A 51,493-nucleotide genomic window follows, 5' to 3' on the forward strand; every position below is an offset into this window, starting at 1 on the left:
CTGTCTCTGCAGCGACAACATTGACTGCTGCCATCGCATAGGGCTCTTTCAAATACTTCGACGGTTGGAAGTTTTGATGATAAAGCTGCAATGCATGCATCAATTGATCTGGAGCAAAATGACTAGCAAAAGCAAAAGGAAGTCCAAGTTGAGCCGCTAAGCGTGCACTGTATGTGCTTGATCCTAATAGCCAGACTGGAACATTTGCTCCTGCGCCGGGTACTGCCATGACGGCAGGAATTCTAGCTTCATCAACTGGCTCTAAATAATGCAACAATTCACTGACTAGTTCAGGGAAATCATCCGCACCTTGATGGTCACGGCGAAGTGCTCGAGCCGTCATCATATCTGTTCCCGGAGCGCGTCCGAGTCCAAGATCAATCCGACCAGGATACATGGCATCTAAAGTACCGAATTGTTCAGCTATAATATACGGAGCGTGATTTGGCAACATAATGCCTCCTGCTCCAATACGGATGGTAGAGGAATGGCCGGCCAAATAGCCGATTAAAACGGAGGTTGCTGAACTCGCAACTCCTTGCATGTTATGATGTTCTGCTACCCAGTACCGGGTATAGCCTAATTTTTCAGCTTGCTGGACAAGCTGTTTACTTTGTAAAAAGCTCTCTGCTGGCGTTTCGCCTTGTCGAACCGAGGCTAAGTCCAGGAATGATAATTTTGTCACTGCTTTCACGACCTTTCCTTCTCCAGTCTAGCCCCATTTCTAACAACTTCAAAATAAAATGCTTACAAAAAACCACTTACACGAAAAGTGTAAATGGCAAACTCCTTATCCGTTCCACTGGCTCATGCCGCCACGTACATTCGTGACATTTGTAAACCCAGCTTGTTTTAATACTTGGCAAGCACGAGAACTACGTATGCCAGATTGGCAGATCACTACAGTTTCTTTTTCTTTATCTAACTTTGTCAATTGGTTTAGCAATGTATTTAGTGGCATATTTTTAAACTGTGGGATATGACGTCCCTTATATTCTGCTGGTGTTCGAACATCTATGAACTGTTTCGAGTTATCATTCAAGACCGCTTTTAAATCGGTCGTATTGATGGATGCCGTTCCTTTCGCACGCATCATTCGCCATGCGATAAAACCAACTACACCAGCAATCACTATCCATTCCATCTTCTAATTCCCCTATCTACTTTTAATTACTAAATTCATTGCATCGTGAACTTATTTTTTTTGTTCACGTAGGTAAGCCCCGTAGCCACCCGCCATATGTTTCACATCTTCATAACCAAGTGATTTCAATACACTGGATGCAATCGCTGAGCGCGCGCCTCCTTGGCAATACACAAGGACTGTCTTGTCTTTTGGAATGTCCGTGTCACGAATTTTCCCGAGGAAATGATGGTTGGCTTGATTTAAATGTCCATCTCCCCACTCCACATCGTTGCGAACATCTACTACATACGTTGACTCTTTTTCCGCTTCCTCTAAAAATTCTTCAACGGACAGCGTCTCATAGGCATCATGTTGATTCCATTCTGCTACAACATCTACCGGAGCATAACCAATGATACGGTCAAAATGAATAGAATGCATCGATTCAATAATCGCTTCCTTATCATAAGGTTCACCAATGATTACTAAATCTTCATCATAGTTCGCTAGCCATCCTGTCCAGTTTGTAAACGATTTATTATACGGAATAGTAATTGAGCCTGGAATAAGTGTTTTTTCAGCTAATGTCGCCGGGCGCGTGTCAATGACTAGTGTGTTGTTATTCTTAAGTGCCTGCTTCACGTCTTCTGCCGAAAGATCAGGCACACGGTCTGTATGTTTTAATACTGTCGGACCTACTTTATTTACCTTTTTCATTTCTGCAAAATAAACAGGCGCCTCTGGTTGATCTTTTAATAGTTCATCTACGAAAGCTTGTTCATCGTCAATTTGCATTGCCCAGTTGAATTGTTTTTCATACCCAACTGTAGAGGATGGAACGGCCCCAAGAGATTTTCCACAAGCAGAACCTGCTCCATGTGCTGGCCAAACCATTAAATAGTCGGGTAGCTCTTTAAATCGTTGTATAGAACGAAACATGTCGCGTGCTCCACTATCTGCAGTGCCTTCTGCGCCAGCTGCTTTTTCTAATAGATCTGGCCGACCAACGTCTCCAACGAATACGAAGTCACCTGAAAAAATTCCCATAGGTTTCGTAGCTCCGCCACCACGGTCAGTAAGGATAAATGAAATGCTCTCTGGGGTATGACCTGGCGTGTGCATCACTTCAAAGTCGATATTTCCAATGGAGAACCTGCTTCCATCTCTCACGAATTCCACATCAAGACCTTCTGTGTACCCGTACTTCCAGTTTTCATCACCTTCGTCCGAAAGATAGAGTTTCACTCCATGGTCTACCGCTAGTTGTCTCGACCCAGAAACAAAGTCTGCGTGAATATGTGTTTCAGTAGCTGCTGTAAGTGTAAGCCCTTCTTTTTTTGCAACTTGAACGATTTCATCAATAGAACGAGATGGATCAATTACGATTGCTTCACCCGTACGTTGGCAACCAACTAGATACGTGTATTGTGCGAGCTTATCATCAAAGAAAGAACGAAATAGCATAATCATTTCCCTCCGCTTAATTAGTTTTTTGTTTGTACGAAAAATATACCATAGGGGGTATAAATGTTCAAGTAGTTTGTTTATAATTAGTTTTTCACTAAATCTCTCCCTTTAAACTTCAGTTGACGCTTTTCTGTCTTTGTTGTAAAATCAACTCTTGTGACTTCGTGGTTCGAGATCCTCCCACGCAAAAAAACTAAGGAGTTTTGACAAATGAAAATGAAAACACTTACGGTCAATGCAATTATTGCTGCACTATATGTAGCTGTATCATTGGCGGTCCCTGTACTTGCTTATGGGGCGATTCAATTCCGTTTGGCGGAGATGTTCAATCATTTGATTATCTTTGACAAGCGCTATTTCTTTGGTATTGTAGCTGGTGTATTTATCACGAACATCTTTTCACCTAATGGGATTTATGATGTTTTGTTCGGAGTAGGACATTCCGTGATTTCTCTACTAATCGTTTTAGCTGTAATTCCGTTAGTAAAAAAAGATTCGCATAAAATGATAATTAATACACTCGTTTTTACATTTACAATGTTTATAATTGCTTATCAGCTTGTGTTAGTTCTTGGACTGCCATTCTTCTTGACTTGGTTAACTGTTGCTGGCGGCGAATTAGCAGTACTTTTACTTGGTATTCCAATTTTCATTGCACTGAACAAACGTTTAAACTTTTCACGACTTCTCGACTAACGTGTACACACTGTGTGCACGTTTTTTTTTATACTTGTTTGGGTATCTTTGATAAGAAAGAACTATACATAGAGACTAGGAAAGAGGACTGAGAAAATGGGGAGATTTAAAAGGTGGTCGAAACGAAAAAAAGTTCTATTTATTGTAGTGATAGCTTTGATTGTAATCTATGCAGGAATGATTTTATGGCACACATTCAAGCCATTGCCTGAAGGTATTTCGTATGCAGGTGACTTACAGCCTATTTCTTCAATAGATATGCTCACGGATTTAACATACGCAGTGAATGAAAATAGTGAAGAGCGACAAACAGAAAATGAAATTTTCTCGAGCATATATCAAATGATTGAAGAAGCTGAAGAATTCGTTGTCGTAGATTTCTTTTTAGTCGATGGTTTTTATGAAGAAGACGAGGGGTTTCCCCCTATTGCAGATGAATTATCCGAAACTCTTGCAACGAAGAAATTAGAAAATCCAGAGATGCCAGTGATTTTTATAACGGATCCTTTAAATCAAGGATACGGTTCCTATGAAAACAAGTGGTTCAAAAAAATGCGCGATGCTGGAGTTGAAATCGTCTATACCGATTTAGACCCTTTACGAGATTCAACACCGATTTATTCAGGAATTTATCGAACGTTTTTCCAGTGGTTTGATTTTGGAGGAGAAGGTTGGATTCCAAATGCCATGGCGAGTGAAGCACCAAAAATGACGGTCGCTTCGTACTTAACATTATTAAATGTCAAAGCTAATCACAGGAAATTAGTCATTACTGAAAAAGAGGGCTTAGTTTCTTCAGCAAACCCGCACGATGCGAGTGGACTGCACGGCAATATTGCACTAAAGTTCACCAGTTCTCCTCTTCTCAACGACATGCTTGAAGCAGAAGAAGCGGTTTCTTTGATGTCCGGTGGTCCGAAGCTTCCCCGCGTCCAAGAAGTTGAGGAGGAAGCTGAGTACGAAGGTCAATTATTGACAGAGAAGAAGATTTTAGATGCGCTCCTAACAGATATCGCCGCTACAGAAGAAGGTGATTCTATTGATTTGATGATGTTTTTCATCGCAAAAAGAGATATCGTCAATGCACTAATCGATGCAGCCAATCGTGGGGTTGAAGTGCGCATGATTTTAGATCCGAATGAAAATTCTTTTGGGCGTCAAAAATCTGGTCTCCCTAATCGACCTGTTGTTCAGGAAATGGTAGAAGATACCGAGGGCAAGCTAGAAGTACGCTGGTACAATACGGTGGTCGGTCAATATCATACAAAAGCCATTCATATTCAAACAGACCGTTCGGTGATTTCAAGTGGTGCAGCCAATTATACAGAGCGGACTTTGGATAATTATAATTTGGAGGCGAACTTACGAGTGGTTGCTGACAGTGATAGTGAGTTGGCAGAAGAATTCTCTAGTTATTTTGAGCGTCTGTGGACGAATGAAGATGCTGCATTTACCGTGGATGTGGAAGAGTACCAGGATAGCTTTACATGGTGGCAGCGTTGGATTTATAGTTTTCAGAAGCTGATTAAAGTGACTACGTATTAGTTTTAGATGTGGAGCCGACTGGTCAGAAATTGTGCGAGAAGACAGCGTGGACTGTGAAGCGCTCTTGGCTTCATAGGCCGTGATGGCTTCTTGCGGGATTTCTAGGAGGCGCAACTCGATTTCGTTCAAAGTCGAAATTAAAAAGGTGAAAGGCACCATCTGTAACTCAATCTCTGGCGCTACGGCAGTGAGTTCCAGGGGGAGCATACCGGAGCCTCCTCTTGGCATACGAGAAGCTTGCACTTCTCGCCTCCACTGCGGGGTCTCCGGCATACTCTGATTCCCCAGGAACTCACTGCCTTCTCTTGTCGATTGAAAAAAGTAACAACAACTATTTACAGCACTCCCTCAGCAAAATAGGTGACAGGCACCTTATTACTGTCTAAAGCTACTGCACTAAATACTCGACACAAAATCTTTTTATGAAACTGAAGTTGAGTGCAGAGGAGGGGCTGACTCCGGAGGGATTAAAAGCGGAACGTGAGACCCCGGAGGCGTGAACTTGCGCTGAGGAGGCTCACGACGCGCCCTCGGAAAGCAGCCCCGCAACGGAACTCAACGTTTAAACAGCAAGCCTCATTCAGATGGCTTGCTGCTTTTTCAATAGGGATTCTTTTGATAATAAAAATTTGGAGATTTCGTAGTATTGTCGTAAGATTTATGGAATACATGGGTAGCCGCAGGTGACATCGGCGGAATTAACCAACTCCACATACCCGTTACATCTCGTCCATTTTTCATTTCTTGCTGTTCAAACTGCTTAAACTGCACAGCTGCCGTGTGATGATCCACGATACTCACACCTTGCTGTTTAAAAGAATGGAGAACCGCCAAATTCAACTCCACTAATGCACGGTCTTTCCATAGACTAGAAGCTGACTTTTGGTTCAAATCGAATAACTCTGCGACACGTGGCAACTCATTGTAACGATCTTCATCCGCTAGATTGCGTGCGCCGATTTCCGTTCCCATATACCATCCATTAAACGGTGCAGCCGGGAAGGTAATCCCTCCAATTTCAAGCTTCATCGAGGAAATGATGGGTACAGCATACCACTTTAATTTTAAGGAAGAAAATTCTGGATGTTCCGGGTGAGTAATGGGTACCTCTAGTACAACATCAGACGGAATTTCAAAAAGTTGTGGAGATTTATTACCTACTTGTACGATGAGAGGCAATAAATCAAAGCGCGTTCCCGCACCTTGCCAACCCAGCTGTTCACAGACTTTGGTGAACTCTAGAGAATCTGGATCTCCAATTATTTCTCCTTCTCGCTCGTAACCGGCATAGCGAAGCAATTGATGATTCCAGATGCGAACATTTGGATGGAAAATAGAAATCGTCGGTTTAATTTTCCCATCATTTGTAGCAAACGCAATGTGGTATATAAGAGCGTCGAAGATTTCTTGTTCTGACTCAAGGGTGCGGTGATCATGAACGTGCATCGTCTGCCAAAACAAGCGACCTATGCATTTATTGCTATTACGCCATGCCAACTTCGACCCATATTCTAGCTCTTCGCGTGTCAACGTATACGTTCCAGTAGTGTATATCTCTGTTTCTATTTCATTTCTACGCGCTTCAAAAAAGTCCGGTGACTTTTCAAGCTCTTGGCAATATATTTGTAAAAACTCTAATGCTTTGTCTAGCATACGGGCGTCCCTCCACTCTTTTTTAATAGTAAACGTAGAGAGAATAGAAATGCAAAAAATCGACTTGTTGGACTTATGAAAGTATGACAAGTTTATGGCGTAAAAAAAGAAGCTCTAGGTGAGCTCCTCTGAATAAAAGTAAATCTGATTTCGTCCCTTTTGTTTCGCTTCATATAAAATGCGATCAATTGTGGCATACGTTGTCTCAAAATGAGTTTTTACTTGCTCGGTTGTCTCTATACCGCCACCACTTATTGTAAGAACCTGTTGTTTCCCGTTATATTCATACGTGATTCCAAGTCGCTTTATCTCCTGTTGAATGGACACGATCAACTTATTTGGGAGTTGCTCATCTCCACATGACGCAACAATCAAAAATTCTTCCCCACCCATTCTCGTAACAATTCCATCTTTAGTTAACTGAACAACAACAGTCTCAAGGGCAGAAGCTACTTGTTGTAACACATGGTCACCCGCAACATGTCCTTGGCTATCATTGTAGTGCTTAAAATAATCAATATCTAAAAGCATGAAGACATATGAACCTGGTCGCATTGTGGCTAAATACTGGATCAAGCCCCGCCGATTATACACTTTTGTCAGCTCATCTTTATATGTCGTTTCCTTCAATTGAGAATTTGATTGTTTTAATTGCTCAGCAACTTGTCGTTGATGATCAATTTCATACGTCAATTGTTCATTCAGTGTTGCCATCTGCGAGAGATCTGTTGAGTGTTTTACTTCAATGCGGAGTAATTCAAGTTTATTACGAACACTTGTCGATTCGATTGCCTGCTCTGTCTGATGAAAAAGTTTGTAATAGGCAAGTGCGGATTCAAAATCTTCATTCTTCTCATGAAACGAAGATAACTTTTCATAAATCTTTCTTAGTAAGTGGTGCGCATCTAATGATAGTGCTAATTCTTTGGCTTCTATCAAAAGTTCCGTATAACTAAATGAAAAGTCTTGCACAAGCTCTGCCAAATTTAACAAAATCTCAGTTTTATAGAAACGGTTGCCACCAGATTGAATATAAGAATAAGCCATACGCAAATGATTTTCAGCTTGTGTGAAATCACGTTTCCGTATATAGAGGGCACCTAATTTATTTTCTATATCTGCTAATGCGGATATGTCTGTTAGTTGCAGCAACAACTCTTTGCTCTGTTGATAGTAGGAGAACGCAACATCAAGAAGCTCCGATTGAAATGCCAACTGCCCAAGGTTTTCATAAATAATAGCTTGGAAATACAGTTCATCAGATTGGATGGCGAGTTCTAGCGCTTCTTTGTAATGTTTTTCGGATAGTTCAAACTCTCCTGTCTCTCGATACACTTCACCGATGTTGTTATTTGCTCGGCATGCTACTTGAATCGCATTCACCTGATCTGCACTCGTTTTAGCTTGGTAAAAATAGCGCACCGCTTTTTCATAAAACCCATTGTAAAAATAAACAACGCCAATTAAATTCAAGGCTTTAGCAAGTCCCTCGTCGTCATGCAATGTTCTGAAGTGCCTTTCAGATTTATAGGCATGGTCCAGACATTTATCCATAACTGTCAAATACCGATTCCCGAGAGCAATCCAGAAATGGAGAGTCGCACGTTGGTCTACTCGTTCGCAAGATTCAAGCAACTGAAGCGCTTCATTTATTATCCGTTCTGGATGCTTAGTTATGTCTTGTTGCCATTGTTTAACGTATTCTTCCAACTTTGCTCCCCCCTTGCTCTTTATTTGATTGTATGGAATAGCCATCAAAAGGTAAATCATTTTTCCAAAAAAAAAATAAACCGCAAGTGTCTGCGGTTTATTTAAGGGAATACCCTCCATCAACGATAAGGTCTGTTCCATTAATATAACTGGCTTCATCTGAAGCTAAAAATAGTACGGGCGCTGCAATTTCATGTGGTTGGCCATACTTGCCTCTTGGGTGATGAGAGGAATTTTCATCAAATGCTCGCTGGCTGCCATATGCTTTAACAGCAAGCTCGGTTTCAGTCGGGCCTGGTGAAATGCTGTTTACACGAATACCTTCCCCAGCATGACGAAGGGCAGCACTCTTAGTCATCGCAATGACTGCAGCCTTTGTTCCGCTGTAAGCAGGTAGCATCGGATTAATTTTGGCTCCACCTAAAATTGCCGCATTGTTAATGATGACACCTGACTTTTGTTTAGACATGACTTGCAGCGCGTGTTGCATGTAGAGGAAGATAGCGGTTTGATTGACTGCAATCAATTCATGCCACTTATCTAGTTTCACGCGAGACAGCGGACCGGTCGCAACGGAAAGCACTCCTGCGTTGTTAAATAAAATATCGATGCGGTCTTCATGTTCCAGCACTTTTTTGAAGAAGGCTTCGATTTGATCTGGCTCATGATTGTCTACTGCGATGAAATGCGCATGATCTGATTCGATTTGTGCAGCTTTTTCTTCACTCCGACCGCTAAAATAGACGTCTGCTCCTTCTTTCACAAACTGTTTTACTACTGCTCCACCAATACCGGATGTACCGCCATTTACTACAACTACTTTGTCTGAAAATCTCATTGTCTTCTCTCCTCTCAAAATTAAGTACCGCAATAGGTTACAAAATCTTGTCCTGTTTCAGGTGGACCTTGATCAAAAGCAAGTTGTTCTTGTGAATACATATAGGGTTTTTCTAGGTGTTTTAACAAGGTCATCACGTTCTCCATCGAGCCAGTCTCCGCTTCATCGAGTGCTTGTTGGACTAAATGATTTCGCGGAATGAGGACGGGGTTGGAAGCTTCCATCAATTGTTGTTGTTCAGGTGTTCGTTCCCCTTGTGCTTGTTCGTACTGCTTTAGCCACGCTTGAACATCCGCATGTTTAAAGAATTCATCAGAATAATTCTGTAGTGTGAGTGCTACGAATGTTCTTGTGAAATCGGGTTTATATTGCTGCATTAATTGCAAAAATTGGGATGCAAGTTTCAATGTTTGCTCTGTATTAGGAAGACCAATTTTTTTGGATAGGCCCATGTTATATGCTTGTTGGAAAAGTTCAGGATAGCTATCTAATACTTCCTGTGCCACTTCGATTGCTTTCTTTTGTGTGTCCCCTAGCAGAGGCAGCAAACTTTCTGCGAATCGTGCAAGATTCCAGCCCGCAATCCCAGGTTGATTTCCATATGCATAACGCCCTTGTTGATCAATCGAGCTAAAGACGGTCGCCGGGTCATACGTATCGAGAAATGCGCATGGTCCGTAGTCAATTGTTTCACCACTTAGTGTCATATTGTCTGTATTCATCACGCCGTGCACAAAACCAACGAGCTGCCACTGTGCAATGAGAGTTGCCTGTCTTTTTATGATTTCTTGTAGTAGAGATTTGTATGGATGTTCATTTACCGGAATGGCAAGGTGTTCGATTGTGTAATCCGCTAAACTGCGCAAATCTTCTACACTTCCAAACTGGGCAGCATACTGAAACGTACCTACACGAATATGGCTTTTCGCGACTCGAGTCAATATAGCACCCGGTTTTACAGTTTCTCGCTGGATGCCTTCCCCTGAGTAGACGACGGCAAGACTGCGCGTTGTGGGAATCCCTAAGTGATGCATGGCTTCACTGATAATATACTCCCGCAGCATCGGTCCGAGGGCTGCGCGTCCGTCTCCCCCGCGTGAAAACGGTGTTCTGCCTGAACCTTTAAGCTGAAGATCATAGGTTATGTAATCTTTTCCTTGTAGCTCACCAAGTAAAATCGCGCGCCCATCCCCTAACATCGTGAAGTTAGCAAATTGATGGCCGGCATAGGCCTGTGCGATTGGCTGGCTGTTCTCAAACGTCTCGTTGCCGGCTAGGAATTTGGTGTAGTCAGCCGGATTACCAGCAAAGCCTAGTTGCTCCGCGACCGTTTCGTTCCAGATGATGAGTTGCGGATCTGCAACAGGTGTAGGAAGGATTTCTTTATAGAATGTTGCTGGAAGTGTTAGATAGCTTTGCGTGAACTGCATAAATGGTCTTCCTTTCGTGTTGGAACGTTGTACAAACAGTATACAGTTTAGGCACTAGAAATACGAATTATAAGTATGGTCATTCACCAGGCTAGTGACACTCTCCATAAATACGTGAATAGCGTGTTTCTGGCGTTCACAACTCGATTTCGATACACTTGATAAATCAAGAGCTAAAGGAGGAGTTAATACGATGGAACTTGTAGTGTATTTAGCAGGACAGATTCATGATGATTGGCGTGATGAGGTAAAAGCAAAAGTACAAGAGAAGAACCTCGCGATTACGTTTGTTTCTCCTCAAACTAATCATGATCGATCGGATGCAGTAGGGGAAGATATTTTAGGGAAGCAACCTAGCGCGTATTATAAAGATGATGCCGCTTCAGGTATTAATAATTTACGGACACAAGTTCTCCTAAATAAGGCTGATGTTTGTATTGCGTTGTTTGGGGAGTCCTATAAACAGTGGAATACAGCCATGGACGCGACGGCAGCAATCACACTTGGAAAACCAACTATCATAGTGCGTCCCGAATCTTTGATCCATCCTTTGAAAGAGTTATCGAATAAAGCAAATGTGACTGTGGAAACAGTCGACCAAGCTGTCGACGTTCTTGCGTACATCTTTGAATAGAAAGGGGTTGGGCAGCTAGGGGTTTACGACTTGGTTGCCCGTTTTGTGACCTGCGGACCGTGTTTTGTGACCCGAGCGAGCGTTTCTGTGCCCTCAAAACTCATTTGTGTGCCCTGAGTCATGTTATGGAAACTAAACACCCGGCTCCACTAAAAAATCAGCACCCTCTCTCAATCTAAGTTTGAGAAAAGATACTGATTTATGCGCGCAGCGAGTTATTCCGGAAGTACGAAGTTTTCAAGAATTTGTCGCACTTCAGCCGTCGATTTTGTATGCATCAACTGGTTGCGCAACTCTCCTGCACCTCGGAAGCCTTTTACATAAATTTTGAAGAAGCGATGCAATCCCGAAATCGAACGTGGCACTTCCTCTGCGTACTTGTCTTGCAAGTCCAATTGATAACGAAGCAAGTCGAGATACTCTTGACTTGTATGTTCCCGTGGCTCTTTTTCGAACGCAAATGGATTTTTGAAAATCCCGCGCCCGATCATGACACCATCAATCCCATACTTCTCCGCAAGCTCAAGACCTTTCGCACGGTCCGGAATATCTCCATTGATTGTTAACATCGTATTCGGAGCAATCTCTTCGCGTAAAGCTTTTATTTCCGGAATAAGCTCCCAGTGCGCATCCACTTGACTCATCTCTTTACGCGTACGTAAATGGATCGATAAGTTGGCAATGTCTTGTTTCAAAATATGCGCAAGCCACTCTTTCCACTCCTCAATCTCCGAATACCCAAGACGCGTCTTCACGCTGACTGGAAGACCTCCAGCTTTTGCAGCTTCAATTAGCTCAGCTGCGGTATCTGGACGAAGAATCAAACCGCTTCCTTTTCCACGTGTTGCGACGTTTGGTACCGGGCACCCCATATTAATATCAATCCCTTTGAAGCCCATCTCAGCCATACCGATACTCATCTGGCGGAAATAATCCGGATTGTCTCCCCAAATGTGTGCGACCATCGGCTGTTCATCTTCTGTGAACGTCAGACGGCCACGGACGCTCTGGATACCATCTGGGTGGCAATAGCTATCGGAGTTCGTAAACTCTGTAAAGAACACATCAGGACGGCCTGCTTTTGCGACGACATGGCGAAACACCACATCGGTCACATCTTCCATTGGTGCGAGCACAAAAAATGGTCGCGGCAAGTTCTGCCAAAAATTCTCTTTCAACATGTTGTAAATCCTCCTACAAATGAAACCATTGTTTCTAAATCGTTAAATATGTCACGCACTCGACATGCGTTGTATGTGGGAACATATCCACCGGCTGTACTTCGTGCACTTTGTAACCACCATCTTCTAACAGGCGCAAGTCCCGAGCGAGCGTTGCTGGGTTACACGATACATAGACAATGCGGCGTGGTTTATGCTCTATCAGCGTATCAATCAACTTGCCATCCAACCCTTTTCGAGGTGGATCGACAACGACGACATCTGGAAGTCTTCCGTCTTCATACCACTGTGTAATCACATCTTCTGCTGCTCCGACTTCAAACTCAGCGTTTGTAAAGCCATTCAGTTCTGCATTGCGGCGGGCATCTTCCACTGCTTGTGGTACGATCTCAACACCCAGAACTTGTTTTGCTTGTTGTGCGAGGAACAACGAGATCGTGCCAATTCCGCAATACGCGTCCATCACCGTTTCGTTACCTGTCAGACCTGCTGCTTCAAGTGCTTTTTGGTAGAGCACGTTTGTCTGAAGCGGATTGATTTGATAGAACGAGCGAGCAGATATTTCAAATTGAATATCTCCGATGGAATCGACGATATGCGATTTTCCCCAGTGAACAAATGTCTCTTCTCCAAAAATCACATTTGTACGCGTTGGATTGATGTTTTGAACGATCGACACTGTTGTCGGCTCCACTTCAAGAATGAAGTGAATCAAACGTTCAGGTTGTGAAATCTTTTTCGTTTTCGTCACGAGCACGACCATCGTCTCGCCACTTGTGCGACCTTTACGAACGACTAGGTGACGGAGTTGGCCGCGACCTGTCTTCTCATCATAAGGCTCTAAACCAAATTCTACTGCCTGTTCTTTTAAAGCGAGCATCAAGCGGTCGGCTTCTTCACTTTGAATCAAACACGTCGGTGTGTTGGCGATATCATGAGAGCCAGATTTATAAAATCCTGCCACTACGCGACCTTCTTCTACGCCAAACGGAATCTGAGACTTGTTGCGGTACCGCCACGGGTTGTCCATGCCAAGAACAGGAAGAACGGTCGTATGCACTTTGCCGATTCTCTCCATTGCACTTCGCACCTGTTTCTCTTTCATCATCAGTTGTCCCTCGTAGCTAAGGTGTTGCAACTGACAACCACCGCACGAGTCAAACACCGGACAAGGAGCAGCTACTCGGAACGGAGACGACTCGACAATCTCAACAAGCTTTGCGAAACCATATTTTTTCAATGCTTTCACCACATGAACTTCAACTTTTTCATCCGGTAATGCGCCTTTAATAAATATAGGGTAGCCATCGACTTTTGCGACGCCCTGGCCATCATGTGTTAAATCTTCTACAAAAACCGTCAAACGGTCATTTTTCTTTACAGTCATTCTTTAAACCCCGTTCTTTTTTGCATGATTTCTTCATTATAGCATGAAAAAACTCCTGCCGCGGCAGGAGCTGATTCTACTTTTCTTTTCGAATGATTCCGTCTTTAGGCGCCCACCAGAAGACCGCTGCGATGGCACCAAACAGTACAATGAACGGAGCGTAAAAGATAAAAAAGTTTGTCATGATGATATCCTCCTAAGCGTGATTGTCTTCTTTTTTGCCAGCGACATAATCTTTGTTGAATAAGAATAGGCGCAGGAGCAAGTACAGTGACGGTAATAACAAACATAGTCCTGCAATGAACGCAATGATCAGTGCAATCGCCATCGTTTCATTTGTAAACCCATCATAAATCGTTAAATACGGATACAACAAGTACGGTCTGTGCGACCAGCCGTATGCGAAAAAGGCGATAAAGAATTGCCCGACGAGCAACAAGAAAGCCCATCCGTAATTTCGTTTTGTCCACAATAGATACACCGTTCCGAAGAACATCAAACCTGAAATCAAGAACGCCCACCAGACATCCAAGATATTCGCGTAATGCTCTGGGTTATGTGCACGAAGTTCTACAATGATTCCTGTTGCTGTAATCATCGTCGGCAATGCCCAGATCAATGCGTATTTACGTAGTAACTTCGTAGCACCAGCGTCCTCTGCTTTACTTGCGTACCATGTTAAAAACACAGCCGAAATATAAAGTGTGGCGGCAATGGCTAATACAACGATACTCCATGTTAACGGACTCAAGAACAGGCGGCTATAATCAAGTACCGGTTGGCCATCCACCATATCGATGAATCCACCTTCAGAAATCGTTAATACAACGGAAAGCGACGCAGGGATTAAAATCCCCGCTGCCCCGTACATAAACGAGTAGCCTTTGTGCCCGCGTGAACCGTATGTCTCAAACGCATAGTACGATCCCCGTATCGCGAGCAAGATGATAGCAATACTCGCTGGAACAAGAAGTGTTGTTCCGTAATAAAAGGCGGTCTTCGGGAAGAACCCGATGATTCCTACGAAGAAAAATACGAGGAATACGTTCGTAACTTCCCAAACGGGCGACAAATACCTTTGAATAATATTCGTTAAAATATGTTGGCGATTGGTCAGCAAACTATAGGCGTTGAAGAACCCCGCGCCAAAGTCGATAGACCCAACGATGACATATCCAAATAGGAAGAACCAAAGGACCGTGATCCCTATGATTTCTAATGTCATTTCGTATCACCTTCCAATCGCTCTTGATCTAGTTTGTCTAGCTCTTTTTCAACTGGATTGTTACGGAACATTCTGCGCAAGACGACGACAGAACCAATTCCTAAAATCAAGTACAAGATTGCAAATGCGACGACCATGATATCCACACTTCCACTGGATGTTGCACCTTGTTCAACAGTCATGATTTGATACAAAATCCACGGTTGTCGGCCGACTTCGGTCATCCACCAACCTGCTTGAATCGCAATCATGGAAAGTGGTCCACCTGCCACGATCAACCAGAGAATAAAGCGCGAGTTCGCAAATTTCCATTTACGCCATTTCGCGACAACATAAAAGGCTGATAACATCACCATGAACATTCCGATTGTAATCATGATGTTAAAGAAGTAGTGGATATAGAGCGGTGGTATCTCATCCTCTGGGAATTGATCTAGTCCAATCACTTCTGCATTGGGATCATTGTGTGCAAGAATACTTAATGCGAATGGAATCTTAATCGCATATTTCACTTCTTCTCCGTCTAAAATACCGTAAAGAATAAGTGGCGCAGCTTCAGATGTTTCAAAATGCCATTCAGCAGCCGCTAATTTTTCCGGCTGGTACTCAGCAAGGTATTTACCTGAGAAGTCTCCAATGATTGCAGTGGCTATGGAGAACACAAGTCCAACTTTGACCATTAAGTACACAGCTTTTTTATGATAAATATGGTTCGAGCCTTTTAACAATCGGAAAGCCCCGATTGATGCTAGTACGAAAGCGCTCGTCATCAAGGCGGTCGAGACAACGTGCGCCACTTTCGTCGGCATGGCCGGATTAAACATTGCAAGGAGTGGACTGATGTTGACCAGTTCACCGTCGACCATGTCAAAACCTTGTGGTGCGTTCATAAAAGCGTTCACCATTGTGATGAATACTGCAGACATCGCGGCACCAAACGCAACTGGAACAAGTAACAATAGGTGTTTCTTTTGGTTTTCAAAACGGTCCCACGTATACAAATAGATTCCTAAGAAAATTGCTTCAAAGAAGAAAGCAAATGCTTCTAAAAACAGTGGCAGGGCAATCACTTGGCCGGCAAGCTCCATAAAGTTTGGCCAAAGTAGTGACAACTGGAGTCCGATGGCGGTCCCCGTTACAACTCCGACAGCTACTGTGATTACGAACCCTCGTGCCCAGCGACGGGCAAGTAAAATATAGTGTTCGTCGTTTTTCTTGATTCCCACGTATTGTGCCAGCATGATCATCAGTGGCACCCCTACACCGATTGTGGCGTAGATAATATGGAACGAGAGTGTCATTTCTGTAAGTAGCCGACTAAAAAATACAGCTTCTTCATTTCCCATTTCGTTCACCTCATATAGAGTATTGGCTAACGGTCATTCAACGAGCTTCATGCCTTTATTCTACCCTAGTTGAAGGGGTTTAATCTAATCAGCCGAACTTGTTTTCAGGCAAGTTGTTACAAGGTTATGACGGGTTGTGAAAAGTTCGAAAATTGAGAACAACAGAGGAGAATGGAAACAAAAAAACTAGCCACTCTAAAAAGCTAGAGTAGCTAGTTTAGTTATTAGTCTCTTTCAACGAGATCTTGCTCCGGTAATAAATCTACTGGTGCCATGATTTCAATATGGCGTGCCCAGTTCTCAAAAACTGCAGGCAATGTTCCACCGTATTCTCCGTCGAGATTTAAGGAGACAGTCTCTTCCGACAGGACACGAATCTTTGAAGCTTTGCGGTAAATGACGTGTGGATCATTCAAATGCTCCCCACGAATTGCAAGCGTGGCAAGTCGAATAAACTCTGCCATGTTCACTTTTTTCAAGATGAGCAGAGTAAATTGACCATCGTTGATAATAGCGTCTGGAGCAAGCTTCTCGAAGCCACCGACTGAATTCGTCAAGCCAATTAAGAACATCATGGCTTCTTCTTCAAATACTTCATCATCAAATTCGATGCGTAGTTTCGTTGCGCGAATAGACGGTAACATCTCAATTCCCTTTAAATAATACGCAAGTTGGCCAAGCACCGTCTTTAAACGACTTGGGACTTCATATGTAAGTTCCGTGATGCGTCCCCCACCAGCAATATTGATAAAAAATGTATCGTTCACGTGCCCTACGTCTACCGGTACATACTTACCATCTGTAATAATCTTTACAGCTTGTTGAATGTCACGCGGAATGTGCAAGGCACGTGCAAAGTCATTGGTTGTTCCCATTGGAATCAAACCAAGTTTCGGACGCTCATCAAATAGACTGACGCCTGCTACGACTTCGTTTAGTGTACCATCGCCCCCTGCTGCCACAATCAAATCAAAGCCGTTTTCAACAGCTCGCTTTGCAGCTTCTGTTGCATCACCAGCACCTGTTGTCGCGTGACACGATGTTTCGTAGCCTGCTAGTTCCATTGCTTCTAAAACTTCCGGTAAGTGACGCTTAAACAATTCTCGCCCGGAAGTTGGATTATATATAATTCGTGCACGTTGCATGTACAGAACCTTCTTTCTTCACAACTCTCTCTGCTATAGACAGTATAATACTTTAGCAGGTTCCTTATGAAGGCAATTTTGTGAACCATGCTTCGCGGATGCTGCTATATGTTGCCAAATGAAAGTCTTTGTTTGTCTCTAATTGTGTAGTCAATTCTTCAAAAATGGCACGCTGCGCCTCTTCAAAGCCTTCGCTACCGGCTTCTGGAAGTTTTGCTTTTTCACCCATCACGTACTCTTGCACTAAATCTGCACGAGGCCCCCATGTGGCGATCACTTGTCCTTGTGCATCTAGTAAAAGATATTTTGGAATCGAGCGGCCCCCATTTGTGAGATAGCGATCAATTAATTCTGTATCCGCATCACGTAGCACGACACGTACCTCGACTCCTGCTGCTTCAGTAATTTTACGCAAAATAGCATTGTTCATCATCGCATCTCCGCACCAGTCCTCGGTGATTCCTAAAATGTGGACATTGGATTCAGACAAACGTGTGATAAACTCATCGTCCGCAGGAACTGTGAAGCTTTCGTAGACGTGAAAGGATTGCTCTTTTTTTGTTGTCATTTCGTCCATATAGACTGCAAGTGGACGGCCTTCTTCAAAATACTGTTGTTCTGTTTTCATCAAAAAACCCCTCCTTGACACTAGCATAGCATGAATTCCCAAAAGAAGGCTCGCCCCAAGTCAGGGCGAGCCAGTTTGTTAGCGTTTTTGAATTTCTTCGTTTAGTAATTTGTTGACCATCGGCGGGTTTGCTTGACCTTTTGTTGCTTTCATAATTTGACCGACTAAGAACCCAATTGCACGGTCTTTCCCGTTCTTGAAGTCTTCAATCGACTGTGGATTTGCATCCAATGTTTGAGTCACGATGTCACGCAGTGCACCTTCATCTGAAATCTGTACTAAGCCTTTTGCTTTGACGATTTCATCTGCAGGTCCACCGTTTTCCACCATCTCTTTGAATACTTTTTTGGCGATTTTTGAACTGATTGTTCCATCTTCGATCAACTTCACCATACCTGCAAGACCTTGTGGTGTAAGTTTCGTGTCTTTCAATTCTTTTTGCTCCGCATTCAAGTAGGCTGATACATCCCCCATCAACCAGTTCGTTGATAGTTTCGTGTCTGCTCCTAGTGAAATCGTTTCTTCAAAGAAATCGGACATTTCCTTTGTCAATGTCATTACGCGCGCATCGTATTCTGTCAAGCCAAGTTCGTTCACATAACGCGCTTGGCGAGCATCCGGAAGTTCCGGTAATTCGGAACGAACACGGTCCATCCAAGCATCGTCAATCACAATTTTCACAAGATCTGGCTCTGGGAAGTAGCGGTAGTCATCCGCGCCTTCTTTCACACGCATTAAAATCGTCTTACCAGTAGACTCATCATAACGACGCGTCTCTTGAAGGATTTCCCCTCCATTTTTCAACACTTCCGCTTGGCGAATCTGCTCGTGCTCAAGACCTTTTTTCACGTAGCTAAAGGAGTTCAAGTTCTTCAGTTCTGCTTTTGTTCCAAACTTTTCTTGCCCGTAGGGACGAAGTGAGATGTTCGCGTCACAACGAAGAGATCCTTCTTCCATCTTACAGTCCGAAACACCAGTGAACTGAATGATTGATTTCAGTTTCTCTAAATAGGCGTATGCTTCTTCTGGTGTGCGAATGTCTGGTTCCGATACGATTTCAACAAGAGGCGTTCCTTGGCGGTTGAAGTCAACAAGCGAATAGCCTTTGTCTGTATGCGACAGTTTCCCAGCATCTTCTTCTAAGTGAAGACGAGTGATCCCGATACGCTTTGTTTTGCCATCTACTTCAATTTCAATCCAGCCGTTTTCACCAATTGGCTTATCAAATTGCGAGATTTGATACGCTTTTGGATTGTCTGGGTAGAAGTAGTTTTTACGATCAAATTTTGTGACAGGTGCAATATCCATGTTCAGTGCCATTGCAGCACGCATTCCCCATTCAACAGCCGTTTTGTTAACGACTGGAAGAACACCTGGATACCCAAGGTCGATCACGTGTGTATTTGTGTTTGGTTCTGCTCCAAAGTGCGCTGGAGAAGGAGAAAACATTTTCGATTCAGTTTTCAATTCTACGTGGACTTCAAGTCCGATAATTGTTTCAAAGTTCATTATGCCTTTACCTCCCATAAAGCCGGAGTCTGTTTGTGAAACTCAGTTGCCGACTCGTAGGCAGATGCCACTTGATAAATTGTCGCTTCATCGAAATGCTTTCCGATGATTTGAAGACCGAGTGGTAACCCGTCTGTAGCAAAGCCACAAGGAATCGAGATTCCAGGGACGCCTGCAAGGTTGACAGGGATTGTTAAAATATCATTTGCATACATTGTTAATGGATCGTCGACATTTTCGCCTACTTTAAACGCAGGTGTTGGTGTCGTAGGTCCTACAATGACGTCGTAGTTTTCAAATACGTTTTCGAAGTCTTGCTTAATCAATGTGCGGACTTTTTGTGCTTTCAAGTAGTATGCATCATACGAACCGGCACTTAGTGAATACGTACCTAACATAATACGACGCTTCACTTCATCACCAAATCCTTGTGCACGCGTCATTTTATAAAGCTCTAACAAGTTCTTCGCTTCTTCTGCACGGTAGCCGTAACGGATGCCGTCAAAACGCGCTAAGTTTGAGGATGCTTCAGATGAAGACAATAGATAGTAAGTCGCTAACGCATACTCAGAGTGAGGAAGTGATACTTCTTCCCAAACCGCTCCTTGCGCTTCTAGCACTTTCAAGGCTTCTAAGACAGATGCGCGTACTTCTTCACTGACACCTTCGCCCATATATTCTTTAGGCACGCCGATGCGTAATCCTTTGATCGATTTGCCGATTGCTTCTGAGAATTTTGGAACCTCAACGTTTGCAGATGTTGAGTCCATTTCGTCCACACCAGAAATCGCTTCAAGAAGTAGAGCATTGTCTTCAACAGTACGTGTGATGGGTCCGATTTGGTCTAAAGAAGACGCAAACGCAATCAATCCAAAACGAGACACGCGACCGTACGTTGGTTTCATTCCAACAACCCCACAGAATGCTGCCGGTTGACGGATTGAACCACCTGTATCAGATCCTAATGCAAATGGTACTTCGCCTGCTGCTACTGCAGCTGCAGAACCACCCGATGAACCACCCGGAACATGTGCTAAATTCCAAGGGTTTTTCGTTTTCTTGTATGCTGAGTTTTCATTCGATGAACCCATAGCGAATTCATCCATGTTGATTTTCCCAACGGTGATCATACCCGCTTCACGAAGTTTGCGTACTACAGTCGCATCGTAGATTGGATTGAAACCTTCTAGAATTTTACTAGAAGCTGTTGTTTCGATTCCTTCAGTCACGATGTTGTCTTTCACACCGATAGGCAAACCAAACAGTGGCCCACGCTCTTCAAACGGCGTTGTTTCCAGTTCATCTGCTTGCTTCAGTGCGTTTTCTTTATTTAATACAAGGAACGCCTGAACCTCTGCGTCCACTGCTTCAATTTGTTCAAAAGCATGTTCTGTTACTTGACGAACAGAAACTTCTTTTGCTGCAAGTTTTTGTTGCAGCTCTTTTGCTGTATGTGTAAAATAAGCCAATTTCAGTCCGCCTCTCTAGTCCATAATTGCAGGAACTTTCACTTGACCTGCTTCTTGGTCTTTCACATTTTTCATCATGACTTCACGGTCTAACCCTGCAATTGACTTATCCTCACGAAGTACATTTTCAAGCGGTAAGACATGTGTTGTAGGTTCAACATTCGTCGTATCCAACTCATTTAATTTATCCGCAAATTGAACAATCTTTGCCAGTTGTTCTGTAAAGTGTTCAACTTCCTCATCCGTAATCGCCAAACGTGCCAAATGCGCGACGTGACGCACTTCTTCTTTTGTGATTGTTGCCACTATGGACACCTCCAGTAAATTCAATCATACAAGCCATCATATCATTTTTCGCTTTACTTGAACAGAGTACCGTTATTCGTAGATATGTACGAAAGGTGTCTCCTGGTTTGCTTCTCGTTTGATTAGCGCCTGCTCGCCTTCTATTGACGTGATGTTGATCTCAACAGGAAGATCCGCCACAAAATGCGTATTGATCAGGCCTGAAATGTATTGTGTGAAGCCGATGATTTCCGCTTTCCCGAAAAATTGAATCGGGATATCAATTTTCAACTCTTGTAGAAAATCATCTTTATAAAACCCTGTTCCAATGACACTCGTGTAATTCGGGAAGTACGTCTCGACATCTTGTTTGAAATTACGGAATGCCGTATCTGTATCTCGGAACTGTTCACTAGAGTCCGAAGTAGGAAACGTTACGTAGCGTTCATTGAGTGACGTCCAGTCTCCGATTTCATTCCCACTTGAGGAAACGCCGTAACTGAAATACGTACCTGGAACAATGGCGTTCCGGCTATTTTGTTTGAACAGACCGATTGTAATCGGAATGTTTTCGAGACCCGGCATCGCGCGCATCCGACTTACAATTTCTTGCGCAATACGTCGTCCATTTTCCGTGATTTGCTCGTCAGTCAATTGTTGTTCAAACACTGGCCCATAATCCACTTCGGTGTAGTAGTAGATGGAATTCAGAGCAAGTCCAATGGAAATGCCTGCAAGCTTCATCGTATTTTCATCAAGTTCTAAATAGTTCTGCTCTACGATGTGTGTCAAATAAACAGGTGCTTTCTCCGCCTTTTCACGGCCTACTAGCCCCTCGTCATCTGGATTTAACCCTTGCTCTGTTTGATTGCTTCGTGCTAACCATGAACTGATTGTTGAACGGTCCAAGTATTGGCCTTCTTGAAAGAAATAACGGTCAGTCGGAAATTCATTTTGAGACAAGCGCATGAGTCCTTTTTCGACTTCTACGATGTCATATTTTGTAGCCATATTGGACACGACCAAGCCACGGCTTTTGCTCTCTGCGTACGGCAAGATCGTAGAGTAATAGTTATCATCTAAACGAACAGAGGGAAGTACAACCGTCCGTGCTTCCGATTCTGCTGGGTCTTGTACGACTTCAGTTTCTTGGCTTGGCGTACATGCTGAAAGTACAAGCGTTGTCGCGAGCAGTCCTCCAAGTAGTTTTTTCATGTGTTGTTCTTCCTTCCTAGTTTGCCAGGGCATCCATCATCTGTTGCTCTGTCCAAACTTCAATCCCAAGTTCCGTGGCTTTCTCTAACTTCGAACCGGCATCTTCTCCAGCAATGACAAGATCCGTCTTTTTGCTGACACTGCCTGCAACTTTTGCACCTTTTTCAAGGAGCTTTTCTTTCGCCTCGTTTCGGCCCATCTGCTCAAGTTTTCCAGTCAAGACAACGGTCTTCCCGAAAAGAGGATTGTCCGCTAGCGCTTCCTTGTCAATTCTACGACCTAAATACTGGAGTACCAGGCCTGCGTCTTTTAATTTTGTAACTAGTTGCTGAGACTCAGGTTGCTCAAAATACGTGACCAAAGAGTCCGCCATTTTATCCCCTATTTCATGAACGGCAGTCAATTGCTCGCGTGTTGCTAGCATCAGTTGATCAATATCACCAAATTCTTCAGCAAGTAGACGCGCTGCCTTTTCTCCAATATGACGAATCCCAAGACCGAAAAGTACTTTTTCAAGCGAATTTTCTTTTGTCACAGCAATTGCACGCACTAAATTCTCTGCAGATTTCGTTCCCATGCGTTCGAGTTCAATTAGTTGCTCTACTGTTAGTGAATATAAGTCCGCTACGTCGTGAATCAACTGGTTTTGGAACAGTTGCTCGACCACTTTTTCCCCTAAGCCATCAATGTTCATCGCATTGCGAGAAGCAAAGTGTCGAATGCCTTCTGTGATTTGAGCAGGGCAGGCCGGGTTCACACAACGAAGTGCCACTTCCTCCTCGATGCGGACTAATTCGCTCTCACACACCGGACAATTTGTTGGCATTTCATACGGCACAGCGGATTCTTTTCGTTCGTTTTCAAGGACTGCGACTACTTCTGGAATAATGTCTCCCGCTTTGCAGACAATCACTTTATCTCCGATACGGACATCTTTTTGCTGAATCAAATCAACGTTATGAAGGGATGCTCGGCGAACTGTCGTCCCTGCCACTTGCACAGCTTGTAAAATAGCAGTGGGTGTTACAACGCCCGTTCGGCCGACTGTCCATTCAATATCCAAAAGTTCCGTGACCACTTCTTCAGCCGGAAACTTATAGGCTGTCGCAAAACGTGGGCTCTTCGCCGTAAATCCTAGTTCTTCTTGTTGGTCATAGCGGTCGACTTTGATGACGATCCCGTCGATTTCATACGGCAAGTCATTTCGTTTTGCTGTCCATTCTTCTATGAACGCCTGAACGTCTTCAATTGTTTCACATACTTTTGTCTCACGGTTCATAGAGAAGCCCAGTTTGTTTAAGTAATCAAGTGCTTCAGAGTGTGATTGAATCCCTAACTCTTCGGGGTTTCCTAACCCATAAATGAATACAGAGAGTTGGCGACTCGCTGCAATTTTTGGGTCAAGCTGACGCAAGCTTCCCGCTGCTGCATTTCGTGGGTTCGCAAACAGTTCCAGTTCTTGCTCTTGGCGCAGTCCATTTAATGCTTGGAAAGAAGCTTTTGGCATGTACGCTTCACCACGCACTTCTAGCGTGACAGATTCCTTCAAGCGAAGCGGCACTGCACGAATCGTTCGGATATTAGCAGTAATGTCTTCTCCGGTCGTACCGTCTCCGCGCGTTGCCCCGCGTACAAGTTTTCCATCCTCATATAACAAACTGACAGCCAGCCCATCAATTTTCAGTTCACATACATAGCGGTAGTCGCTATCCACAAGTTCTTTGATGCGTCGGTCAAACTCACGTAAGTCTTGTTCTGAAAAGGCGTTTGAAAGACTAAGCATCGGTGTGCGGTGGCGTACTTTTTGAAATCCTTCTAAAGGTTTGCCGCCAACTCGTTGCGTAGGAGAATCCGGAAGTATAAGAGAAGGATGTTGTTCTTCAAGTTCCATCAACTCGCGCATGTATTGATCATAAATCGCATCGGAAACGAGCGGTTCATCTAACACATAATAGGCATGGCCGTAATCATGCAACAGCTCATGCAGTTCTTTCATTCGCGCTTCAACATGTTCCATAAGTGAGCCTCCTACTGTTTTTCGATTGGAGCAAATTTAGCTAAGAGTCGCTTAATGCCCGTTGGTTTTGGGAATGCGATATCAAGTTCGCGATTTTCGCCTTCTCCACGAACACTGACTACCGTTCCTACTCCCCACTTTTTGTGGGCTGCTTTGTCGCCGATGTTCCACGTCAGTTTGTCCCCGCCTGACTCTGTATAAACCGGATGACTCGGTGCAACTTTTCGTGGTTTGATGTAGCGATTGCCAGCAACGGACGGATGCACTTGACTTGCTCGCTCTCCGCCTACTGGTTCAATCACATCTCCAGAAATCTCTCCGATAAAACGAGATGGTTGATTCATGCTCGTCCGACCGAAAATCATACGTGTCTGGGCGCAACTTAAATAAAGGCGCTGTTCTGCGCGGGTCAAGCCAACGTAAGCCAGACGGCGTTCTTCCTCCATCTCCTCTTCGTCACCGATTGACCGGCTATGTGGAAAGATATTTTCTTCCATCCCGATTAAAAATACGACTGGGAATTCAAGGCCTTTTGCAGCGTGCAACGTCATCAAGGTCACAGTACCTTGGTCTTCATTCGGCACTTGATCCAAAGCATCGATATCAGAGATCAGAGCTAGGTCCGTCAAGAAAGCTACGAGCGTCTTGTCTTCGCTACGCTCTTCAAATGCTTTTGTCACCGTCACAAATTCTCCGATGTTCTCTAGTCGACTTTCTGACTCAATACTGTTTTCACGTTGGAGCATCTCTTTATATCCTGTACGGTCAATAACTTCTTGAACGATTTCACTGACAGATAAATACTCCTGCATAGCAGACAATTGATCAATTAATGTAAAGAATTCAGAAACAGATTTTAAGGCCCGTCCTGTCATACCAGGAATCAACGTAGCATTTTCAAGTGCTTCAAGCACCGTCATATCGTGCATCAAAGCATACGTAACAATTCGTTCAAACGATGTTGCGCCAATATTGCGCTTTGGTTCATTGATAATACGAGCTAGTGAAATATCGTCGTCATTGTTCGCGATAAGTCGCAAGTAAGCAAGTAGATCTTTAATTTCTTTACGGTCATAGAACTTGGTTCCGCCGACGATTTTGTAGTTCATATTGGATTTGACTAATGTCTCCTCCATTGCACGAGACTGCGCATTCGTGCGGTATAAAACAGCAAAGTCTTGGTAGCGAAGCCCATCATCTTGCATCAGTTGTTGAATTTTACCGACTACAAACTGCGCTTCTTCTTGTTCGTTGTACGCACGGTACAGTTGAACCTTTTCACCCTCCGAATTATCAGTTCGAAGTATTTTTGGATAGCGGCTCTTATTGTTCCCGATGATTTCATTGGCCGCCTGTAAAATGCGCTTTGTAGAACGATAATTTTGCTCAAGCATAATCACTTTTGCGTTCGGATAATCTTTTTCAAATGACAAGATATTTCCGATATCCGCCCCACGCCAGCGATAGATCGATTGGTCCGAGTCTCCAACAACACAAATGTTATGGAATTTTTCAGCAAGCATCTCAACCAGTTGATACTGCGCTTTATTTGTATCTTGGTATTCATCTACATGGATGTAGTGAAATTTATTTTGATAAAAGTCGAGCACTTCCGGAACACGTGTAAACAAATCAATCGTGCGCATGATCAAATCATCAAAGTCCATCGACTGATTCTTTTTCAAACGACGCTCATACGACTTGTACACCTGTCCTGCAATTTTCTCGTACGGATTCATCGGATTCATTTCCGCTAAAAAGTCATCCGCTGTCTTCAGCTGATTCTTTGCACTGCTGATGATGCCGAGCAAAGCGCGTGGCTCATACTTTTTCGGGTCGATATTATCTTGCTTTAAAATTCCTTTGATGACACTGATTTGGTCTGTGCTATCAAGAATCGAAAAGTTTTTTGAGTACCCAATGCGATCGGCATCCCGACGTAAGATTCTTACGCACATTGAGTGGAAAGTGGAGACCCACATCTGGTCGCCAAATCCTTCGCCTAAAATACCATCGATTCGCCGCTTCATTTCTTTGGCTGCTTTATTTGTGAAAGTAATCGCTAAAATCTTTGACGGGTACACTTGTTTTTCTACGATTAAGTAGGCGATGCGGTGCGTCAACACGCGCGTTTTCCCAGATCCTGCTCCTGCCATGATGAGGAGTGGTCCTTCTGTATGTTTAACAGCTTCTTCCTGTTTTGGATTCATGCCGCTTAAAAGTTGGTTTGCAATTCGCTTCATAGTTCCTCCTTAACGGCTTTTACCGTTTTGAGTGCTTGTTTTAAGTCGGTGTAGAGACTGTTGCCGACGACAATTGTGTCTGCATACTGGGCCATTTCTCGGGCTTGTTCAGTTGTCTCGATTCCGCCACCGTAAAATAATCGTGTCGTTGTCAGAACGTCTTTACTTGCTTTTACGACTTCTGGATTTCCATATGTCCCACTGTATTCCAAATAAAAAATCGGCAGATGGAACAAATTTTGTGCAAGTCGGGCGTAGGCTACAACTTCTTCTTCAGTCAGCGCTGTATTCGCTTCTGTCAACTCCGCAACTTTAGCAGCTGGGTTCAATACACAATAGCCTTCTGTAAACACTTCATCCCAGTTCATGAAGTCGCCATGCGCGACAAGGGCTTGATGATGCAAGTCTTTTACCCAAGCAGTGTTCGGGCTGTTTAAAACGGAAGGGATAAAATAATAATCAAAACCTGGTGTGATCATTTCGAGGGTCGACAGTTCGAGGCAGACGGGAAGCGCAAATCGGCGGATTTTCATCAGAAGTTCAAGCACATCATCTAGCTCAACATTGTCAGATCCACCAACAATGATGGCATCTGTGCCAGATTCACAAATGAGTTCAAGATCGTCATCAGATAATGGCTTCGCCGGGTCAAGTTTACATACATGTTTCCACTCTCTATAGTCCGTAAGCATTAAGGCACCTTCTTCAATCAGACACACTGAAATCGACCCGGGACGAGTCGATTTCGTGTCTAGTAAGTTATGTAGTGTCAGTATACCAAAAAAACAGGCTTCCCTAAAGGGGAAACCTGTTAGCGACGACCTTTCGTCGTGGGCTTGAAGGAAGGCTCATCTGGATATAGTCTTCCGAGCATTTCATCATACGTATCATTGCCGTAATCAAAGCAGCGACGCACGCGAGAGATTGTCGCTGTACTTGCACCCGTTTGATCTTTAATTGTTTCATACGTTTTTTGTAGGCGTAGCAAGTGGGCTACTTCAAAGCGTTGTGCGAGGGATTGAATCTCGCTAATTGTACATAAGTCATCAAAGAAGGCATAGGCCTCTTCGATATTCTTTAGTTCGAGTACGGCTTTAAACAATTGGTCCGTTTGATGACCACGAATTTTATCGACTTGCATCGAATCACTTCCTTTATTCTGAATAGGTGACCATTTGGTCGAAACCGCGAGCGGTTGGAATCAAAGACATCCATGTTTGACCTGGTGCGAACTCCACTTCGGACGTTCCGTTGTAAAGTCGGAGCATCCCAGAATCCTCGCGCCAAGTTACTTCAAGTACAGTTCCATCTCGGTACAGCCACGCTCTTCCACCAGCTGCGAAGTCTAGTGCTTGACGCCCTTCTGCATCGATTGTTTGATGGGGAACTTCTACGATGACAACATTAGCGAGTTGCAGGGCATCTCCTGACTCCGCATCCGTTGTATCTATTCCTCCAGATGACCTTGTATAGAAACCAGATGTAGTATCGTACGAATAGCTAGTAACAAAATTTTGGTCCCCACTATAGCTAATGGTGAGGTCTGTGACAGTCTCTCCACTCATTGCTTCCTTTGAAAAAACATAGGTTGGCATTTGAGATTCCGAAAGTGTCATCGAGGCACCTACTTGTTCAGCAGCATCGAGAATTTCAGGACCTGTACTGTACGAGTTATGTGGAGCTTTCCGGTCCGAGGAACGGTGAAAATAAGTTCCGTCGTACATCATACCATTGATATGGTCGATGTCACCGCGGTCGAGCATCGCTTTCGCGTCCGGGCTGTAGCCATGCGCCACATAAAACGCATTGTAGCCATTGGCTAGATCAATGAAGTAGTCACGTGCACTTCGGATCGGTCCAACTCGTTCTGGCATTTCACTTTCGTACACGGCTAAAAAACGCGTGATGTTGCTTTCTGCAATTAATTCAATAATGACATCTGCTTCTGCAAGGCCCGACTGTGGCCGAGCAAGTGGATGATTGTTAATGGTGACGACTACTGGTCGCGCCGTCATTTTTTGAGAGACGGGTTCCCCAGATAGTGGCGTGATAAAGTTTAAGGTTTCGGGTACTTCTTGTTCATTTTCTTCTACTTCATTTACAATCGGCTCTTCCGTGGCTGTCTCTTCTTTATCTTTGCAGCCTGTCAGGATAAGCACTGAACACACTACAACAATTCCCCATTTTTTCATTTTAGTTCCCCCTTAACGCATGACAGACGGGAATAGGACTTGCTTCTTTAAGACATCGACGATTCCTCGTTGTGTCACGCGGACATATGGTAAATGCGTGGCCTGAAGGAACAATAGTGTATAAATAGCATCTCCATGGTAAAACCCGTGAGCAGCCAATTCATCCTTGAGAACTTTCTCTATTTCTATAAGTTCTGAAACAGGATGTGTGGAGAGGCCGCCACCAATCGGCAAATCAATTTTCGCTGTGATTTTTCCGTCTTGGCTGACAGCGATACCTCCGCCTTGGGTTTTGATAGCTTCATACGCTTTTTTCATTTCATTTTTGTCTTTCCCGATCAATAGTATATCGCCCATATTGGAATACGATGACGCAAATCCTTGCAGAGTTGTCGCGAACCCTTTGAGTAGCGTATTGACTTTCCATTTCCCATTCCGGTCAATCAATACTAGAAAACTTTCATCATGAACATCCTTCAAGCGGTCATGTGTTGTATCCACACGTACGCGATAGGGTTTGATGATGACGTCATTGACCATTTCAAGTCCAAATGGCATCGAAAATTGGAAGTCTGTATCGGCAAGCTCCACTTGAAGTGGTCCGTTTGAGAACATGGAAAAATCTGTTCCACTAAACGTCACTTGGCGTTCGCCATCTCGTTTGATCCAAACACCTTTTGATAAGACGCTGATCGGCGTCGGCGAATGGTCGTCCGTTAAGAAATTCAGCGACGCCAAACGACCTGTCGCAATGACTCCGTGAAGGTTCGACAAGTTGTAATACTTCGCTGGGTTGAACGTGGCCATCAAGTACGCATCTACTGGATCTACTCCTGCATCAAGTGCGACTTGAATACATTTGTCCATCACGCCGTCTTTATGGAAGCCTGGTGTACTGCCATCTGTTGTCATCATGAGATGATCAAAAATCTTCCAACCTTTATCGACGATTTCCTTTAACAAATTCGGCAAGTCCGGACGAATCGAAGAATGACGAAGCGTGACCGCGTACCCGTGTAAAATACGTTTTTCGACTTCCTCGATCGTCATGGCCTCATGGTCACCATCTGTTCCGAGCAGACGCATCTTCGTCAATGTTCGCTCCGATGCACCTGGGAAATGCCCTTCTATTTTCATTCCGCTTGCTTTTGCTTTTTGCATCCAGTACAGCATTTGATCGTCGCCATTTAACAGACGTGGCCATCCGGTGAGTTCTCCTCCCATGATGACATCAGGTCGTTCAATCCATTCAGTGATCGCTTTTGTCGTAAACAATTCCTCTTCGTGCTCGAGTTCTGTTTGGGAATCAAAACGTGCCCACCAGTAAAATGAAAACGGCAACTCGCGTAAACTGTCCATAAATGAAAACGCTTTCTTGTTTTCCATTGTCAAAAACAACGGTAAGTTGTCCGACACCAACATCGTTGTTCCGGTTTGTGCAGCATAGTCACTAAATGTTTCCGGGTTATAGAGTTGGAACGGATGACTGTGGGCTTCGATATAACCAGGGACAATTTTTAGTCCTGTTGCATCAATCACTTCAGTTTCTTCAGTGGAGGCAGGAAGTTCTTTACCCGCGTATACGATGCGGTCTCCGACAATCCAGATGTTGCCGTCCACCCACGTTTTAAGGTGACTGTGGAGGTAAGTCGCATTTGTGATCAATTTATCAGGTCCACCCTGTCCATTCACAACTTCGAGTTGATGACGAATCTCTTCAATTTTCCAAATCGGGTATTGCATATGGAAACACCCTCTCTTTACACAATTCTTTTCCAGTTTAGCATAACGCTTTAGTAAAGTGAAGCGTGAAAGTGACAGAATTGTTTCAGGTGATAAGGTTTTCGAGGTAGTAGGAGGGGAAAAGGAGGCGGACTTGTTTTTAGAATAGTTTCCATAATATGACTGAGGGCACAAACGGAGTTGTCGAGGGCACAATACGCTCTATTCGGGTCACAAAACGAGCTTCGCAGGGCACAAAGAAAGCCGCTCAGGGCACAAACCCCGAGCGACCTAAGATCTTACTAGAAAGAACTTGTGAAATCCTTCCCAGGGAGTTTCTCATAAAAAGACTTAACTTCTTATTGAAATCTTCCCTGGGAAGAAATAGACCAGTCGGCTCCACATCTAAGATAGTGTTCGCCACCCAATATCCTTTCTGTAAAAACAAGATGGCCAGTCGACCAAGTCGAGTGCAGCGTAGACTTTGCTCGCTGCTTCGGCTGGTGTTTCAGCTGCAGCCGATACCAACAGCAGTCGCCCACCTGATCCACGGAAACGGTCTTGTTGCAGCGTGGTTCCGGCGTGGAATACCTGCACGTCCTTTAGCTTGTGAAGCTCTGGTAGCAATTGCCCCTTCACCGGCTCATCCGGGTACCCTTCTGCTGCAACGACAACACCAAGATGCTGTAAATCGTCCCATTCTGCAGTCGGTGCTTGCCTCTCAAGTAAATCAACAAGTAACTTCCCAAAATCGGTTTTAAGCTTCGGCAACACGACTTGTGTTTCTGGGTCGCCAAAACGTGTGTTGAACTCAATCACTTTTGGTCCTTCAGTCGTCGCAATCAATCCCGCATATAAGACGCCTGTAAACGAGCGACCTTCTGCATCCATGGCATCAACCGTTTTGCGAACAATTGTTTCAAGCGCCTGTTCGGCAAGACCTTCTGGCAAATGAGGGACTGGACAATACGCACCCATTCCTCCAGTGTTTGGCCCTCTGTCACCGTCATACGCACGTTTGTGATCTTGTGCAATTGGCATCGGAATAATGTGGCCACCATGGACGAATGCGAGAAGGGAAAATTCTTCCCCTTCCAAAAACTCTTCGATGACAATTCGAGAAGACGCGTCTCCAAAGCGCTGATCATCTAACATTGAGACAACTGCTTGTTCCGCCTCTTCTTCCGTCATCGCCACAACGACACCTTTTCCTGCTGCGAGACCATCTGCTTTGATGACAATCGGCGCACCCTGCTTTTTCACATAGGCAAGAGCCGGCTCGACCTCTTCAAACACTTCATAAAATGCAGTCGGAATTGCATAGCGGTCCATCACATCTTTTGCATACGCCTTACTTCCTTCAAGTTCAGCTGCTGCTTGCGTTGGTCCAAAGATCGTCAACCCTTCCGAATGAAAATAATCTACGATTCCTTCAGACAACGGTTGTTCGGGTCCGACGAATGTCAGCGTGATTTTCTCACGGCGAACGACTTCAGCAATTGCTGGAAAGTCCAATTGTGAGATGGCTATACACGTTGCTTCGTCTTTCATGCCATCGTTTCCTGGAATGGCAAAGACTTCGGTTACACTGGGTGAAGTTTTAAACTGACGGACGATAGCGTGTTCGCGACCGCCACTTCCAATCACAAGTACTTTCATTCGATTTCCTCCTAGTGTTTGAAGTGACGAATTCCTGTGAAGACCATGGCAATGCCTAACTCGTTTGCTTTATCAATGGAATCTTGGTCTTTGACAGATCCGCCTGGTTGAATAATTGCAGTGATACCAGCAGCTGCTGCAGTCTCGACTGTGTCGGACATCGGGAAGAATGCATCTGATGCTAGTGCTGCTCCGCGTGCTTTGTCTCCTGCTTGTTCAAGTGCAATTTTCGCTGCACCGACACGGTTCATCTGCCCCGCTCCGACACCAAGTGTCATTTGCGCATCTGACACAACGATGGCATTTGATTTCACGTGTTTGACAACATTCCAGCCAAGTTCAAGTGCTGCCCACTCTTCATCTGTTGGAGCGCGGTCTGTTACGATTTCAACGTTTGCATGGGCAAGAGATGCAGTGTCTGGAGACTGGACGAGGAGTCCGCCTTCAATTGACACGACATTGAACGCTTCTTGTGAACCATCTTCAAATGGAATTGTTAACAGACGAATATTCTTCTTTGCCGTCAACATCGCTAAAGCTTGTTCTGAGAATGACGGAGCGATAATAATCTCTAAGAAAATCCCACCAAGCACTTTCGCAGTTGCCGCATCGACTTCGCGATTAAGTGCAATGATGCCACCGAAGATGCTTGTTTCGTCCGACTCATACGCTTTTTGGAACGCTTCTGCAATCGTCTTTCCAACACCAACGCCACAAGGATTCATATGCTTCACTGCAACTGCAGCAGGACCATCGAATTCTTTCACCAGTTGAATCGCAGCGTTTGCATCCTGGATGTTGTTGTACGAAAGTTCTTTGCCGTGTACTTGGGTCGCTGCAGCAATGGAGAAAGCAGAACCCATCTTATTTTGATAGAATGCAGCTAGCTGATGTGGGTTTTCCCCATACCGTAAATCTTGTTTCTTTTCATACGTCAATGTCAGTGACTCTGGGAACTCGTCGCCTGCCATGTCGCTTAAATATGCCGCAATCCAAGCGTCATATGCAGCTGTGTGGCGGAACACTTTTGCAGCAAGTCGTTGACGCGTCGTAAGTTTTGTTTCACCTGACGTGCGCAGTTCATCTAGTACACTTGCATAATCAGCAGGATCTGTGACGACCGTGACATACTGATGATTTTTTGCGGACGCACGAAGCATACTCGGGCCGCCGATATCAATATTTTCAATTGCTAGTTCTGGTGTTACGTCTGGACGCTGAATCGTCGATTGGAACGGGTAGAGATTCACACAAACTACTTGAATAGGCTGAATCGCATGCTCCTCTAGTTGTGCAAGGTGAGCGGGATCATCGTGTTTTGACAACAATCCCCCATGAATTTTAGGGTGCAGCGTTTTGACACGCCCTTCTAAAATTTCCGGGAAACCGGTCACGTCGCCAACAGCGGTTACGGGAATTCCTGCTTCTTGAAGAGCCGCTTTCGTCCCTCCCGTAGATAACAATTCGTACCCAAGTTCCACTAATTGTTGTGCGAAGTCTACGATGCCCACTTTGTCGGACACACTGAGTAATGCTCGTTTCATTTCATTCTCTCCTCATTCCATAGCTGGTCTAGTGCTTCTCTATAAAGTTCATGTTCTACTGCATGAATGCATGCCTTTGTCTGCTCTACTGTTGCCTGAACTTTCACCGCACGTTGGGCTAAAATCGGACCTGTATCCATACCCGCATCGACTAAATGGACCGTTACACCTGTCACCTGTACGCCATATGCAAGTGCCTGACCGATTGCGTCTTTTCCAGGAAACGCAGGAAGAAGAGACGGATGGATATTGACGATTTTATTCGGAAACGCGTTTAGTAAAGTTGGGCCAATTAACCGCATGTATCCGGCAAGTACTAAAAAGTCTACCTGCCAACTGCGCAGCTGGTCAAGAACAGCTTGTTCATAATCCACTTTAGATGCAAACGCTTTTGGTGACAACTGCGCGGTAGGAACGCCCCACTTTGCTGCACGGTCTAAGACGAATGCCTCTTCTTTGTCACTGAACACACCGACGACTTCGCCGTGGAGATGACCCTCTTTTGTTGCTTGGTAAAGCGCTTCTGCATTCGAGCCATTGCCCGACGCAAAAATTGCAAAACGAATGGTCATGTTAGAGACTCCCATCCTGGTCGCCAGTAAACGCAACGCCTGCCGTCTCGGTGACAGTTCCAATCACATACGCTGTCTCTCCAGCTTCGCGTAAAGCTTTGAGTGCGCGCTCTTGATCTTTTTCGTCGACTGCGACAACAAATCCAATCCCCATATTGAACACGCCATAAAGGTCCCGGTCTTCTAAAGACCCAAGTTCTTTCAGATGGGTGAAAATTTCTGGAACTGGCCAGTTGCCAAGAGAAATCGATACGCCCAGTGCTTCCGGTAACATCCGTGGTAAATTTTCGAAGAACCCACCACCCGTCACGTGCGCCATCCCTTTGATCGAAACAGCCTTTTTAAGTGCTGCAATTTGTTTTGAATAGATTCTTGTTGGTGCAAGGAGTACGTCTGCATAGGTTTTGTCAGCAAATGGCACCGCATCGGAAAGGTTGATGTCATGCTGCGAGAACAAAATATGACGTACTAAAGAATAGCCATTGGAGTGAATGCCACTAGAAGACAAACCGATCAACACTTGGCCAGCTGCGATCTCTTCACCTGTAATGACGTCCGCTTTTTCACAAGCCCCGACCGCAAATCCTGCTAAGTCATATTCGTCTTCTTCGTAAAGTCCTGGCATTTCAGCTGTTTCACCACCGATAAGTGCTGCTCCAGCTTCCACACAACCGTCTGCTACGCCTTTGACGATTTGCTCGATTTTTTCAGGAACTGCTTTTCCAAGCGCTACATAATCCAGGAAAAACAAAGGTTCTGCACCTTGCGCAACGATGTCATTTACACACATTGCGACACAGTCGATACCGATTGTGTCATGACGGTCTGCCATAAACGCAAGTTTCAGCTTCGTTCCGACACCGTCCGTTCCAGAAATCAAGACCGGTTGTTTCAGTCCAAGTGCGGATAAATCGAACTGGCCACCGAAGCCACCAAATGTTCCTTGTACACCGAGACGTGTCGTACGTTCGACGTGGCTCTTCATTCGGTTGACCGCTTCATACCCCGCCTCAATATTCACTCCTGCTTGTTCATATGCTTTTGACATTGTACAGCCTCCTAGCGCACCAATTCTTTTTCATGCGGCAATTTAGTATCGGAATAGATCGATGTTGGGTACTCTCCTGTAAAACATGCGAGACACTGACCGCAGTTTTTCGCTTCAGGTGAACGACCGATTGCACCTAACAGACCGTCTACTGATAAGAAAGACAACGAGTCTGCTCCAATGATTTCACGCATCTCTTCAACTGAGTTGTTCGCAGCAATCAACTCCGAATCTGAGCTGATATCGATTCCGTAAAAACATGGATTCTTCAGTGGTGGCGAACTAATGACCACATGCACTTCACTTGCTCCTGCTTCTTTTAACATGTTGACGATGCGTCGAGACGTTGTACCGCGCACAATCGAGTCATCCACCATGACGACCCGTTTGCCATTCACTACTTGACGAACCGGAGATAATTTCATTTTCACACCGCGCTCGCGCAGTTCTTGGGACGGTTGAATGAACGTACGCCCTACGTACCTGTTTTTAATCAAGCCCATCTCATAAGGAATTCCGGACTGTTCAGAAAAGCCAATTGCCGCTGAAATACTCGAGTCAGGAACACCTGTCACGATATCCGCTTCAATTTGCACCTCTTTCGCCAGTTGAATTCCAAGGCGTTTACGCGCTGAATGGATGTTGATCCCATCGATGTCTGAGTCGGGACGCGAGAAATAAATGTATTCCATTGAACAGATTGCACGTCCACGGTCTTCTGTGTAATACGAAGAGCGAACCCCTTTGTCATCGATAATCAACATCTCACCAGGCTCTACAGAACGAATGACTTCTGCACCGATCAAGTCAAACGCACTCGTTTCAGAGGCGACGACAAACCCACCGTTCAAACGACCAAGAGAAAGTGGACGCATGCCATTCGGATCTTGTGCAACCATTAAGAAGTCTTCTGTTAATATCAAAAATGCAAATGCACCCTTTAGTAGGCGCAGCGCTTGTTTTGCACGCTCTTCAAACGATTGCAGGTGACTGCGCTTAATTAAATGTGCCAGCACTTCCGTGTCAGAAGTCGTCTGGAAGATGCTTCCCTGACGTTCTAGACTACGTTTCAAGTCCGTTGCGTTGACGATATTTCCGTTATGGGCAATCGCTAGTGCACCAGTCGTAGAGTTAAAAAGGAGCGGCTGAACGTTTGCGAGTCCAGAGCCACCAGCTGTCGCATAGCGAACGTGTGAGATAGCAGCCTTGCCTTGAAGTGCTTTTAACTTTGTCTCATCAAATACGTCGTTGACAAGCCCTTCCCCGCGAACGGCACGTAAGAACTCTCCGTCTGTAGCGACAATTCCAGCTCCTTCTTGGCCACGGTGTTGAAGCGCATGAAGCCCGTAATAGCACATGGGTGCAGGATCATGATGACCCCACACGCCAAATACGCCACACTCTTCATTTAGTCCTCGGATTTCAGTAAGCATGGAATAGCTCCTTTCCAGGCAGCGAATAATTCCGCTACCGGTAACTGGATCCACGTATCACCAGTTGTCGAATGAATTTTGAATTCATCTTGCTCTGTGATTTCACCGATTGCTTGTGCATCCGGTACAGCTTGTTCGAACTTTTCAGCATGTTGTTTTGCAACCGTTACGATAAAGCGAGATTGTGATTCACTATAAAGAGCTGTTACTGCAGATCCTTCAAGTGTTACGTCGACACCAAACTTTGTGCCAAAGACGACTTCTGCTAAAGCTACTGCCACACCACCTTCTGCTACATCGTGTGCAGATGCGACAAGGCCAGAGCGAATCGCTGTCAATAATGCTTTTTGACGACGCGTCTCAATTTCTAAATCTAGTGCCGGCGCTTTTCCGGAAATTGAACCTTCTACAAGTTTTTGAAGTTCCGAACCTCCGAACTCCGTTGCCGTTTCACCAATCAAATAGACACTATCACCTGCTGCTTTTGCATGTTGTGTTGTCACATGTGCAAGGTCATCGATCAATCCGACCATACCAATTGTCGGTGTTGGATACACTGCCGCACCACTGCGCTCGTTGTATAATGAAACATTCCCACCGATAACCGGTGCATCTAGCGCAAGACATGCTGCAGAAATACCATCTGCAGACTGGTCAAGTTGCCAGAAGATTTCTGGGTTTTCAGGACTGCCGAAGTTCAAGCAATCTGTGATAGCAAGTGGCTTTCCACCCGAACACACAATATTACGAGCTGCTTCTGCAACCGCAATCTTGCCCCCTGTTACAGGATCAAGATAGATATAGCGTGAGTTACAGTCTGTCGTCATTGCGAGCGCTTTATTGGTGCCACGAACGCGAACGACCGCTGCATCCGAACCAGGCGTTACAACTGTGGATGTGCGCACTTGGTAGTCATACTGGTCATACACCCATTCTTTCGAGGCAATCGTCGGTTGAGAAAGGAGCGATACGAGTGTCTTTTGAACATCTTCCACTTGAGGCTCTGTATTTTCTTGTGCTTGGAATTCTCTGAAATAAGCAGGTTCTTGCTTTGGTTTGTTATAAACGGGTGCTTCTTCAGCTAATGCATCCGCAGGAACTTCTGCGACCACTTCACCGTGATGGATCAAACGAAGCATTTTATCGTTTGTCACTTCTCCGACAGCTACACAGTCGAGGTCGTACTTTTCAAAAATCTCGACGATTTCTTGTTCGCGGCCTTTTTTGACGACCAGAAGCATACGCTCTTGCGACTCGGATAACATCATTTCATACGCTGTCATCCCAGTTTCACGTTGTGGCACGCGGTCAAGGTGCATCTCGATACCGAAACCAGCTTTTGAAGCCATTTCAGCAGACGAGGATGTCAGACCCGCGGCTCCCATATCTTGTATCCCGATCAATGCATCAGATTTGATAACTTCTAAACAGGCTTCAAGTAAAAGCTTTTCCATAAATGGATCGCCAACTTGTACAGCTGGACGTTTTTTCTCTGATTCTTCGTTTAATTCCTCAGAAGCAAATGTTGCTCCGTGAATTCCGTCGCGGCCAGTTTTTGCACCAGCATAAAGAACAGTATTGCCGACACCCGCTGCGATTCCGCGCTGGATGTCTTCGTGATTGATGAGTCCCACTGCCATCGCGTTGACGAGTGGATTTCCTTCATAACACGGATCAAACTGGATTTCTCCACCGACCGTTGGAATGCCGATACAGTTTCCGTACCCTGCAATTCCAGCGACGACTTCTTCAAACAAATACTTCACACGTGGTGTCTCAAGTTCCCCAAAGCGAAGGGAGTTTAATAGAGCAATTGGGCGCGCACCCATTGAAAATACATCGCGAATGATTCCACCGACACCCGTTGCAGCGCCTTGATACGGTTCAATAGCAGATGGGTGGTTGTGCGATTCCATTTTGAAAACAACGGCTTGCCCGTCTCCAATATCTACAATTCCGGCACCTTCCCCAGGACCTTGTAATACTTGTGGGCCTGTTGTTGGGAACTTGCGAAGAACAGGTTTCGAGTTTTTATACGAACAGTGTTCGGACCACATGACAGAAAACAAGCCCGTTTCCGTGTAGTTCGGCGTACGTCCAAGAATGGAAGTTGCTAGTTCAAACTCTTCATCCGACATCCCCATTTGGGCGTACAACTTCATTTCTTTCACTTGTTCAGCTGTTGGTTCAAGCATGACTGACATGGGATTCCCTCCACTGTTTTAAGATTGATCGGAATAAAGGCAAACCGTCTGTTCCACCCATCACTTCGTGTACAGCACGCTCAGGGTGCGGCATCATGCCCAGTACGTTTCCTTGTTCGTTGATGATGCCAGCGATGTTGGATAACGAACCGTTTGGCCCTTCGCCAACGTATTTAAACACAATTTGATTGTTGGCTTCGAGTTGTTTTGCTGTCTCTTCGTCGCAGAAGTAATTTCCTTCGCCGTGTGCGATTGGAATTTGAATCGTTTGGCCTTGTTCGTATTCACCTGTGAATAGCGTGTCCGCATTGACGACTTCTAATGCCACTGTGCGGCAAATGAATTTCAAGTTTTTGTTGCGGAGGAGTGCCCCAGGAAGCAAACGCGCTTCTGTTAGTACTTGGAATCCATTACAAACGCCTAAAATTGGTTTACCTTGTTCTGCTGCTTTTTTCACTTCACTCATGATGTTGGAGAACTGAGCGATAGCGCCGCAACGAAGGTAATCTCCGTATGAGAAGCCACCTGGCAATAAAATGGCGTCGTAGCCACTGAGATCGGCTTTGTCATGCCAGACGTACTCGACATCTTGTCCGAGTTCATCTTGAATGGCATGAAACATATCCAAATCACAGTTCGAGCCAGGAAACTGGATCACTGCGAATTTCATTGCGAGACCGCCTCCTCAATCTCGTAGCGGTAATCTTCAATGACTGTATTTGTCAAAAGACGTTCACACATCTCTTTAATGACCGTGTCTAAATCACGTGTCCCTTCTTCGATTTGAAGTTCGAGAAATTTCCCGATACGGACATCTTGCACTTCTTTATAATCCATAGCATGAAGCGCACCTTTGACTGCAGAACCTTGTGGATCTAAAACACTTTCACGTAACGTGACATAGACATTTACTTTTTTCATTGAGATTTGCCTCCTAAGCGAGAAAGAATAATGGAATAGCCATCTGTAAGATTTCCTAAGTTGCGTCTGAATACATCTTTATCTAGTTTTTGCTTTGTCTCTTTGTCCCAGAGACGGCACGTATCAGGTGAAATCTCATCTGCCAACAAAATTTCACCGTCTGCTGTGCGTCCAAATTCAACCTTGAAATCAACTAGTGTTACGCCGATTTCATCGAAAATGGAAAGAAGCGCTGTATTGATTTCACGTCCAAGGTGCTCGAGTGTTTGTTTTTCACTGTCTGTCACAAGCTCAAGTAACGCAATATGTGCATCTGTCAGAAGTGGATCACCTAGCGCATCGTCTTTGTAGTAGAATTCTACAAGCGGCCGCTTTAGTGGAGTTCCTTCTTCAAAGCCAAGGCGTTTTGCCAAGCTCCCAGCTGCGATGTTGCGAACGACAACTTCTAGTGGAATGATGTCGACTTTTTTCACAAGTTGCTCCGTTTCCGAGAGCTGTTCGATAAAGTGAGAGGGAATGCCTTTCGCATGAAGTTTTTCAAAAAGGACGGCGGTGATCTGATTGTTTAAACGCGCTTTGCCGTCGATTTCTTCCTTCTTCTCTCCATTGAAAGCCGTTGCGCTGTTTTTATACTGCACATACAACACGTCCGGTTTGTCCGTTGTAAACAGTTGTTTCGCTTTCCCTTCATACACAAGAGCACCTTTTTGCACGTAAAACGCCTCCTAGTTGTTTAAGCCAACGCGATCAAAGATCGCATCTACTTGCTGGATGTGGTAGTTGTAATCGAAACATTCTTCAATTTCCGCTGCTGAAAGCTTCTCTGAAACCGTCTTGTCTGCTTCTACAAGTGGCTTGAAGTGAGACTGTGTCTCCCAAGCGTTCATGGCAAGTGGTTGTACTGTGTCATAGGCCGCTTCACGAGACATGCCTTTGTCGATCAACGCAAGTAGTACACGTTGTGAATAAATAAGACCTAATGTCGAGTCCATGTTGCGCTTCATGTTTTCTGGGAATACCGTCAAGTTTTTCACGATGTTGCCGAAACGGTTCAACATGTAGTTCAATGTGATTGTCGCATCCGGCAAGATCACACGCTCTGCTGACGAGTGCGAGATATCACGTTCGTGCCACAGTGCAACGTTTTCCATTGCCGTCACCATATGTCCACGAAGTAATCGTGCAAGACCTGTCATGTTCTCAGAACCAATTGGATTGCGCTTGTGTGGCATTGCAGAAGATCCTTTTTGGCCTTTTGCAAAGAACTCTTCCACTTCACGTGTCTCTGATTTTTGAAGACCACGAATTTCAGTAGCAAACTTTTCAATCGAAGCACCTATCAAAGCAATTGTGCTGATGTACTGAGCGTGACGGTCACGTTGCAGTGTTTGTGTAGAGATTGGCGCTGCCGCAAGACCAAGATTGTCACATACATACTTTTCAACAAACGGATCGATATTTGCGTATGTTCCAACGGCACCCGAAAGCTTACCAGTCTCAATCACTTTCGCAGCTGCTTCAAAACGCTCAAGGTTTCGTTTCATTTCCTCGCGCCATAGTGCTAGCTTAAGACCAAACGTTGTCGGTTCTGCGTGCACTCCGTGTGTGCGTCCCATCATGACCGTGTATTTGTGTTCTTTCGCTTTGACACCTAAGATTTCAATGAAGTTTTCAATGTCACGGCGTAAAATAACGTTTGCTTGTTTGATTAAATACGAAAGCGCCGTATCGACAACATCCGTAGACGTCAGGCCGTAATGCACCCACTTCTTCTCTTCACCAAGTGTTTCGGAGACAGCACGTGTGAATGCCACCACGTCATGACGTGTCTCTTCTTCAATTTCTAAAATACGGTCAACAGAAAACGTTGCGTTTTCACGTAATACTTTCACGTCTTCTTTTGGAATCTCGCCAAGCTCAGCCCATGCTTCACACGCTAAGATTTCGACTTCCAACCATGCTTCGTATTTGTTTTGTTCTGTCCAGATAGCGCCCATTTCGGGACGTGTATAACGTTCAATCATTGTTAGTTCCTCCTATGACCAAATGCCGGTCTCTTCTAATTCAAACAATGTTCGTTCCAAGTCATCGGTCATCACTGTGATATGCCCCATTTTGCGGTCATGCTTTGCCTCTTTTTTTCCGTATAAGTGAAGTGACCATTCCGGGTGCTTCGTCAATTGGTTGGCAGCAGGTGCAACATGTTGACCTAGTAAGTTCACCATGATAGAAGACTCCCACAGAATCGGCTTTCGTAATGGCCATCCACAAACAGCGCGAATGTGTTGTTGAAACTGGGAGACGTTGCAGGCTTCAATAGAATAGTGACCTGAGTTATGCGGCCGTGGTGCCAATTCGTTGATAATCAAGTCGTCTTCGATGACGAACATCTCGACAGCGAGTGTTCCGACAAGAGAAAGGTGCTCTGCAATTTGCTTTGCAGCTTGCTCTGCTTTTTTTTCAATCGTATGTGTGACACGTGCTGGAACGATACTTTGATGCAAAATATGATTGACATGAATATTTTCAGCGATTGGCAGGATGTGACACTCTCCTGCTGCATTTCGGTGAATGATGGTTGAAATTTCTTTCGTGAATGGGATCACTTTTTCAAGTACACATGGTGTGTTGCGAATCAGTTCGGCCGCTTCAGAAAGATCTTCAGGTGATGTGAGCTTTACTTGACCTTTGCCGTCATATCCTCCGCGTGCAGTTTTCAGAATGGAAGGGTAGCCGATTTTCCCGACCTGCTCTTCCAAGTCCTCTACAGACTCGATAATGACAAACGGTGCAACTGGCACGCCTGCTTTTTCAAGTTCCATCTTCTCTATGCGACGGTCTTGCGTGATGCGAATCAGCTCTGCCCCTTGAGGAACGTATGCATAATCCATCACTTTTTTCAGGCCTTCGTAATCAATGTTTTCAAACTCATACGTGATGACGTCACTTGCTTCTGCAAGCTCTGCAAGCGCCTGTTCGTCATCATAAGCAGCGACGATCCGTATATCTGCCACCTGCCCGCATGGCGAATCCATAGCAGGATCAAGTACAGCGACGCGAAAGCCTGCTTCTTTAGCAGCAAGAGCCATCATTCGTCCTAATTGCCCGCCGCCAATAATCCCAATCGTTTGACCCGGATAAATCACTTTCGTCATACAAGGTCACCTGAACTTTCTTCAACAGCCTGGCGTGTCTTTTCGCGTCTCGCTTCTAAACGTTCTGCAACTGCAGCATCTGTCATACCGAGCATTTGCGCTGCTAGTAAACCAGCATTCGTTGCGCCAGCTTTTCCGATTGCAACAGTTGCTACCGGAACACCGCCTGGCATCTGTACGATAGAAAGTAGCGAATCTAAACCGTTCAGTGCTTTTGATTGCACAGGGACACCGATTACTGGAAGCGTCGTTTTCGCTGCTACCATTCCCGGGAGGTGCGCAGCCCCTCCAGCACCTGCGATGATCACTTGGATGCCGCGGCCACGTGCTTGCTCCGCATAAGTAAACATAGCATCTGGTGTTCGGTGTGCTGATACGACTTTCTTTTCATAAGCTATCTCAAGTTCCTCTAAGACCTCACAGGCATGTTGCATCGTTTCCCAATCACTTGTGCTGCCCATGATGACGCCAACTTTTGCTGTCATAGTGAAATCCCGCCTTTATCCGTTTATAAAACAAAAATTCCCCAAATAATCTGCTTCGGACATACGCACGAAAGCAGACTATTTGAGGAATTCATGAGGAGCCACGCATTTACCCATTCGTAAACACACCTTTCCTGCCGAAACATCAAAAGCCGCTTTCCCGCATAGTCCTGTCATTTACGGTGACATGGTAGAAACACTTAAGCCAATCCTTAAGCATATATGGGGAAATCTATTCATCAATCTATCGCTAGTTTAGCAGGCTATCAAGGCAACGTCAACCCAATAACCGAACATTAAATTTTTCTGACAATTCATCGTTCGTCTTTTAGAGGGGTGACACAAAATTCAATTTGCTGTCGTATGGGTACGGGTTGTCCGTCTTTTTCTTCGAATATGGGTACTTCACGTCTCCCAATGATTTGATAGCCTTGCTGCTGCAAGCGATCATACGCGCTTGCTACGGTTTCATTTTCGTCAATTGCGACCCACTGTTTTTTCATTCAACCACCTCACTTGTCGAGTATACCAAAATTGGGTGGTATGTGTGGGTGCAGAATCACCTTGTGCTCTAGAGCTACTTATACTCTCTGCAATTAGTTTCCATAACATGACTTCGGTAGAATAAATTTCGATTTGGGTAGAATAAAATCCGATTTCGGTAGAATAAAATCCGATTTCAGTAGAAGAACGTTCGCTCACCCAAGCGGCTCGACCTTCTCCCCATCTCAAACAAAAAACCCCACCAGCATTGGTGGGGTTCAGACACTTAGTAATTCGGTTGCATTGTGCCTGCAGTGATTTCTTCCATGTAGTGACACGCAGCTTCGTGCTCGTCCTTCATCAAATCAGAAGTACGCAGCTTTGGCTCTTCCGTGCGACACTTGTCTGTTGCAAACGGACAACGCGTATGGAAACGGCATCCTTCTGGTGGGTCGATCGGTGACGGCACATCACCTTTTAACACGATACGCTCTTTCTTCTTGTCTGGGTCCGGAACCGGAATCGCAGACAATAAGGCTTTCGTATACGGATGTTGAGGATTTTCAAACAGGCTTATCTTGTCAGCAATCTCTACAATCTTCCCAAGATACATAACAATAATCCGGTCCGAGATGTGACGAACGACACCTAGGTCATGGGAAATGAAGAGATACGTCAAGTTGAACTCTTCTTGCAGATCTTCAAGCAAATTCAGAACCTGCGCTTGAATCGATACATCAAGTGCCGATACTGCTTCATCACAGATAATCAGTTTCGGATCCACTGACAACGCACGGGCAATCCCGATACGCTGACGCTGACCACCTGAGAACTCGTGCGGGAAACGATCGGCTTGATAAGGAAGAAGCCCAACTGTTTCAAGAAGTTCTTCGATTCGTGCACGACGCTTGTTTGCAGGTAAGACCTTTTGAATTTCCATCGCTTCATTTAAAACAGATGCGACCGTTTGACGAGGATTGATCGACGCATACGGATCTTGGAAAATGATCTGCAAATCTTTGCGGTAATCACGCATCTGACGTTTACTAATATCAGCAAGGTTGACGCCTTGGAATTCAACTTTCCCTTCCGTTGGCTCTTCAAGTCGAAGAATAGAACGACCTGTTGTGGATTTCCCACAACCCGATTCCCCTACGATACTGACTGTTTCACCTTCATAGATTGTGAAACTGATATCATCAACAGCTTTTACGTGGTTGACTGTACGCCCTAAAAATCCACCTTTAATCGGGAAGTATTGTTTGAGGCCTTCAACCTTTAGCAATTCTTTTTTCGCCATAAACAGTTACCTCCTTCTCGCCTGGCCATTCGTCCGAATAGATCCAACAACGGATTTGATTTCCTGCTTCGTCTTCCATAAGCTCCGGCAACTTCGCACGACAAAGATCAGTAGCAGCTGGGCAACGTGGTGCAAAACGACATCCTGTTGGCATTTCATGTGGACTTGGTACATTTCCTTTAATAGGAACTAACTTCTCCTGGTCAATATCATGACGCGGTAGCGAGTTTAAAAGACCGATGGAATACGGATGTTTCGGTTGCTTAAACAGTGTTCGAATATTCGAATACTCTACTACTTGTCCTGCATACATAACTGCAACGTAATCACATGTCTCTGCCACAACACCAAGGTCGTGTGTAATGAAAATAACAGACATACCCAGGCGGTCTTGCAAGTCTTTAATCAACTCTAGGATTTGTGCTTGAATTGTTACGTCAAGTGCGGTAGTTGGCTCATCAGCAATCAAAATTTCTGGATCACACGCTAGTGACATGGCAATCATGACACGCTGACGCATACCACCCGAAAGCTCAAATGGATAGGCTTTCACGCGTTTTTCAGGCGACGGGATTCCAACAAGTTTTAAAAGTTCGACTGAGCGAACCATCGCTTGCTTTTTGTTCATCCCTTTGTGCGCTATTAAACTCTCACTAATTTGCTGCCCCACTGTGTAGACAGGGTTTAACGATGTCATTGGCTCTTGGAAGATCATGGAGATATCATTCCCACGCAATTCACGCATGCGCTTCTCCGTTACCTTTGTTAAATCTTCACCTTTGTAGCGGATTTCTCCACCTTTAATTTTACCGTTCTCAGCAAGCAGTCGTAGAATCGATAGAGACGTGATACTCTTCCCTGAACCTGACTCTCCAACGATTCCAATTGTCTTTCCTTTAGGAACATCAAAGCTTACGCCATCTACTGCGCGTACTTCACCTTTATCCGTAGAGAAGGACGTCTGCAGGTTTCTCACTTCAAGAACATTATCTTTTGAAATCAAGTTGAGACACTCCTTCCTAGTTTAGATCAATACGTTTATTTAAGTAGCGATATGAAATATCAACAAGTAAGTTTACAAGTACGAACAAGACTGAAATGACAAGTACAGTTCCTTGAACGATCGGGAAGTCACGTGTACGAATCGCATCAATCGTCAAACGTCCCATTCCGTTAATCGCAAAAATTGTCTCCGTCAGTACAGCTCCACCTAGGAAACCACCAAATTCAAGTCCGACAACGGTTACTACCGGGATAAGCGCATTCTTTAATGCATGACGGTAAACTACGATACGTTCTGTTAAACCTTTCGCACGGGCTGTACGGATATAGTCTTGACCAATTACCTCAAGCATAGACGAACGTGTCATTCGGGCAATGATGGCAGCTCCACCGGTTCCAAGAGTCACTACTGGTAAGACAATCTGTCTCCAGTCGTCTCCCCAACCAGATGGCCGCATTTTCAAGAACTCTAAAGACTCCGGCATCCAGTTTCCGATAGCGAACCACTGAATCAGAAGTAACCCGAACCAGAAGTTTGGCATTGAAAGACCGAATAACGCAATAATCATAACCGTAACATCGGTTAGCGTGTAATGGCGAACTGCAGAAATGATTCCCGCAATTAGCCCCAAGAATACTGCGAGTATAGTCGAATAAAAGGCGAGCTCGAAGGTCACCCAGAACCGCGCGGAGATTTCATCCATAACAGGTCGTCCTGAACGAATAGATGAACCAAGGTCTCCTTGTAATGCATTTCCTAAAAATGTTCCGTATTGAACAGGAATTGGATCATTTAAGCCAAGACGTTCACGGATGTTATCAACAGTTTGTTCAGACGCTCCCTCACCAGCAATGATTTTTGCTGGATCACCAGGTACGAGGTGCATTAACGAGAATACTAATATCGTTACCCCGAGCAGTACTGGAATGGTCTGAAGAAGTCTTCGGATAATATACTTAGTCAACGTTAGTCACCCCTATTTTTTCATTTTTGGATCTAATGCGTCACGAACTCCATCACCAAAGATATTGAACGCTAGTACTACAAGTACAATCATAAGTCCTGGGAATAATGCCACGTGGCCCGCTTCATACATGTATTGGCGACCTTCGTTTAGCATAGCTCCCCACTCTGGAGCTGGAGGCTGTGCACCAAGTCCTAAGAAGGCAAGTCCTGCACCTGTTAAAATTGCAGTTGCAATACGCAGGGATGCTTGAACAATAATTGGCGACATAACGTTCGGCAAAATATGCTTAAAGATAATCCGCAAATCGGATGCCCCTAATGCTCGCACAGCATCAATGTATTCTAATTTTTTCACAGACAAAGTAGATCCACGAACGATACGCGCAAAGGCTGGAACTGAGAAAATACCTACTGCGATAATTACATTTGTTAAACTTCCACCTAGTACAGCTACGATTGCTAAAGCTAGTAGGATACCAGGGAATGCAAGAAGGACATCCATCAAACGCATGATGATCGTATCAACTTTCCCTCCGTAATACCCTGAAACAATTCCTAAAACGACTCCAATTACTCCCCCAACAAATACTGATAAGAATCCTACATATAATGTAAGTTTCATACCAAATACGATTCGTGTGAAAATATCTCGTCCATAACTATCCGTGCCAAACCAGTGTTCAGCAGATGGGCCTTGAAGTTTGTTGGCAACACTTGTTTTGTTAGGTTGCATATCCGTGAAGGTTGAAATGATCCACGGACCGACAAATGCCATGACAATAAAAAATAGAATCATAATGCCCCCAATTAGAGCAGCTCTGTTTTTGGCAAGTCGACGCCAAAATTGCTTGAAGCTCTCAAGTTGCGGATTCACTTTTTTGGCTGTCACAGGATGATTCACTGTTTCCTCACTCATGAAGTTTACACCCTTTCTTATTTAACAATTCTGTCAAAAACGTAGACTAGCTTATTTTACAAGATTCACGCTTATATGACTAGTTTAGATTTATTGAAAAAAATGTACAAATCTCTATTATCAGAATATACAGAACAAAAATTTATTATATTAGGGAAAGCTTATTCTAAAAAGAAAGCGCGTACATTCGTTTTTCTAACTATTTTAATATAATTTAATCGCAATATATATGTATGATATTGGCAAGGAAATCATAAAAACATTATTTTTTTCATTTAACTAGAGCTATAAATCTACCCTTTTGATTGTCAAATTGGAATAAACTACCTTGTACCACAATTCAGAGTATGGTATATTATTTTTTGAATATTATGTTCACTTTAATATTCAAAACATTTAATGTATAGGGGGCAATTCACGTATGGCTATTAACAAAAAGTCACTTTTGTTCCTTCTGCTGACGCTTATGCTTGCACTAGTTCTTGCAGCTTGCGCAGGTGGTAGTAATAACGAAAACACTACTGAAGATCCAGCAGAAGAAACAGAAGGCACAGAAGGTACTGAAAATGCTGGAGCAGAAGGCGGCGACTTAATCCTTGCTGTATTATCAGATGCTTCTTCACTTGATCCTGCTGGTTCAAATGATGTTCCATCTTCAGTCGTTCAGGCAAACATCTATGAAACACTAGTTAACCGTGATGAGAACAACGAAATCGTACCAGGTCTTGCTGAGTCTTGGGAGCAAGTAGATGAAACTACTTGGTCATTCAAATTACGTGAAGGCGTTACTTTCCACGATGGTGAAGAGTTCAACGCTGAAGTTGTAAAAGCAAACTTGGATCGTATCCTTGATCCAGCTGTAGCTTCTCCACGTCTTTTCTTATTCGAAATGATTTCAAATGTTGAAGTTGTGAGTGACTACGAAGTAAACATTACTACTGAGTATCCATTCGCACCATTATTAGCTCACCTTTCACACAACGGTGGCGGTATGGTATCTCCAGCTTCTATTGAAGCAGATTATGAAGCATTAAATGGTGGTTCTGACCCAGGTTCTGTTATTTCAGAAAACCCAGTTGGAACTGGATTCTTCCAATTTGATTCTTGGACTCCTGGCTCAGAAATCAAACTTGTGAAGAATGAAAACTATTGGGGTGAAGATGGCGCGAAAGTAGATTCTGTAACATTCCGCGTTGTTCCAGATTCTCAAGTACGTGCAGCTGACCTTGAAACTGGAAACGTACACATTATCGATCCAGTTCAACCAAACGAAGTTGAGCGTATCAACAACTCTGGCGTTGCAACTGTAAATCAAAAAGCTTCTTCAAGCTTAGCTTACCTTGGATTCAATACAGAAAAAGAACCATTCAATGATCCATTAGTTCGTCAAGCAATCTCTAAAGCAATCGACCGCGAAGCAATCATCAGCGGTATCTATGATAACTACGGAATTCCAGCTATCGGGCCTCTAGCTCCTGGAATCTTTGGTTTCACTGAAGACATCGATGCTGTTGAGTACAACATGGATGAAGCACGTGCTCTTCTAGAAGAAGCAGGCATGGCTGATGGCTTCTCTACAACAATCTGGACGAACGATAACCCACAACGTCAAGCAATCGCTGTACTTGTTCAAGAAGCTCTAGCTGAATTGAATATCACAGTTGAAATTGAAGTTATGGAATTCGGTACGTACCTAGAGCAAACTGCTGCTGGTCAACACGATATGTTCATCCTAGGTTGGTCTAACCCAACTGGTGACGCTGACTACGGTATGTATGCATTGTTCCACTCTTCACAAAAAGGTAACCCAGGTAACCGTTCATTCTACGAGAACGCTGAAGTAGATGCGTTACTTGACCAAGGTCGCCAAGAACCAGATCCAGCAGCTCGTGAAGCGATCTATGCTGAAGTGGCTCAGCTCTTAACTGATGACGCTCCAATGGCATTCTTACTTCACACTGAGTATTTGACTGGTGTTTCTGATAACGTACAAGGTTTCGATATCGGTACTGATGGTATCTACCAATTACGTAACGTTACAATCAACGAGTAATCTAATTACTTGAAGAACCTCTTTCCACTTTGGTGGGAAGAGGTTTTTTTGTGTGACACTGAATATTTTTGAAAAAGCCCAGATCCACCTTACGATGCTTGCTCTAAAGATCAAAGGAAGATGGCATCGGTATGGTGGATGGTTTTTGAGAGAGCCAGATCCATCTTATGATGCTTGCTTTTCAAGATCAAAGGAAGATGGCATCGGTACGGGGGAGGGTTCTTGAAAGAACCAGATCCATCTTATGATGCTTGCTTTTCAAGATCAAAGGAAGATGGCATCGGTACGGGGGAGGGTTCTTTAAAGAGCCAGATCCATCTTACGATGCTTGTTCTAAAGATCAAATTAAAAAGGAAGAGGACAGGGGCCGCTCAATTCGAGCGGCCCCTGCGCGGTTCTTCTTAGTTTAACCTCCCACAATCATCTCCAGTTGGACCTGGCTGGTTCAAGTGCTTTCTTGCAGGAAAGGTGTGCCCTGCATCTTCTTCGAGTCGGCTCCGCCTCTAGTCTGTCTTTTACTAGAATTAGTGCGCACCACTTCAGAGTCGAGACTCGCTGCGCTAACGCGAGGCTCTAGTCATTTTCACAAGAAGCACTGTGTAGGACAGCGGGCATTCGATCACTGACAGACCAGATCTTATCAGAAATGCACTTGGAGATCTAAGGTCTTCCTAGAAACGCATTTTGTAATCAAGCATTTGCTAGAAAGAGGTCTTTGACATTTCAGGTCTTACTAGCAAGGGTTTTGTGACTGAGCGGGCGTTCTGGAGCAAATAATGTGTTTTCTAAGGCAAGTAACTTGATTTCTGCAACAAGTGACCCTTTTTCTGCAGCAAGTAAATCGATTTCTACACCCGAAGTCGTTTCATGGAAACTATTTTAGATGGAGAGTTAGTTGGATGCAGTCATTCCTGCAAGAAGGTCTTGTCTTGGACGGATGGGTCGTACTGGAGAGGGTCGGCGCGGGAAAAGATTATGTCTACTTTTTTGCACACAAAAAAGGCCACCCCTTGACGGGATGACCTTCTTCTCTGTTGCCCAGCGACGTCCTACTCTCACAGGGGGAGACCCCCAACTACCATCGGCGC

45 protein-coding genes and 2 riboswitches (1 of these 47 cut by a window edge) are annotated in these 51,493 nt (G+C 44.6%); of the genes, 4 read left to right on the top strand and 41 right to left on the bottom strand.

Going from position 1 to position 51,493, the window contains the following annotated elements:
• The 3 genes from AB5N96_RS09790 to AB5N96_RS09800 form a co-directional block, all read right to left on the bottom strand.
• Positions 1–694, bottom strand: partial view of an LLM class flavin-dependent oxidoreductase gene (locus AB5N96_RS09790; RefSeq protein WP_204591790.1) — the 5' portion only. Its footprint begins 302 nt before the window's first position; only the first 694 of its 996 coding nucleotides appear in the window; the start codon lies at positions 692–694; its stop codon lies off the left edge, out of view.
• 96 nt (positions 695–790) lie between these two features.
• Positions 791–1,144, bottom strand: coding sequence for a rhodanese-like domain-containing protein (locus AB5N96_RS09795; RefSeq protein ID WP_499705403.1), 354 nt, complete (start codon positions 1,142–1,144; stop codon positions 791–793).
• Positions 1,145–1,195: 51 nt separating this feature from the next.
• Positions 1,196–2,590, bottom strand: a complete 1,395-nt coding sequence (locus AB5N96_RS09800) for an MBL fold metallo-hydrolase (protein ID WP_499705422.1) — start codon at positions 2,588–2,590, stop codon at positions 1,196–1,198.
• 161 nt (positions 2,591–2,751) lie between these two features.
• A riboswitch (PreQ1 riboswitch) is annotated at positions 2,752–2,796 on the top strand.
• Between the two features lie 7 nt (positions 2,797–2,803).
• Here AB5N96_RS09800 and AB5N96_RS09805 point away from each other — a divergent pair.
• On the top strand, positions 2,804–3,289 hold the full coding sequence (locus tag AB5N96_RS09805; protein ID WP_204591786.1) for a QueT transporter family protein: 486 nt from the start codon (positions 2,804–2,806) through the stop codon (positions 3,287–3,289).
• A gap of 96 nt (positions 3,290–3,385) precedes the next feature.
• Positions 3,386–4,834: a phospholipase D family protein gene (locus AB5N96_RS09810; protein ID WP_499705404.1), complete on the top strand. Its 1,449-nt coding sequence runs from the start codon at positions 3,386–3,388 to the stop codon at positions 4,832–4,834.
• A 600-nt stretch (positions 4,835–5,434) separates the two neighbouring features.
• Here AB5N96_RS09810 and AB5N96_RS09815 read toward each other — a convergent pair.
• The 4 genes from AB5N96_RS09815 to AB5N96_RS09830 all read right to left on the bottom strand — a co-directional run bounded on the left by AB5N96_RS09815 (position 5,435) and on the right by AB5N96_RS09830 (position 10,465).
• Positions 5,435–6,487: a nitric oxide synthase oxygenase gene (locus AB5N96_RS09815; protein WP_499705406.1), complete on the bottom strand. Its 1,053-nt coding sequence runs from the start codon at positions 6,485–6,487 to the stop codon at positions 5,435–5,437.
• 114 nt (positions 6,488–6,601) lie between these two features.
• Positions 6,602–8,197, bottom strand: coding sequence for a tetratricopeptide repeat-containing diguanylate cyclase (locus AB5N96_RS09820; protein ID WP_499705408.1), 1,596 nt, complete (start codon positions 8,195–8,197; stop codon positions 6,602–6,604).
• 97 nt (positions 8,198–8,294) lie between these two features.
• Positions 8,295–9,035: an SDR family NAD(P)-dependent oxidoreductase gene (locus AB5N96_RS09825; RefSeq protein ID WP_499705409.1), complete on the bottom strand. Its 741-nt coding sequence runs from the start codon at positions 9,033–9,035 to the stop codon at positions 8,295–8,297.
• Between the two features lie 20 nt (positions 9,036–9,055).
• Complete coding sequence (locus tag AB5N96_RS09830; RefSeq protein WP_499705410.1) at positions 9,056–10,465, bottom strand: protein adenylyltransferase SelO; 1,410 nt, start codon at positions 10,463–10,465, stop codon at positions 9,056–9,058.
• 193 nt (positions 10,466–10,658) lie between these two features.
• Between AB5N96_RS09830 and AB5N96_RS09835 the strand changes: the two genes are divergently transcribed.
• Positions 10,659–11,099: a YtoQ family protein gene (locus tag AB5N96_RS09835; RefSeq protein WP_499705411.1), complete on the top strand. Its 441-nt coding sequence runs from the start codon at positions 10,659–10,661 to the stop codon at positions 11,097–11,099.
• A gap of 215 nt (positions 11,100–11,314) precedes the next feature.
• On the opposite strand, the gene AB5N96_RS09840 is transcribed toward AB5N96_RS09835, so the two are convergent.
• The 34 genes from AB5N96_RS09840 to nikC form a co-directional block, all read right to left on the bottom strand.
• Positions 11,315–12,277: a tRNA dihydrouridine synthase gene (locus tag AB5N96_RS09840; protein ID WP_499705423.1), complete on the bottom strand. Its 963-nt coding sequence runs from the start codon at positions 12,275–12,277 to the stop codon at positions 11,315–11,317.
• A gap of 37 nt (positions 12,278–12,314) precedes the next feature.
• Positions 12,315–13,667, bottom strand: coding sequence for a 23S rRNA (uracil(1939)-C(5))-methyltransferase RlmD (gene rlmD, locus AB5N96_RS09845; RefSeq protein ID WP_392455891.1), 1,353 nt, complete (start codon positions 13,665–13,667; stop codon positions 12,315–12,317).
• A gap of 76 nt (positions 13,668–13,743) precedes the next feature.
• Positions 13,744–13,851 (bottom strand): cytochrome bd oxidase small subunit CydS family protein, encoded by a 108-nt coding sequence (gene cydS / locus AB5N96_RS09850; protein ID WP_392455889.1) that lies wholly within the window; start codon positions 13,849–13,851, stop codon positions 13,744–13,746.
• Positions 13,852–13,863: 12 nt separating this feature from the next.
• Positions 13,864–14,892 (bottom strand): cytochrome d ubiquinol oxidase subunit II, encoded by a 1,029-nt coding sequence (locus tag AB5N96_RS09855; protein WP_392455888.1) that lies wholly within the window; start codon positions 14,890–14,892, stop codon positions 13,864–13,866.
• Positions 14,889–16,238: a cytochrome ubiquinol oxidase subunit I gene (locus AB5N96_RS09860; protein ID WP_204591696.1), complete on the bottom strand. Its 1,350-nt coding sequence runs from the start codon at positions 16,236–16,238 to the stop codon at positions 14,889–14,891. Before AB5N96_RS09860 ends, AB5N96_RS09855 begins: the two co-directional genes overlap by 4 nt.
• A 224-nt stretch (positions 16,239–16,462) precedes the next feature.
• Positions 16,463–17,383, bottom strand: coding sequence for a diacylglycerol kinase (locus AB5N96_RS09865; protein ID WP_392455885.1), 921 nt, complete (start codon positions 17,381–17,383; stop codon positions 16,463–16,465).
• A gap of 64 nt (positions 17,384–17,447) precedes the next feature.
• Positions 17,448–18,011 (bottom strand): thioredoxin family protein, encoded by a 564-nt coding sequence (locus tag AB5N96_RS09870; protein WP_204591698.1) that lies wholly within the window; start codon positions 18,009–18,011, stop codon positions 17,448–17,450.
• A 78-nt stretch (positions 18,012–18,089) separates the two neighbouring features.
• Positions 18,090–19,520 carry an Asp-tRNA(Asn)/Glu-tRNA(Gln) amidotransferase subunit GatB gene (gatB, locus tag AB5N96_RS09875; RefSeq protein ID WP_499705412.1) on the bottom strand — a complete coding sequence of 477 codons (1,431 nt, stop codon included), beginning with the start codon at positions 19,518–19,520 and terminating at the stop codon, positions 18,090–18,092.
• Complete coding sequence (gene gatA / locus AB5N96_RS09880; protein WP_499705413.1) at positions 19,520–20,989, bottom strand: Asp-tRNA(Asn)/Glu-tRNA(Gln) amidotransferase subunit GatA; 1,470 nt, start codon at positions 20,987–20,989, stop codon at positions 19,520–19,522. The genes gatB and gatA overlap by 1 nt, the downstream gene beginning before the upstream one ends.
• A 15-nt stretch (positions 20,990–21,004) precedes the next feature.
• Positions 21,005–21,295, bottom strand: a complete 291-nt coding sequence (gatC, locus tag AB5N96_RS09885; RefSeq protein WP_204591704.1) for an Asp-tRNA(Asn)/Glu-tRNA(Gln) amidotransferase subunit GatC — start codon at positions 21,293–21,295, stop codon at positions 21,005–21,007.
• A gap of 72 nt (positions 21,296–21,367) precedes the next feature.
• Positions 21,368–22,489 (bottom strand): CamS family sex pheromone protein, encoded by a 1,122-nt coding sequence (locus AB5N96_RS09890; RefSeq protein WP_392455882.1) that lies wholly within the window; start codon positions 22,487–22,489, stop codon positions 21,368–21,370.
• A 16-nt stretch (positions 22,490–22,505) separates the two neighbouring features.
• Positions 22,506–24,506 (bottom strand): NAD-dependent DNA ligase LigA, encoded by a 2,001-nt coding sequence (gene ligA / locus AB5N96_RS09895; RefSeq protein WP_499705414.1) that lies wholly within the window; start codon positions 24,504–24,506, stop codon positions 22,506–22,508.
• 11 nt (positions 24,507–24,517) lie between these two features.
• A complete protein-coding gene (pcrA, locus tag AB5N96_RS09900) occupies positions 24,518–26,749 on the bottom strand; it encodes a DNA helicase PcrA (RefSeq protein WP_499705415.1) in 2,232 nt (743 codons plus the stop codon).
• Positions 26,746–27,441, bottom strand: a complete 696-nt coding sequence (gene pcrB, locus AB5N96_RS09905) for a heptaprenylglyceryl phosphate synthase (protein WP_204591711.1) — start codon at positions 27,439–27,441, stop codon at positions 26,746–26,748. Before pcrB ends, pcrA begins: the two co-directional genes overlap by 4 nt.
• A gap of 119 nt (positions 27,442–27,560) precedes the next feature.
• On the bottom strand, positions 27,561–27,890 hold the full coding sequence (locus AB5N96_RS09910; protein WP_204591713.1) for a YerC/YecD family TrpR-related protein: 330 nt from the start codon (positions 27,888–27,890) through the stop codon (positions 27,561–27,563).
• A 13-nt stretch (positions 27,891–27,903) separates the two neighbouring features.
• A complete protein-coding gene (locus tag AB5N96_RS09915; RefSeq protein ID WP_499705416.1) occupies positions 27,904–28,941 on the bottom strand; it encodes a DUF3048 domain-containing protein in 1,038 nt (345 codons plus the stop codon).
• A 12-nt stretch (positions 28,942–28,953) separates the two neighbouring features.
• The gene (locus AB5N96_RS09920; RefSeq protein ID WP_499705417.1) at positions 28,954–30,684 is read right to left on the bottom strand and encodes an adenine deaminase C-terminal domain-containing protein; all 1,731 of its coding nucleotides are present in this window, start codon (positions 30,682–30,684) and stop codon (positions 28,954–28,956) included.
• 384 nt (positions 30,685–31,068) lie between these two features.
• Entirely contained in the window at positions 31,069–32,322 is a 1,254-nt protein-coding gene (purD, locus tag AB5N96_RS09925) for a phosphoribosylamine--glycine ligase (RefSeq protein WP_499705418.1), read from the bottom strand.
• 11 nt (positions 32,323–32,333) lie between these two features.
• On the bottom strand, positions 32,334–33,866 hold the full coding sequence (purH, locus tag AB5N96_RS09930; protein WP_392455877.1) for a bifunctional phosphoribosylaminoimidazolecarboxamide formyltransferase/IMP cyclohydrolase: 1,533 nt from the start codon (positions 33,864–33,866) through the stop codon (positions 32,334–32,336).
• The gene (gene purN, locus AB5N96_RS09935; protein WP_499705419.1) at positions 33,863–34,438 is read right to left on the bottom strand and encodes a phosphoribosylglycinamide formyltransferase; all 576 of its coding nucleotides are present in this window, start codon (positions 34,436–34,438) and stop codon (positions 33,863–33,865) included. The genes purH and purN overlap by 4 nt, the downstream gene beginning before the upstream one ends.
• A gap of 1 nt (position 34,439) precedes the next feature.
• Positions 34,440–35,486: a phosphoribosylformylglycinamidine cyclo-ligase gene (purM, locus tag AB5N96_RS09940; protein ID WP_499705420.1), complete on the bottom strand. Its 1,047-nt coding sequence runs from the start codon at positions 35,484–35,486 to the stop codon at positions 34,440–34,442.
• An 11-nt stretch (positions 35,487–35,497) separates the two neighbouring features.
• On the bottom strand, positions 35,498–36,919 hold the full coding sequence (purF, locus tag AB5N96_RS09945) for an amidophosphoribosyltransferase (protein WP_204591727.1): 1,422 nt from the start codon (positions 36,917–36,919) through the stop codon (positions 35,498–35,500).
• Positions 36,895–39,123: a phosphoribosylformylglycinamidine synthase subunit PurL gene (gene purL, locus AB5N96_RS09950; RefSeq protein ID WP_499705421.1), complete on the bottom strand. Its 2,229-nt coding sequence runs from the start codon at positions 39,121–39,123 to the stop codon at positions 36,895–36,897. Before purL ends, purF begins: the two co-directional genes overlap by 25 nt.
• On the bottom strand, positions 39,107–39,793 hold the full coding sequence (purQ, locus tag AB5N96_RS09955) for a phosphoribosylformylglycinamidine synthase subunit PurQ (protein ID WP_204591731.1): 687 nt from the start codon (positions 39,791–39,793) through the stop codon (positions 39,107–39,109). Before purQ ends, purL begins: the two co-directional genes overlap by 17 nt.
• On the bottom strand, positions 39,790–40,044 hold the full coding sequence (gene purS / locus AB5N96_RS09960) for a phosphoribosylformylglycinamidine synthase subunit PurS (protein ID WP_204591733.1): 255 nt from the start codon (positions 40,042–40,044) through the stop codon (positions 39,790–39,792). The genes purQ and purS overlap by 4 nt, the downstream gene beginning before the upstream one ends.
• On the bottom strand, positions 40,041–40,757 hold the full coding sequence (gene purC, locus AB5N96_RS09965; RefSeq protein WP_204591735.1) for a phosphoribosylaminoimidazolesuccinocarboxamide synthase: 717 nt from the start codon (positions 40,755–40,757) through the stop codon (positions 40,041–40,043). Before purC ends, purS begins: the two co-directional genes overlap by 4 nt.
• Positions 40,758–40,769: 12 nt before the next feature.
• Entirely contained in the window at positions 40,770–42,068 is a 1,299-nt protein-coding gene (purB, locus tag AB5N96_RS09970) for an adenylosuccinate lyase (RefSeq protein WP_204591737.1), read from the bottom strand.
• Between the two features lie 12 nt (positions 42,069–42,080).
• A complete protein-coding gene (gene purK / locus AB5N96_RS09975) occupies positions 42,081–43,199 on the bottom strand; it encodes a 5-(carboxyamino)imidazole ribonucleotide synthase (RefSeq protein ID WP_204591739.1) in 1,119 nt (372 codons plus the stop codon).
• Positions 43,196–43,684 carry a 5-(carboxyamino)imidazole ribonucleotide mutase gene (gene purE, locus AB5N96_RS09980; protein ID WP_204591741.1) on the bottom strand — a complete coding sequence of 163 codons (489 nt, stop codon included), beginning with the start codon at positions 43,682–43,684 and terminating at the stop codon, positions 43,196–43,198. The genes purK and purE overlap by 4 nt, the downstream gene beginning before the upstream one ends.
• Positions 43,685–43,829: 145 nt before the next feature.
• Positions 43,830–43,930: riboswitch (purine riboswitch) on the bottom strand.
• Positions 43,931–43,998: 68 nt separating this feature from the next.
• Complete coding sequence (locus tag AB5N96_RS09985) at positions 43,999–44,187, bottom strand: NETI motif-containing protein (RefSeq protein ID WP_204591743.1); 189 nt, start codon at positions 44,185–44,187, stop codon at positions 43,999–44,001.
• A 266-nt stretch (positions 44,188–44,453) separates the two neighbouring features.
• A complete protein-coding gene (locus AB5N96_RS09990; protein WP_204592004.1) occupies positions 44,454–45,467 on the bottom strand; it encodes an ABC transporter ATP-binding protein in 1,014 nt (337 codons plus the stop codon).
• Positions 45,439–46,467: an oligopeptide/dipeptide ABC transporter ATP-binding protein gene (locus AB5N96_RS09995; protein WP_204592012.1), complete on the bottom strand. Its 1,029-nt coding sequence runs from the start codon at positions 46,465–46,467 to the stop codon at positions 45,439–45,441. The genes AB5N96_RS09990 and AB5N96_RS09995 overlap by 29 nt, the downstream gene beginning before the upstream one ends.
• Positions 46,468–46,486: 19 nt before the next feature.
• Positions 46,487–47,434 (bottom strand): ABC transporter permease, encoded by a 948-nt coding sequence (locus tag AB5N96_RS10000; protein ID WP_204592006.1) that lies wholly within the window; start codon positions 47,432–47,434, stop codon positions 46,487–46,489.
• A 12-nt stretch (positions 47,435–47,446) separates the two neighbouring features.
• Positions 47,447–48,352 carry a nickel transporter permease gene (gene nikC, locus AB5N96_RS10005; RefSeq protein ID WP_204592008.1) on the bottom strand — a complete coding sequence of 302 codons (906 nt, stop codon included), beginning with the start codon at positions 48,350–48,352 and terminating at the stop codon, positions 47,447–47,449.
• Between the two features lie 421 nt (positions 48,353–48,773).
• Between nikC and AB5N96_RS10010 the strand changes: the two genes are divergently transcribed.
• Entirely contained in the window at positions 48,774–50,405 is a 1,632-nt protein-coding gene (locus AB5N96_RS10010) for a glutathione ABC transporter substrate-binding protein (RefSeq protein ID WP_204592010.1), read from the top strand.
• Positions 50,406–51,493: the final 1,088 nt, after the last annotated feature.

The sequence above is a fragment of the Chryseomicrobium imtechense genome (genome assembly GCF_041475995.1).
Classification (GTDB): Bacteria; Bacillota; Bacilli; order Bacillales_A; family Planococcaceae; genus Chryseomicrobium; species Chryseomicrobium aureum.

Bases quoted from the DNA above. Each gene is read 5' to 3' on its own strand.
- AB5N96_RS09795 (WP_499705403.1), bottom strand. From the start codon at position 1,144: ATGGAATGGATAGTGATTGCTGGTGTAGTTGGTTTTATCGCATGGCGA.
- AB5N96_RS09800 (WP_499705422.1), bottom strand. From the start codon at position 2,590: ATGCTATTTCGTTCTTTCTTTGATGATAAGCTCGCACAATACACGTAT.
- AB5N96_RS09805 (WP_204591786.1), top strand. From the start codon at position 2,804: ATGAAAATGAAAACACTTACGGTCAATGCAATTATTGCTGCACTATAT.
- AB5N96_RS09810 (WP_499705404.1), top strand. From the start codon at position 3,386: ATGGGGAGATTTAAAAGGTGGTCGAAACGAAAAAAAGTTCTATTTATT.
- AB5N96_RS09815 (WP_499705406.1), bottom strand. From the start codon at position 6,487: ATGCTAGACAAAGCATTAGAGTTTTTACAAATATATTGCCAAGAGCTT.
- AB5N96_RS09825 (WP_499705409.1), bottom strand. From the start codon at position 9,035: ATGAGATTTTCAGACAAAGTAGTTGTAGTAAATGGCGGTACATCCGGT.
- AB5N96_RS09830 (WP_499705410.1), bottom strand. From the start codon at position 10,465: ATGCAGTTCACGCAAAGCTATCTAACACTTCCAGCAACATTCTATAAA.
- AB5N96_RS09835 (WP_499705411.1), top strand. From the start codon at position 10,659: ATGGAACTTGTAGTGTATTTAGCAGGACAGATTCATGATGATTGGCGT.
- rlmD (WP_392455891.1), bottom strand. From the start codon at position 13,667: ATGACTGTAAAGAAAAATGACCGTTTGACGGTTTTTGTAGAAGATTTA.
- cydS (WP_392455889.1), bottom strand. From the start codon at position 13,851: ATGACAAACTTTTTTATCTTTTACGCTCCGTTCATTGTACTGTTTGGT.
- AB5N96_RS09855 (WP_392455888.1), bottom strand. From the start codon at position 14,892: ATGACATTAGAAATCATAGGGATCACGGTCCTTTGGTTCTTCCTATTT.
- AB5N96_RS09860 (WP_204591696.1), bottom strand. From the start codon at position 16,238: ATGGGAAATGAAGAAGCTGTATTTTTTAGTCGGCTACTTACAGAAATG.
- AB5N96_RS09865 (WP_392455885.1), bottom strand. From the start codon at position 17,383: ATGCAACGTGCACGAATTATATATAATCCAACTTCCGGGCGAGAATTG.
- AB5N96_RS09870 (WP_204591698.1), bottom strand. From the start codon at position 18,011: ATGAAAACAGAACAACAGTATTTTGAAGAAGGCCGTCCACTTGCAGTC.
- gatB (WP_499705412.1), bottom strand. From the start codon at position 19,520: ATGAACTTTGAAACAATTATCGGACTTGAAGTCCACGTAGAATTGAAA.
- AB5N96_RS09890 (WP_392455882.1), bottom strand. From the start codon at position 22,489: ATGAAAAAACTACTTGGAGGACTGCTCGCGACAACGCTTGTACTTTCA.
- ligA (WP_499705414.1), bottom strand. From the start codon at position 24,506: ATGGAACATGTTGAAGCGCGAATGAAAGAACTGCATGAGCTGTTGCAT.
- pcrA (WP_499705415.1), bottom strand. From the start codon at position 26,749: ATGAAGCGAATTGCAAACCAACTTTTAAGCGGCATGAATCCAAAACAG.
- pcrB (WP_204591711.1), bottom strand. From the start codon at position 27,441: ATGCTTACGGACTATAGAGAGTGGAAACATGTATGTAAACTTGACCCG.
- AB5N96_RS09910 (WP_204591713.1), bottom strand. From the start codon at position 27,890: ATGCAAGTCGATAAAATTCGTGGTCATCAAACGGACCAATTGTTTAAA.
- AB5N96_RS09915 (WP_499705416.1), bottom strand. From the start codon at position 28,941: ATGAAAAAATGGGGAATTGTTGTAGTGTGTTCAGTGCTTATCCTGACA.
- AB5N96_RS09920 (WP_499705417.1), bottom strand. From the start codon at position 30,684: ATGCAATACCCGATTTGGAAAATTGAAGAGATTCGTCATCAACTCGAA.
- purD (WP_499705418.1), bottom strand. From the start codon at position 32,322: ATGAAAGTACTTGTGATTGGAAGTGGCGGTCGCGAACACGCTATCGTC.
- purH (WP_392455877.1), bottom strand. From the start codon at position 33,866: ATGAAACGAGCATTACTCAGTGTGTCCGACAAAGTGGGCATCGTAGAC.
- purN (WP_499705419.1), bottom strand. From the start codon at position 34,438: ATGACCATTCGTTTTGCAATTTTTGCGTCGGGCAATGGCTCGAATGCA.
- purM (WP_499705420.1), bottom strand. From the start codon at position 35,486: ATGTCAAAAGCATATGAACAAGCAGGAGTGAATATTGAGGCGGGGTAT.
- purF (WP_204591727.1), bottom strand. From the start codon at position 36,919: ATGCTTACTGAAATCCGAGGACTAAATGAAGAGTGTGGCGTATTTGGC.
- purL (WP_499705421.1), bottom strand. From the start codon at position 39,123: ATGTCAGTCATGCTTGAACCAACAGCTGAACAAGTGAAAGAAATGAAG.
- purQ (WP_204591731.1), bottom strand. From the start codon at position 39,793: ATGAAATTCGCAGTGATCCAGTTTCCTGGCTCGAACTGTGATTTGGAT.
- purS (WP_204591733.1), bottom strand. From the start codon at position 40,044: ATGAAAAAAGTAAATGTCTATGTCACGTTACGTGAAAGTGTTTTAGAT.
- purB (WP_204591737.1), bottom strand. From the start codon at position 42,068: ATGATTGAACGTTATACACGTCCCGAAATGGGCGCTATCTGGACAGAA.
- purK (WP_204591739.1), bottom strand. From the start codon at position 43,199: ATGACGAAAGTGATTTATCCGGGTCAAACGATTGGGATTATTGGCGGC.
- purE (WP_204591741.1), bottom strand. From the start codon at position 43,684: ATGACAGCAAAAGTTGGCGTCATCATGGGCAGCACAAGTGATTGGGAA.
- AB5N96_RS09985 (WP_204591743.1), bottom strand. From the start codon at position 44,187: ATGAAAAAACAGTGGGTCGCAATTGACGAAAATGAAACCGTAGCAAGC.
- AB5N96_RS09990 (WP_204592004.1), bottom strand. From the start codon at position 45,467: ATGGCGAAAAAAGAATTGCTAAAGGTTGAAGGCCTCAAACAATACTTC.
- nikC (WP_204592008.1), bottom strand. From the start codon at position 48,352: ATGAGTGAGGAAACAGTGAATCATCCTGTGACAGCCAAAAAAGTGAAT.
- AB5N96_RS10010 (WP_204592010.1), top strand. From the start codon at position 48,774: ATGGCTATTAACAAAAAGTCACTTTTGTTCCTTCTGCTGACGCTTATG.